59 protein-coding genes, 1 tRNA gene and 1 riboswitch (1 of these 61 only partly in view) are annotated in these 55,623 nt (G+C 55.8%); of the genes, 43 read left to right on the top strand and 17 right to left on the bottom strand.

Annotation, left to right across the window (positions count from 1 at the left end; translation table 11 throughout):
- The 8 genes from typA to maiA form a co-directional block, all read left to right on the top strand.
- Nucleotides 1-631 carry the end of a translational GTPase TypA gene (typA, locus tag BM205_RS21790; RefSeq protein ID WP_092416963.1) on the top strand. 1,205 nt of this gene lie to the left of the window's left edge, so 631 of the gene's 1,836 nt are visible here — the last part of the coding sequence; its start codon lies off the left edge, out of view; the stop codon is at nt 629-631.
- 198 nt (nt 632-829) lie between these two features.
- Nucleotides 830-1,840, top strand: a complete 1,011-nt coding sequence (gene dusA / locus BM205_RS21785; protein WP_092416962.1) for a tRNA dihydrouridine(20/20a) synthase DusA — start codon at nt 830-832, stop codon at nt 1,838-1,840.
- A 262-nt stretch (nt 1,841-2,102) separates the two neighbouring features.
- Entirely contained in the window at nt 2,103-3,215 is a 1,113-nt protein-coding gene (ribBA, locus tag BM205_RS21780) for a bifunctional 3,4-dihydroxy-2-butanone-4-phosphate synthase/GTP cyclohydrolase II (protein WP_092416961.1), read from the top strand.
- A 117-nt stretch (nt 3,216-3,332) separates the two neighbouring features.
- Nucleotides 3,333-3,818 carry a 6,7-dimethyl-8-ribityllumazine synthase gene (gene ribH / locus BM205_RS21775; protein ID WP_092359534.1) on the top strand — a complete coding sequence of 162 codons (486 nt, stop codon included), beginning with the start codon at nt 3,333-3,335 and terminating at the stop codon, nt 3,816-3,818.
- A 79-nt stretch (nt 3,819-3,897) separates the two neighbouring features.
- The gene (gene nusB / locus BM205_RS21770) at nt 3,898-4,368 is read left to right on the top strand and encodes a transcription antitermination factor NusB (protein ID WP_092416960.1); all 471 of its coding nucleotides are present in this window, start codon (nt 3,898-3,900) and stop codon (nt 4,366-4,368) included.
- A gap of 135 nt (nt 4,369-4,503) precedes the next feature.
- Nucleotides 4,504-5,697 (top strand): pyridoxal phosphate-dependent aminotransferase, encoded by a 1,194-nt coding sequence (locus BM205_RS21765; protein ID WP_092416959.1) that lies wholly within the window; start codon nt 4,504-4,506, stop codon nt 5,695-5,697.
- A 71-nt stretch (nt 5,698-5,768) separates the two neighbouring features.
- Nucleotides 5,769-6,464, top strand: coding sequence for a fumarylacetoacetate hydrolase family protein (locus BM205_RS21760; protein ID WP_092416958.1), 696 nt, complete (start codon nt 5,769-5,771; stop codon nt 6,462-6,464).
- A gap of 40 nt (nt 6,465-6,504) precedes the next feature.
- The gene (gene maiA / locus BM205_RS21755) at nt 6,505-7,167 is read left to right on the top strand and encodes a maleylacetoacetate isomerase (protein ID WP_092416957.1); all 663 of its coding nucleotides are present in this window, start codon (nt 6,505-6,507) and stop codon (nt 7,165-7,167) included.
- Nucleotides 7,168-7,227: 60 nt separating this feature from the next.
- On the opposite strand, the gene BM205_RS21750 is transcribed toward maiA, so the two are convergent.
- Nucleotides 7,228-8,841: an FMN-binding glutamate synthase family protein gene (locus tag BM205_RS21750; RefSeq protein ID WP_092416956.1), complete on the bottom strand. Its 1,614-nt coding sequence runs from the start codon at nt 8,839-8,841 to the stop codon at nt 7,228-7,230.
- A gap of 260 nt (nt 8,842-9,101) precedes the next feature.
- On the opposite strand from BM205_RS21750, the gene BM205_RS21745 reads away from it, so the two are divergent.
- From BM205_RS21745 to BM205_RS21730, 4 genes are all read left to right on the top strand, one after another.
- Nucleotides 9,102-9,653: a hypothetical protein gene (locus BM205_RS21745; protein ID WP_092416955.1), complete on the top strand. Its 552-nt coding sequence runs from the start codon at nt 9,102-9,104 to the stop codon at nt 9,651-9,653.
- Between the two features lie 120 nt (nt 9,654-9,773).
- Nucleotides 9,774-10,406: a response regulator gene (locus BM205_RS21740; protein WP_092416954.1), complete on the top strand. Its 633-nt coding sequence runs from the start codon at nt 9,774-9,776 to the stop codon at nt 10,404-10,406.
- A 28-nt stretch (nt 10,407-10,434) separates the two neighbouring features.
- A complete protein-coding gene (locus tag BM205_RS21735) occupies nt 10,435-10,863 on the top strand; it encodes a response regulator (RefSeq protein ID WP_092416953.1) in 429 nt (142 codons plus the stop codon).
- Between the two features lie 25 nt (nt 10,864-10,888).
- The gene (locus tag BM205_RS21730) at nt 10,889-12,997 is read left to right on the top strand and encodes a PAS domain-containing sensor histidine kinase (RefSeq protein ID WP_254784001.1); all 2,109 of its coding nucleotides are present in this window, start codon (nt 10,889-10,891) and stop codon (nt 12,995-12,997) included.
- Nucleotides 12,998-13,036: 39 nt separating this feature from the next.
- On the opposite strand, the gene BM205_RS21725 is transcribed toward BM205_RS21730, so the two are convergent.
- Complete coding sequence (locus BM205_RS21725; RefSeq protein ID WP_092416952.1) at nt 13,037-13,486, bottom strand: universal stress protein; 450 nt, start codon at nt 13,484-13,486, stop codon at nt 13,037-13,039.
- Nucleotides 13,487-13,850: 364 nt separating this feature from the next.
- On the opposite strand from BM205_RS21725, the gene BM205_RS21720 reads away from it, so the two are divergent.
- The 5 genes from BM205_RS21720 to BM205_RS21700 all read left to right on the top strand — a co-directional run bounded on the left by BM205_RS21720 (nt 13,851) and on the right by BM205_RS21700 (nt 18,302).
- Nucleotides 13,851-15,149 (top strand): NAD(P)/FAD-dependent oxidoreductase, encoded by a 1,299-nt coding sequence (locus BM205_RS21720; RefSeq protein ID WP_092416951.1) that lies wholly within the window; start codon nt 13,851-13,853, stop codon nt 15,147-15,149.
- 148 nt (nt 15,150-15,297) lie between these two features.
- Nucleotides 15,298-15,714 carry a glycine zipper domain-containing protein gene (locus tag BM205_RS21715; protein WP_092416950.1) on the top strand — a complete coding sequence of 139 codons (417 nt, stop codon included), beginning with the start codon at nt 15,298-15,300 and terminating at the stop codon, nt 15,712-15,714.
- Between the two features lie 155 nt (nt 15,715-15,869).
- Nucleotides 15,870-16,073 (top strand): hypothetical protein, encoded by a 204-nt coding sequence (locus BM205_RS21710; RefSeq protein ID WP_092416949.1) that lies wholly within the window; start codon nt 15,870-15,872, stop codon nt 16,071-16,073.
- Between the two features lie 164 nt (nt 16,074-16,237).
- The gene (locus tag BM205_RS21705) at nt 16,238-16,987 is read left to right on the top strand and encodes a c-type cytochrome (protein WP_139227351.1); all 750 of its coding nucleotides are present in this window, start codon (nt 16,238-16,240) and stop codon (nt 16,985-16,987) included.
- Between the two features lie 16 nt (nt 16,988-17,003).
- Nucleotides 17,004-18,302: a c-type cytochrome gene (locus BM205_RS21700; protein WP_092416948.1), complete on the top strand. Its 1,299-nt coding sequence runs from the start codon at nt 17,004-17,006 to the stop codon at nt 18,300-18,302.
- Between the two features lie 57 nt (nt 18,303-18,359).
- Here BM205_RS21700 and BM205_RS21695 read toward each other — a convergent pair whose 3' ends face one another.
- Complete coding sequence (locus BM205_RS21695; RefSeq protein WP_092416947.1) at nt 18,360-19,343, bottom strand: NAD(P)H-quinone oxidoreductase; 984 nt, start codon at nt 19,341-19,343, stop codon at nt 18,360-18,362.
- Between the two features lie 521 nt (nt 19,344-19,864).
- Between BM205_RS21695 and BM205_RS21690 the strand changes: the two genes are divergently transcribed.
- The 9 genes from BM205_RS21690 (at nt 19,865) to BM205_RS21645 (ending at nt 27,192) form a co-directional block, all read left to right on the top strand.
- Entirely contained in the window at nt 19,865-20,365 is a 501-nt protein-coding gene (locus BM205_RS21690) for an MASE4 domain-containing protein (RefSeq protein WP_092416946.1), read from the top strand.
- Complete coding sequence (locus BM205_RS21685) at nt 20,251-20,979, top strand: GGDEF domain-containing protein (RefSeq protein WP_175511347.1); 729 nt, start codon at nt 20,251-20,253, stop codon at nt 20,977-20,979. Before BM205_RS21690 ends, BM205_RS21685 begins: the two co-directional genes overlap by 115 nt.
- Before the next feature lie 251 nt (nt 20,980-21,230).
- The gene (locus BM205_RS21680; protein WP_092416944.1) at nt 21,231-21,884 is read left to right on the top strand and encodes a hydrolase; all 654 of its coding nucleotides are present in this window, start codon (nt 21,231-21,233) and stop codon (nt 21,882-21,884) included.
- A 78-nt stretch (nt 21,885-21,962) separates the two neighbouring features.
- Nucleotides 21,963-23,810 (top strand): amidohydrolase, encoded by a 1,848-nt coding sequence (locus BM205_RS21675; RefSeq protein WP_092416943.1) that lies wholly within the window; start codon nt 21,963-21,965, stop codon nt 23,808-23,810.
- Between the two features lie 325 nt (nt 23,811-24,135).
- Nucleotides 24,136-24,327 (top strand): DUF1427 family protein, encoded by a 192-nt coding sequence (locus BM205_RS21665; protein WP_092416942.1) that lies wholly within the window; start codon nt 24,136-24,138, stop codon nt 24,325-24,327.
- Complete coding sequence (locus BM205_RS21660; protein ID WP_092416941.1) at nt 24,324-24,476, top strand: DUF1427 family protein; 153 nt, start codon at nt 24,324-24,326, stop codon at nt 24,474-24,476. The genes BM205_RS21665 and BM205_RS21660 overlap by 4 nt, the downstream gene beginning before the upstream one ends.
- Before the next feature lie 25 nt (nt 24,477-24,501).
- Complete coding sequence (locus BM205_RS21655) at nt 24,502-25,206, top strand: YoaK family protein (RefSeq protein ID WP_175511350.1); 705 nt, start codon at nt 24,502-24,504, stop codon at nt 25,204-25,206.
- 77 nt (nt 25,207-25,283) lie between these two features.
- The gene (locus tag BM205_RS21650; RefSeq protein WP_092416939.1) at nt 25,284-26,207 is read left to right on the top strand and encodes a DedA family protein/thiosulfate sulfurtransferase GlpE; all 924 of its coding nucleotides are present in this window, start codon (nt 25,284-25,286) and stop codon (nt 26,205-26,207) included.
- A gap of 58 nt (nt 26,208-26,265) precedes the next feature.
- Entirely contained in the window at nt 26,266-27,192 is a 927-nt protein-coding gene (locus tag BM205_RS21645) for a LysR substrate-binding domain-containing protein (RefSeq protein WP_092416938.1), read from the top strand.
- 72 nt (nt 27,193-27,264) lie between these two features.
- On the opposite strand, the gene BM205_RS21640 is transcribed toward BM205_RS21645, so the two are convergent.
- The gene (locus BM205_RS21640) at nt 27,265-27,966 is read right to left on the bottom strand and encodes a pirin family protein (protein ID WP_092416937.1); all 702 of its coding nucleotides are present in this window, start codon (nt 27,964-27,966) and stop codon (nt 27,265-27,267) included.
- A gap of 90 nt (nt 27,967-28,056) precedes the next feature.
- On the opposite strand from BM205_RS21640, the gene BM205_RS24365 reads away from it, so the two are divergent.
- A complete protein-coding gene (locus BM205_RS24365) occupies nt 28,057-28,209 on the top strand; it encodes a hypothetical protein (protein ID WP_175511346.1) in 153 nt (50 codons plus the stop codon).
- 118 nt (nt 28,210-28,327) lie between these two features.
- Here BM205_RS24365 and BM205_RS21635 read toward each other — a convergent pair whose 3' ends face one another.
- The 10 genes from BM205_RS21635 to BM205_RS21590 all read right to left on the bottom strand — a co-directional run bounded on the left by BM205_RS21635 (nt 28,328) and on the right by BM205_RS21590 (nt 36,102).
- The gene (locus BM205_RS21635; RefSeq protein WP_092416936.1) at nt 28,328-29,407 is read right to left on the bottom strand and encodes an acyltransferase family protein; all 1,080 of its coding nucleotides are present in this window, start codon (nt 29,405-29,407) and stop codon (nt 28,328-28,330) included.
- 249 nt (nt 29,408-29,656) lie between these two features.
- Nucleotides 29,657-29,732 (bottom strand) — tRNA-Lys (locus BM205_RS21630).
- A 90-nt stretch (nt 29,733-29,822) separates the two neighbouring features.
- The gene (gene ybgF, locus BM205_RS21625) at nt 29,823-30,569 is read right to left on the bottom strand and encodes a tol-pal system protein YbgF (RefSeq protein ID WP_371326521.1); all 747 of its coding nucleotides are present in this window, start codon (nt 30,567-30,569) and stop codon (nt 29,823-29,825) included.
- 2 nt (nt 30,570-30,571) lie between these two features.
- On the bottom strand, nt 30,572-31,087 hold the full coding sequence (gene pal, locus BM205_RS21620) for a peptidoglycan-associated lipoprotein Pal (RefSeq protein ID WP_092416934.1): 516 nt from the start codon (nt 31,085-31,087) through the stop codon (nt 30,572-30,574).
- Nucleotides 31,088-31,137: 50 nt separating this feature from the next.
- Nucleotides 31,138-32,421, bottom strand: a complete 1,284-nt coding sequence (gene tolB, locus BM205_RS21615) for a Tol-Pal system beta propeller repeat protein TolB (RefSeq protein WP_092416933.1) — start codon at nt 32,419-32,421, stop codon at nt 31,138-31,140.
- Nucleotides 32,422-32,424: 3 nt separating this feature from the next.
- Nucleotides 32,425-33,360: a cell envelope integrity protein TolA gene (gene tolA, locus BM205_RS21610; protein WP_092416932.1), complete on the bottom strand. Its 936-nt coding sequence runs from the start codon at nt 33,358-33,360 to the stop codon at nt 32,425-32,427.
- A 10-nt stretch (nt 33,361-33,370) separates the two neighbouring features.
- Entirely contained in the window at nt 33,371-33,805 is a 435-nt protein-coding gene (locus BM205_RS21605; protein ID WP_092416931.1) for a biopolymer transporter ExbD, read from the bottom strand.
- Entirely contained in the window at nt 33,805-34,506 is a 702-nt protein-coding gene (gene tolQ / locus BM205_RS21600; RefSeq protein ID WP_092416930.1) for a protein TolQ, read from the bottom strand. The genes BM205_RS21605 and tolQ overlap by 1 nt, the downstream gene beginning before the upstream one ends.
- 246 nt (nt 34,507-34,752) lie before the next feature.
- Nucleotides 34,753-35,217: a tol-pal system-associated acyl-CoA thioesterase gene (gene ybgC, locus BM205_RS21595; RefSeq protein WP_092416929.1), complete on the bottom strand. Its 465-nt coding sequence runs from the start codon at nt 35,215-35,217 to the stop codon at nt 34,753-34,755.
- 138 nt (nt 35,218-35,355) lie between these two features.
- Entirely contained in the window at nt 35,356-36,102 is a 747-nt protein-coding gene (locus BM205_RS21590; RefSeq protein ID WP_092416928.1) for an SDR family oxidoreductase, read from the bottom strand.
- 290 nt (nt 36,103-36,392) lie between these two features.
- Between BM205_RS21590 and BM205_RS21585 the strand changes: the two genes are divergently transcribed.
- The 12 genes from BM205_RS21585 (at nt 36,393) to BM205_RS21530 (ending at nt 48,407) form a co-directional block, all read left to right on the top strand.
- Entirely contained in the window at nt 36,393-38,741 is a 2,349-nt protein-coding gene (locus tag BM205_RS21585) for a TonB-dependent receptor (RefSeq protein WP_092416927.1), read from the top strand.
- A 157-nt stretch (nt 38,742-38,898) separates the two neighbouring features.
- Nucleotides 38,899-39,023, top strand: a riboswitch (ZMP/ZTP riboswitch).
- An 87-nt stretch (nt 39,024-39,110) separates the two neighbouring features.
- Entirely contained in the window at nt 39,111-40,358 is a 1,248-nt protein-coding gene (gene glyA, locus BM205_RS21580; protein ID WP_092416926.1) for a serine hydroxymethyltransferase, read from the top strand.
- Between the two features lie 203 nt (nt 40,359-40,561).
- The gene (nrdR, locus tag BM205_RS21575) at nt 40,562-41,029 is read left to right on the top strand and encodes a transcriptional regulator NrdR (RefSeq protein WP_092416925.1); all 468 of its coding nucleotides are present in this window, start codon (nt 40,562-40,564) and stop codon (nt 41,027-41,029) included.
- Between the two features lie 147 nt (nt 41,030-41,176).
- Nucleotides 41,177-41,683 carry a GspH/FimT family pseudopilin gene (locus BM205_RS21570; RefSeq protein ID WP_175511349.1) on the top strand — a complete coding sequence of 169 codons (507 nt, stop codon included), beginning with the start codon at nt 41,177-41,179 and terminating at the stop codon, nt 41,681-41,683.
- Nucleotides 41,677-42,642 carry a PilW family protein gene (locus BM205_RS21565; protein ID WP_092416923.1) on the top strand — a complete coding sequence of 322 codons (966 nt, stop codon included), beginning with the start codon at nt 41,677-41,679 and terminating at the stop codon, nt 42,640-42,642. Before BM205_RS21570 ends, BM205_RS21565 begins: the two co-directional genes overlap by 7 nt.
- A 135-nt stretch (nt 42,643-42,777) precedes the next feature.
- Complete coding sequence (gene ribD / locus BM205_RS21560; RefSeq protein ID WP_092416922.1) at nt 42,778-43,863, top strand: bifunctional diaminohydroxyphosphoribosylaminopyrimidine deaminase/5-amino-6-(5-phosphoribosylamino)uracil reductase RibD; 1,086 nt, start codon at nt 42,778-42,780, stop codon at nt 43,861-43,863.
- A gap of 16 nt (nt 43,864-43,879) precedes the next feature.
- Nucleotides 43,880-44,506 carry a riboflavin synthase gene (locus tag BM205_RS21555; RefSeq protein ID WP_092416974.1) on the top strand — a complete coding sequence of 209 codons (627 nt, stop codon included), beginning with the start codon at nt 43,880-43,882 and terminating at the stop codon, nt 44,504-44,506.
- Nucleotides 44,507-44,549: 43 nt separating this feature from the next.
- Nucleotides 44,550-45,200, top strand: coding sequence for a Pr6Pr family membrane protein (locus BM205_RS21550; RefSeq protein ID WP_092416921.1), 651 nt, complete (start codon nt 44,550-44,552; stop codon nt 45,198-45,200).
- Between the two features lie 143 nt (nt 45,201-45,343).
- Nucleotides 45,344-45,652 carry a hypothetical protein gene (locus BM205_RS21545; RefSeq protein WP_175511344.1) on the top strand — a complete coding sequence of 103 codons (309 nt, stop codon included), beginning with the start codon at nt 45,344-45,346 and terminating at the stop codon, nt 45,650-45,652.
- Between the two features lie 158 nt (nt 45,653-45,810).
- Nucleotides 45,811-46,035: a hypothetical protein gene (locus BM205_RS21540; protein ID WP_038492120.1), complete on the top strand. Its 225-nt coding sequence runs from the start codon at nt 45,811-45,813 to the stop codon at nt 46,033-46,035.
- A 194-nt stretch (nt 46,036-46,229) separates the two neighbouring features.
- Nucleotides 46,230-47,825, top strand: a complete 1,596-nt coding sequence (locus BM205_RS21535; protein ID WP_092416919.1) for a GMC family oxidoreductase — start codon at nt 46,230-46,232, stop codon at nt 47,823-47,825.
- A 27-nt stretch (nt 47,826-47,852) separates the two neighbouring features.
- The gene (locus tag BM205_RS21530) at nt 47,853-48,407 is read left to right on the top strand and encodes a GNAT family N-acetyltransferase (RefSeq protein ID WP_175511345.1); all 555 of its coding nucleotides are present in this window, start codon (nt 47,853-47,855) and stop codon (nt 48,405-48,407) included.
- Nucleotides 48,408-48,885: 478 nt separating this feature from the next.
- Here BM205_RS21530 and BM205_RS21525 read toward each other — a convergent pair whose 3' ends face one another.
- Nucleotides 48,886-49,083 (bottom strand): hypothetical protein, encoded by a 198-nt coding sequence (locus tag BM205_RS21525; RefSeq protein WP_092416917.1) that lies wholly within the window; start codon nt 49,081-49,083, stop codon nt 48,886-48,888.
- A 90-nt stretch (nt 49,084-49,173) separates the two neighbouring features.
- Between BM205_RS21525 and BM205_RS21520 the strand changes: the two genes are divergently transcribed.
- The 3 genes from BM205_RS21520 (at nt 49,174) to cfa (ending at nt 52,077) form a co-directional block, all read left to right on the top strand.
- Nucleotides 49,174-50,022, top strand: a complete 849-nt coding sequence (locus BM205_RS21520) for an aldo/keto reductase (protein WP_092416916.1) — start codon at nt 49,174-49,176, stop codon at nt 50,020-50,022.
- 133 nt (nt 50,023-50,155) lie between these two features.
- Entirely contained in the window at nt 50,156-50,812 is a 657-nt protein-coding gene (locus BM205_RS21515; protein WP_092416915.1) for a LysE family translocator, read from the top strand.
- Between the two features lie 95 nt (nt 50,813-50,907).
- Nucleotides 50,908-52,077, top strand: coding sequence for a cyclopropane fatty acyl phospholipid synthase (cfa, locus tag BM205_RS21510; RefSeq protein WP_092416914.1), 1,170 nt, complete (start codon nt 50,908-50,910; stop codon nt 52,075-52,077).
- A gap of 84 nt (nt 52,078-52,161) precedes the next feature.
- On the opposite strand, the gene BM205_RS21505 is transcribed toward cfa, so the two are convergent.
- Complete coding sequence (locus BM205_RS21505; RefSeq protein WP_092416913.1) at nt 52,162-53,745, bottom strand: porin; 1,584 nt, start codon at nt 53,743-53,745, stop codon at nt 52,162-52,164.
- Between the two features lie 414 nt (nt 53,746-54,159).
- Here BM205_RS21505 and BM205_RS21500 point away from each other — a divergent pair, with 414 nt between their 5' ends.
- A complete protein-coding gene (locus BM205_RS21500; protein ID WP_092416973.1) occupies nt 54,160-54,801 on the top strand; it encodes a LysE family translocator in 642 nt (213 codons plus the stop codon).
- Nucleotides 54,802-55,468: 667 nt separating this feature from the next.
- Here BM205_RS21500 and BM205_RS21495 read toward each other — a convergent pair.
- Nucleotides 55,469-55,623: ATP-binding protein (locus tag BM205_RS21495; protein ID WP_217646077.1), on the bottom strand; the 155-nt coding region annotated here is incomplete at its 5' end.

Genomic DNA, 55,623 nt, shown 5'->3' with positions numbered 1-55,623 from the left:
AGAGCCGTACGAAAACCTGACTGTCGACGTCGAAGAAGCCAACCAGGGCGGCGTCATGGAAGAACTCGGCCGTCGTCGCGGCGACCTGCAAAACATGGAACCGGACGGCAAGGGACGTGTGCGTCTCGAGTACCGCATTCCTGCTCGTGGCCTGATCGGCTTCCAGGGCGAATTCATGACCCTGACCCGCGGTACCGGCTTGATGAGCCACGTGTTCGACGAATACGCACCGGTCGACGTCTCCAAGGGTGAACTCGGCGGCCGTCGTAACGGCGTGCTGATTTCGCAGGACGATGGCGCAGCTGTCGCCTACGCTATCTGGAAACTGCAAGATCGCGGCCGTATGTTCGTCAGCCACAATGACCCGGTCTACGAAGGCATGATCATCGGTATTCACTCGCGTGACAACGATCTGGTCGTCAACCCGATCAAGGGCAAGCAGTTGACCAACGTCCGTTCGTCGGGTACCGACGAAGCGGTGCGCCTGGTGCCGCCAATCGAAATGTCGCTGGAATATGCGGTTGAATTTATTGACGACGACGAACTGGTTGAAGTCACACCGAAGAGCATTCGCCTGCGTAAGCGTTACCTGAAGGAACACGAGCGTAAAAAGGCTTCGCGCGACGCGTAAGTCATTTTACGGTCCGGAATGTTTGTTCCGGACACAGAAAACCCGTCGATTAGTGAGTTTGAAAGAACTCGCGGATAGACGGGTTTTTTACTTTCGGGAGAGCGTTTTGCATGCAGTGAACGGCAAACTATCCGGAAATCAAGCAAAATGACGCATAAATTGCATTGCGATATGCGTGTGAAGTCAGCATAAAACCTAATGAAATCAGCGAATTACAGTAAAAGACGCTTGTCCGTGGCGCCAATGATGGATTGGACAGACCGCCATTGCCGCGTATTCCACCGTCAAATCACCCGCCACACCTGGCTTTACACCGAAATGGTGACCACCGGCGCTTTGCTGCACGGGGATGTGCCGCGTCATCTGGATTTCAACGATGTGGAACATCCGGTCGCCTTGCAACTCGGCGGCAGCGAGCCGGCCGACCTGGCCAAGAGCGCCAGGCTGGGCCAGGAATGGGGCTACGACGAGATCAACCTGAATTGCGGTTGCCCGTCGGAACGGGTGCAGAAGGGCGCTTTTGGCGCTTGCCTGATGGCGGAGTCGACGCTGGTTGCCGATTGTGTCAAGGCAATGCGCGATGCGGTGTCGATTGACGTTACCGTCAAGCATCGGATCGGCATCGACAAGACTGAATCGTATGAGTTTGTCCGCGACTTTGTCGGAACAGTGGCTGAGGCCGGTTGCCAGACGTTCATCGTGCATGCGCGCAACGCGATCCTGAAAGGGCTGAGCCCTAAGGAGAACCGTGAAATTCCGCCGCTGAAGTATGAATATGCCTACCGGCTGGCGCAGGATTTCCCGGAGTTGGAAATCATCATCAACGGCGCCATCAAGACTACCGAGGAAATCGATTTCCACCTGCAATATGTCGACGGCGTGATGCTGGGGCGCGAGGCGTATCACAATCCTTACCTGATGGCCGATTTCGATTCCCGTTACTTTGGCGACGCTGACGCCACGCCGAAGACCCGGGCCGAGGTAATCGAGGCCATGTTGCCGTATATCCGCCAGCAACTGGCCTTGCATGGGCATGATGGCAAAGGTTTGCGCCTCAATAGCATTACCCGCCACATGCTGGGTTTGATGGCCGGTGTGCCGGGCGCCAAATCGTTCCGGCAGGCGCTGTCGGACTCGAAAAAACTGGCGCTGGGCGATCCTTTGTTGTTGGTTAATGCATTGGCAAATATGCAACCATTGGCAGCTTGATCCGACCAGTACCGTTGTTGTATAGCCAGACCGAGGCGAAACTACCGCAAACTGGTGTCCGTAAAACATTTTCAGTCTGCTAAATCCTTTAAAATAGCCACCTCTGGTTTATGTTTGATTTAGCGGGGTTGTTTAGCAGCGGCCCATAGTCCCGCCGTTAGTCGATAAACCACAATCTTCATAGCACGATTTATAGCAAATATCGGTTGGACGCAGTCGGCTCACAAGGCGACTTCCGGACTGATTATCTTCAAGGCAAAACATGTCAATTGCATCAACAGAGGAAATCATTGCAGAACTCCGTGCCGGGCGCATGGTGATTCTGGTAGATGAGGAAGATCGTGAAAACGAGGGCGACCTGGTGCTCGCCGCCGATTTTGTGACGCCGGAAGCGATCAACTTCATGGTCAAGTATGCCCGCGGCCTGGTATGCCTGACGCTGACCGAAGAGCGCTGCGACCAGCTCAACCTGAGCATGATGACCAGCCGTAACGGCACCGCCTATGGCACCAATTTCACTGTCTCGATCGAAGCCGCCGAAGGCGTCACGACCGGGATCTCCGCCGCTGACCGCGCCCGCACTATCCAGGTTGCGGTGGCGGCAAATGCCAAGGCGGCCGACATCGTGCAGCCGGGCCATATTTTCCCGATCAAGGCACGCAAGGGCGGCGTCTTGATGCGTGCCGGGCATACCGAAGCCGGTTGCGATCTGACTGAAATGGCGGGTTTGACGCCAGCCGCAGTGATTTGCGAAATCCTCAAGGAAGACGGCACCATGGCGCGTCTGCCTGACTTGCTGGAATTTTCCAAGGAACACGGCTTGAAGGTCGGCACGATTGCCGATCTGATCCACTATCGCGGCCAGCACGAAAGCATCGTTGAACGGCTCGCTGAACGCACTACGCACACAGCGCAGGGCACGTTCAAGACTATCGCTTATCGCGACACACCAAGTGGCGGCGCCCATCTGGCCTTGCTGCATGGCGAACCTTCGCCGGACGTGGAAACGCTGGTGCGGGTGCATCAGCCGGTCTCGATCCTGGATTTGCTGGAAACCCAGGCCACCAACCATTCGTGGAATATGGCGTCGGCCCTGGCGGCGATTGCGGCTTCGCCTTGCGGCGTGGTGGTGTTGCTCAATTGCGAAGAGTCGGCAGACCAGATATTCGCCAAGTTTGCAGCGCTGGAAGCGGCCTGCAGCGGTGTCAAGCCGCCGCCGCCACGGGTCGATTTGCGGACCTACGGCATCGGCGCACAGATTCTGAAAGATCTCGGCGTCGGCAAAATGAAATTGCTGGCCAGCCCACGCAAGATGCCGTCGATGACGGGGTATGACCTTGAAGTTACCGGTTACCAGAACAAGCCGAATTCTTGATGGCACGGCCGTCTTTGCATTTGCCTTTGTCCTTGCATTAGCAGCTGAAGCAACATGCAGTAAATTATTTTGTAAACCAATTAGTAGAAAGCGCCCAGTGCGCATAAGAGGAAAACCATGACAGTCGGAATTTACGAAACCAATCTGGATGGTGCAGATTTGCGCATCGGTATTGTGCAAGCCCGTTTCAATGAAGATGTTTGCCACGGTTTGATCTCGGCCTGCCTGGCAGAGCTGAAGCATCTGGGCGTGGCGGATGAAGACATCTTGCACGTTACCGTGCCGGGTGCGCTGGAAATCCCGCTGGCGTTGCAGAAGATGGCAGAGACCATGCAGTTTGACGCGCTGATCGCGATTGGCGCCGTGATTCGCGGCGAAACTTACCACTTCGAACTGGTCTCGAATGAGTCCGGCGCAGGTATCACACGCGTCGGCCTGGATTCCGGCATTCCGATTGCGAATGCCGTATTGACTACCGAGAACGACGAGCAAGCCGAAGCCCGGATGGAAGAGAAGGGCACCGATGCCGCGCGGGTAGCGGTGGAGATGGCCAATCTCTCTATCGCGCTGGAAGAACTGGCGGAAGCCACCAGCGAAGAATAAGATTTTTGTGACAGGCGGGGCGTCTCTGATGCCTTGCCGCGTATTGTTATGTTTGAACGAATTACAAGCTGGAAAAACTATGACTAATAAAACTTTGCACGCCAATCCGAGCAAGAGCCGCACGCCACGTCACCGCGCGCGCGAATTCGCGTTGCAGGGCCTGTATCAATGGCTGTTGAACAACGAAGATGTGACCGCCATCAGCGAAAACATTCGTCAGGCGCACGGTTTCGACAAGGCCGATGCCGAGCATTTCAATTCGCTGTTGTACGGTGCGATCAAGGATGTGACGACACTGCGCGCCGGCCTGGAGCCACTGATCGATCGCAAGATCAGCGAGTTGTCGCCGGTGGAACACGCGGCCCTGCTGATCGGTGCTTTCGAGTTGCAGAATCACGTTGAGATTCCTTACCGCGTCGTCATCAACGAAGCGGTGGAACTGACCAAATCGTTCGGCGGTATTGATGGCCATAAATACGTGAACGGCGTGCTGGACAAGTTTGCCGCCAAGGCACGGGCGACCGAAATCGGCGCCGGCAAAAAATCCTGAATTAGCCTGAGTTGGCAATCAATGTAGACGGGGACGCGGACGGTGCGGTTTTCACGTGCATCGATAACCGCCCCGTGTTTCAGGCGAGGGATGGTTCCAGTAACCGGAAACGCCCCGCCATTTGGAAAAGTGTTCATGACATTCTCGCATCTGGCTTCACGTCTCGACAACATCGCACCGTTTCATGTGATGGAGTTGGCAAAAATGGCCGCGGCACTGGAACAGCAAGGCCGCCATATCATCCACATGGGTATCGGCGAGCCCGATTTCACCGCAGCGCCGCTGGTGATCGAAGCGGCCGCCAGGGCCATGGCCGACGGCAAGATGCAATACACTTCGGCGACCGGTTTGCCGGCCCTACGGGCGGCGATTTCGGCCCATTATCGCCAGGCGTTCGGCCTGGATATTGCCCCTGAACGGATTATCGTCACCGCCGGCGCCTCGGCCGCTTTGCTTCTGGCTTGCGCTGCATTGGTGGAAAAGGGCAGCGAAGTGCTGATGCCGGATCCATCCTACCCATGCAACCGTCACTTCGTCGCTGCGTTCGACGGCCAGGCGAAAATGATTGCCAGCGGCCCGGACCAGCGTTTTCAGTTATCCGATGAGATGGTGCGCCAGCATTGGAACGAAAATACGCGCGGCGTGTTGCTGGCGTCGCCGTCCAACCCCACCGGCACCTCGATCCTGCACAGCGAACTGGCCAAGATTATCGCCACTGTGCGCGGCAAAGGCGGCTTTTCGATTGTCGATGAAATTTATCAAGGACTGACTTACGACGGCGAACCGTTTTCGGCGCTGTCGCTGGCTGACGACATTATCGTCATCAACAGTTTCTCCAAATATTTCAATATGACCGGCTGGCGTCTGGGCTGGATGGTGGTGCCGGAATCATTGGTGGCGCCGATTGAAAAACTCGCGCAGAACTTGTTCATCTGTCCGTCGGCGATCGCCCAGCATGCAGCGCTGGCCTGTTTCGAGCCTGATTCGCTGGCACTGTACGAGACGCGCAAGAGCGAATTCAAGCGGCGCCGCGATTATCTGGTGCCGGCCTTGGTCGAACTGGGTTTCAAGGTGCCGGTGATGCCGGACGGCGCGTTCTATGTGTATGCCGATTGCAGCGCGTTACTCAACGGCGTCAAGAATGGCGGCGATGCCGACACGCTAGTCAAGGATGTGTTGAACCAGGTTGGCGTCAGCATGGTTTCCGGCCTGGATTTCGGCCCGTACACGGCGCAGCACTATATTCGCCTGTCATACGCGACGTCGATGGAAAACCTGCAAGAAGCGGTGCGTCGCCTTGGACTGTTTCTTGGTAAGAATGGTGTTTAAGACTTGTTCGCTGCCGGGGTTTGAATAATATTCCCTGCAGTATTTTCGGCGGTATTGAAAAAGGAGCTTCCATGCAATTCGTTTTTCCCCCTAAGCCAGTAGCAGCGGTCCCCATCGCAGGCAGCGATCAATTGTTTCCGGTACATCGGATTTATTGCGTCGGCCGTAATTATGCCGAGCATGCGAAGGAAATGGGCAGCAGCGGCCGCGAAGCGCCGTTTTTCTTCATGAAGCCGGCCGATGCGGTGTTGCCGGTTGCACACGGTACCGTGGGCGAGATGCCTTACCCGTCCATGACCCAGGATTTGCATCATGAAATCGAGTTGGTGGTAGCACTGTCTACCGGCGGCAAGAATATTCCGGCAGCGGAAGCGATCAAGCATATCTGGGGTTATGCCGTCGGACTCGACATGACCCGCCGCGATTTGCAGGGCGAGGCCAAGAAACTCGGACGGCCATGGTGTACCGGTAAAGGTTTCGATTATTCCGCCCCGATTTCCCATCTCCATCCTGCCGGCGCCAGCGGCGTCATCGACCAGGGCGATATCCATTTAAATGTGAATGGCACATTGCGCCAGCAAGGCGATATCAATCAGATGATCTGGAACATCGCCGAGACCATCGAGCAGTTGTCCGCCTACTTTGAATTGCAGGCCGGCGATCTGATTTTTACCGGCACCCCGGCGGGCGTTGCTGCAGTGGGCAAAGGCGATCTGCTGGAAGGATCGATAGCGGGCGTCGGCGATCTGCGAGTGCGCCTAATTTGATATCTGCGTTGACACCTAAGTTGAGATTCGAGATACACCGATGAAACTGTATAGCTATTTCCGAAGTTCCGCCGCTTATCGCGTACGGATTGCCTTGAATCTGAAAGGCATGCCCTATGATATCGTGCCGGTCCATTTGCTGAAACACGGCGGCGAGCAACTGAGCCAGATGTACCGGACCTTGAATAGCGATGGCCTGGTGCCGACATTGGTTGATGACGATGCTGCCGGCAGCCAGGTTGCGTTGACCCAGTCATTGGCAATCATGGAGTATCTGGAAGAAGTCCAGCCTGCGCCTGCCTTGCTGCCGTCGACCGCATTGGATCGCGCTTTTGTGCGCAGCATCGGCTTGTCGATTGCCTGCGACATCCATCCGGTGAATAACCTGCGCGTGTTGCGTTATCTGGTGCATGAACTGAAGGTCGACGAGAATGCCAAGAACGCCTGGTATCGTCATTGGTGCGAAAGCGGTTTGGCGGCGCTGGAAGTTACGCTGGCCCGGGACAGCCGGCCAGGCAAGTTTTGTTTTGGCGATACGCCGACGCTGGCCGATTGCTGTCTGGTGCCGCAGATTTTCAACGCACAGCGCCTGAAATGCGATTTGTCTGCGATGCCGACCTTGATGGGCATTTACCAGAACTGCCAGGAACTGGATGCCTTTATCAAGGCAGCGCCGCAAAATCAACCGGATGCCGAGGCCTGAAATAAGACCCGGAACAGAAAAAAGCCAGGGGTCGCGAGAGCCCTGGCTTTTTTTGTTTTATCAGGCGCCGGTTTTGATCGGTGCTGCAGGATGAAAACTTTCCGCGCGCGAGATCGGCCAGTATTTCTCAAATACCGGAAAGCGATATTTCTGATTTAGTAAATCCCCCACTTGCAGATAAGGCAGCAAATCAGACATCAGTTTCACTTCATGGTCCGAAGTGCGGCGTACGATGTGATGCGCCCGTAGCGCAGAGGCGTGCGGCAAGCCGGCAGCTTGCACCAGTTCTTGCAACGCGTGCAGGGTGCTTTCATGGAAGCGATACACGCGCTCAGCCTTGTCAGGCACCACCAGTGCCTTCTGGCGACCGACATCCTGGGTGGCGACACCGGTTGGGCAACGGTCGGTATGGCAGCTTTGCGACTGGATGCAGCCCAGCGAAAACATGAAGCCGCGCGCCGAATTGCACCAGTCGGCGCCGATCGCCAGTGTGCGAGCGAGGTCGAATGCGGTAATCACTTTTCCGCTGGCGCCGATCTTGATGCGGTCGCGCAGTCCGGCGCCGAGCAAGGTGTTATGCACCAGCAGCAAACCTTCCTGCAGAGGCATGCCGACGTGATCGACAAATTCCAGCGGCGCGGCGCCAGTGCCGCCTTCAGAGCCATCCACCACAATGAAGTCAGGCAGGATACCGGTTTGCAGCATGGCTTTTACAATTCCGAAAAATTCCCAGGGATGGCCGACGCAAAGCTTGAACCCAACCGGTTTATCGCCCGACAGCGTGCGCAGTTTCTGGATGAATTCCAGCAAGCCGATAGGATTTGAAAACGACGAATGGGTGGCCGGTGAGATGCAATCGACACCCATCGGCACGCCGCGCGTTGCCGATATTTCCGGCGTGATCTTGGCGGCAGGCAGGACGCCGCCGTGGCCGGGTTTGGCGCCTTGCGAAAGTTTGACGGTGATCATCTTGACTTGTGGCGAAGTGGCTTGCTCCACGAATTTTTCTTCGTTGAAGTTGCCGTCGCCATTGCGGCAACCGAAGTAGCCGGAGGCGATTTGCCACAGCAGGTCGCCACCGAATTCGCGATGATAAGGAGAGATCGAGCCTTCGCCGGTATCGTGTGCGAAGCCGCCTTTCTTGGCGCCGCGATTGAGTGCGCGAATCGCGTTGGCAGACAATGCGCCGAAGCTCATAGCAGAAACATTGAAGACAGACATGGAGTATGGCTGCGCGCGTTCGGCGCCGACCGTCACGCGGAAGTCGTGGCTGGCGAGGACGGTGGGCGCAAGCGAATGGCCGACCCACTCGTAGCCGCGCAGCTTGACATCGAGTTCAGTACCGAACGGCCGGCTATCGACATCGCCTTTGGCACGTTGGTAAACCAGGCTGCGTTCCTTGCGGGTAAACGGCGCGCCGTCATTATCGCTCTCGAAAAAATACTGCCGCATCTCGGGACGGATCATTTCAAACAGAAAACGGAAATGCCCCATCAGCGGATAATTGCGCAGGATCGCGTGGCTGCGCTGGTTCATGTCCCAGATACCCAGTATGGTCAGCAAGCCGGAGGCTATCGCCCACCACCAAGCCATTTTGCCAGTCGCAGCCCCTGCGGCCAGCAGCAAAGTCAGCAACAGCACTGCCCAAAAACTTAGATAACGACTGACTCTCATGATTTCCTTCCTTGTAAGACGTGTGATTGCGGATGCGATGGCGATTACTTGTGGAAAACAGCATTTGGCAGTAGCAGGCTGACAATTTTACACATTGGCGGCACGTTCCGTATGACAGGCACTTCCGTTTGTCCTACAAGCCTATCCGTCCCTGTCCTATAGCGCCATATGGCTGTGCCTGGTTAGTATGGATGCACCGATGCAAGAGTGCCGGCGATGACAAGCCAGGCTAGCCGTCATATTGAATAAAGGATATTGAAATGATGATCAAAAAAACGATCGCAGCGTTGTTAATCGGTGTCGCTGGCTTTAGCGGAGCATCGTTGGCGCTGGCGGCAGATAATGCCAAAGCCAGCTATAAGGCGGCAGAAGATGCCGCAGACGCCACCTACAAGGCGGACAAGGTGAAATGCGACGATTTCAGCGGCAATGGCAAGGACGTCTGCCTCAAGCAAGCCACGGCCGCGCGTGAGCACAGCAAGCAGGATGCCATGGCCGAGTATAAAGGCACCCCCGAAGCATTGGCTAGCGCGCGCAAATCCGAAGCGGATGCCGACTATGCAGTAGCCAGGGAAAAATGCAATGGCCTGGCGGGTAACGGCAAGGATGTCTGCATCACGCAAGCGAAAGCCGCACAAACCGAAGCCATCGCCAACGCCAACACGCAGCGCGACGTCTCCAAGGCAAGCGCCAGTGCCAGGGAAGAGCGTGCCGACGCCCGGTACAAGGTGGCGCTTGCCCAGTGCGATGCGCTGGCTGGCGCTGCGAAAGACCAGTGCGTCAACGCCGCCAAAATCGAACTTAACAAATAATTACCGCATATGTTTACATTGAAGGCAGTCAGTCGCACACTGGATGTCACACGCTGAAGATTGGCCGGAACCAGGCCATCGCAGCGCCGGATAATTTATGTGATTGCGACGGTTGGGTAAATGACGAAAATTTTGGTGGTTGACGATCATGCGGTAGTGCGCGCCGGCGTCCAGTACTTCATAGCCGACATCCCGGACATGGAGATCGCCGGTGAGGCAGCCAATGCGCAGGAAGCGATCCGTCTGATCCGCTCCAACGAGTATGACATCGTGCTGCTTGACATCGCGATGCCCGACAAGAGCGGAGTGGAGGTGCTGAAGCAGATCAAGCGCGAGAAACCGGCACTGCCGGTACTCATGCTGAGCATGCATCCGGAGAGTCGTTATGCGGTGCAGGTGCTGCGCAGCGGCGCCGACGGTTATGTGCAAAAGGAGGCGCTGGCGACGGAATTGGTGAAAGCTATCGAGACGATATTGCAAGGTCACAAGTACATCAGTTATGCAGTTGCAGAGCTATTGACCGCCGATCCTGCCAATGCTGAAAACGGGGCGCTGCATGAATCCTTGTCCGCGCGCGAATACGAGATTTTCTATAAGCTGAGTCAGGGCGAAGCGGTAACCGATATCGCCAAGGAACTTTGCCTGAGCGTAAAGACCATCAGCACTTATCGTACCCGTGTGCTGCAAAAAATGAGCATGACGAGCAATGCCGATATCATTTATTACGCGATCAAGAATAATCTGATCGATTAGATATGCTGAGAGCCAGTCGTCACCCAATATGAGCCATACAACAACCCCTGATGCACCCAGTGCCAGCGTTGCGCCTTTGCGGATTTTCCTGGTGGAAGATTCGGTGGCTGTACGGGATTTGATGATTGATACCTTGAAGGAAATTCCCGGCGTGATATTTGCCGGTTTTGCCGAAGAGGAGGCTGACGCCTTGAAAAAAATCGATGCGGAGTCTTTTGATGTCTTGATTCTGGATATTGAACTCAAGCAGGGCAATGGCATGAGCCTGTTGCGGACCTTGGCTGAATCGCACAAGCCGCTCAATTCGCTGAAAATCATTTTCAGCAATAATGTCAGCAATGCTTTTCGACGCGCCGGAGAGAAATACGGCGTGCGTTTTTTCTTCGATAAGAGTTCAGAGTTTACCAAGCTGCGCGATTTGCTTGCAGCCTTGGGAACAGGACTGCCAGATCATTGATCGACACGATTTTCCTGGAGGCGATTTGATAGAAGACAGTGATCAGGCGAGACTCGGCAATCCGCTTGATCAGGATCTGCTGAAGGCGCGCGCGCTGGAGAGCCTGGCTGCGACTCAAACCTATGTGTCGCGCTCTACCATCGCCGCAGTAGCCGTGAGCGTGTTGTTGATGTTGATTTCTGCGTTGGTGCTGATTGCCGCTGTTTTTCCGGTGATCTTGCCAAATTCGCTATCATTTCCGCTGCAGGTTTCGTTGCCGTTTCCTACTTTACAGCTGCCCCTCTGGGGCACTAACACTGCAGCCGGTTTTCTACTGGCGACCTGCAGTCTGTTACTGCAGTGCCTGGTAGTCGGGCCCCAAAAAGCGTTTAAATTCTTCGCGCAGATACTGGCCGTTTTGCTCCTGATGCTTGCTATCGCAGCACTGTTGCATGAGGTGCTGGGCAGCGCCGGCTGGCTCGATGTTTTCCTTACCGCTCTGACGCCGCATCCGGGCCAGCGCTATCCGGATGGCTTGCATCCGATGGCCGCGATCGGGTTTGTTTTCTGCGGGCTGGCTTTGCTCCTGCTGGATCATCGCACCCGGCATGACCGTCACGTGGCTGAATATCTCGCAATTTCCCTCATTTTCTTAAGTGCCATCCCGTTGCTGGGCTATCTGTATAACGTCGCGGCAATGACCAAGATGGTTTACGCGACCGGCATTCCCTGGCTGGCGGCAGTCGCGTTTTTCCTGTTCGGCATGGCGTTGCTGATGTCGCGTCCGCGTCAGCGCCTGATGGCAATCATTACCCGACATGCGCCGGGCGGGCAGATGTTGCGCCGTTCCGTGCCGCAGATGCTGATCTTGCTGGTTGCCCTGCATTGGCTGGCAGACTGGGGCGCGCGCCAGGGTTTCTATGACCGTACCTCGGTACCGCCTTTGTTAACCCTGATCGACAGCGTGCTGGTGGTGTTCATTTTCTGGCGCGCCGCCGGCCAGGTCGATCGCGAGTACGGCGCACGTGTGCAAAGCGCGGCGGAGCTGGCGGAAGCCACCGCGTTGCTGATCGCAGTCAGCGACAATACCAACGATCCGATCTTCGTGAAAGATCGCCAAGGGCGCCTGATGTTCGCTAATCCAGCCTACTTGCGCCGGCTCGGGCTGGAATGGCAAGACGCCAGATACCGCCGCAGCGCTGAACTGTTTCAACGGAAGGAAGATGCCGAACGGATCGACCAGGACGATGCCCGCATCATGAACGGCAAGGTGTCGGAGACGCTGGAGCAAACGGTGCAAACGCCGAACGACATGGTGACGTTCCAGACCACCAAAGCACCATGGTTCGACCAGCAAGGGCGGGTCATGGGGGTAGTTGGCATCGCCACCGATATCAGTGAACGCAAGCGTGCCGAGGATTCGCTCCGGCAGCGCGAGTCGGAGCTGGAACGCACCATCGCGCAGCGCACGGCGTTATTGCGCGAACTGGCCAACCACATGGAAACCATACGGGAAGAAGAGAAGCGGGCGATTGCGCGCGAGTTGCACGACAATATGGGCGCGTCGCTGACGGCGCTCAGCATGCATCTGGCGGGAGTCTATAAAGTCTTGCCGGACAATGAACAATGGCAGAATCGCCAGGCCCAGATGCAGGCGCTGCTCAGTTCGCTGGTGGCTACTACACGCCGGATTCAAACGGAGCTGCGGCCTAACATGCTTGATCTGTTTGGATTGAAAGCGGCAATCCTGGAACAGCTGGAAGATTTCGGCCAACGCACCGGGATCGTTTGCAAGTCCAGCCTGCCGGATGAAGATATTGCGGTCGATCATAAAGTCGACATCGCTGTATATCGGATGTTGCAGGAAATTTTAAATAACGTTTCCAAGCACGCGCAAGCCAGCCAGGTGGAGGTAATCCTCGATATCGACGAAGACCGGCTGGCGCTGACTGTACGCGACAATGGCGTCGGCATGTCGCAGCAGCGTTTTGAAAACACTGTCACCCATGGTTTGCGTGGCTTGCATGAAAGAGCCACTTATCTGGGGGGGAGCGTCCACTTTAAGGCCGCAGAAGGAAAGGGCACCACGGTAGTGATCGAATTGCCGATGCTGGAGCAGGCACCACCGGCACCGGCAGATCAACCCGGCACGTAGGCAGCCGGTATTGCGCAGGCTGCCCTGTTGGCGCAGGCTTTAAGCCGGCCAGGGGACGCAGGGGTCGGTCGCCACCAGCACGCTACAAGGCACTTTTTCAACCAGCAAGGTATCCACCGAACCGCGCCACCAGCGCGTCGCCAGCGGCCTTTTGCGCGAATGGCCGACAATCACCAGGTCGATTCCCAGTTTGCCGACCAGGTCGCTGATCACGTTGACAGGTTCTCCGCTTTCAAAGTGATCGATGGGCTTGAGACCGGCGTCGCTGAGCAATTTGTGGCCTTTGATCAGCTCTTGTTCCAGCAAGGTTTTTTCAGCCCGGATGGCGGATTCGGCGACGAACTCGCCTGCCATCAGATAGGTGGCAAGATTGATCACCCCCAGCAGATGGATCTCGACTTCAGGGGCGGGGGCCAGCTGGATGCACGAATATAAGGCAGAACGGCTTTCGGGCGTGCCATTGTAGGCGACGAGAATTTTCCGGTACATATACCCTCCTGAAAACTATTTTCTTATGTTTCTTATGTTTGTTAATCGGCCTCCACTTTCATCATAGCGCAGACTGAGGCCGTGAACCAGCGGCCATTGCAGTATTTGTCATGACTGATTTTCGCTCAGATTTTGCATGGTGAAGTCGCGTTTTGGCATACAGTCCGAGCCGTTTTCCGACGTCGCGGTTTGTTCCCGAATACTGTAAATTGGCGTCGCCTGATCAAAAATCGCTGAATCTACGGCACTATTGCGCTATGCGGCACTATAAAAGTAGACTTGCCAGGCGGTTCGCTGGTTTTTGTGTCTGCGGAAGCCCAGGTTTCCAAGCGTGATTGGTCAATAAAATTTGAAGGATAGATGCATGTCAGATGAAATCGTGATTGTTGGCGGTGGCGCCGGTGGGCTTGAGCTGGCTTGCAAGCTCGGCCGCAAGTTGGGGAGCGGCCACGTCACGCTGGTAGACCGGGCGCTGTATCACATCTGGAAGCCGTCCTTGCACGAAGTCGCAGCGGGTACGCGCGATATCCATCAGGAAGGCCTGTCTTACCAAATGTTGGCTCATGACAACAAATTTCGTTTTGTCTATGGCGCCATGAGTGCTCTCGATAGTGGCAACAACACGATCACGGTGGATGCGGTACTCGATGAATCGGCGGACGAATTGATCCCGGCACGTCAAATCGGGTTCAGCAAACTGGTGATTGCGGTCGGCAGCGTTTCCAATTATTTCGGCATCAGCGGCGCCGAGGAAAATACGATTTCGCTGAACACCACCGAAGACGCCGAACAATTCCGGCTGCGCCTGTTGAAGATGCTGTCGGCGGCGGATTTGAAGAAAGAAAAGAATCCGGATGCCGGGGTCGATATCGTGATTGTCGGCGGCGGCGCTACAGGCGTTGAGCTGGCGGCAGAATTGCGCGATGCCAGCAGCGTGTACACCGATTACGATTTTCCGCACCTGAGTCCGAACCGCGACGTTCGCATCACCATATTGGAAGGCGCGCCACGCCTGCTGGCGCCTTTGACGGAACGGGTCTCGAAAGCCGCTACCAAACTCCTGCAGGAGCGTGAGGTGAAAGTGGTGACAGATTGCCGTGTCGCCAGCATCTCGGAGAATTTTGTCACTGACGCCAACGGTAACAATTATGTTTCCGACCTGTGCGTATGGTCGGCCGGCATCAAGGCGCCCGATTTCCTCAAGGCGCTGGGACTGCCGGTGACAAAATCAGGCCAGCTGGAAGTCGACGGTTTCCTGAAGGTTGCCGGTAGCGGCAATATCTATGCGCTGGGCGATTGCGCGGCATGCATCGGGCCGGATGGAAAAATGGTGCCGCCGCGCGCCCAGGCGGCACATCAGCAGGCTGATTATCTGCTGGAGACGTTCGTCCGCGCCAACAAGGGCCAGGCTGCACAAGATGCACCCTATGTCTATACGGACCACGGTTCGCTGGTGTCGTTCGGCAGGAATACTTCGGTTGGCACCTTGATGGGCTCATTGACCAAGCTTGGCTGGTTTGTAGACGGTTTCTTTGCCCGTATGATGTACGCCAGCCTGCACCTGATGCACTTGAATGCCTTGCTGGGGCCGGTTCGTACCGGCGTTACGGCGGCCGCCAGCAGCTTGATGAAGCACGCCAAACCGTCAGTCAAACTGCACTAAACCTGTAGATGTAAGTATGTTGTGCAAATGTAAAAGTGTGTATCGCTTGCATGGTTTTTCCGGAAGCTGGCCTATAGTTCAAATCAACAGCCGCGATCTTGCAATTTTTGCCGGGCTGTTGACTATACGACCCTTAAAGGAGTCAACCATGCTGTACAAAAAATGGATTTGCGTTGCGCTGCTGGCTAGCACAACTGCTGCAATTTCAACCTCTGCCATGGCATACGACGATGGCGCCAATACTGCCATCGGTGCGGTAGCCGGCGCTGTCATCGGCGGCGCGGTGGGCGGCCGTAACGGCGCTATCGTCGGCGGCGTGCTTGGTGCTGCAGTAGGCGCGACTTCCGGCGGCTACCGCCAGGATGATCGTGGTTACTATGACCGTGGAGAAGGCTATTATGCGCAGCCTGCGCCAGTGTATTACCGGCCGCAGCCGGTCTACTATCGCCCGGCCCCGGTGTACTACCAGCCGCAACCTGTGTACTACCGGCCAGCACCGGTCTACGTGGAAAGCCGCGACTATTATTACCGCCAGCCGTACCGAGGCGGTTACTACGAGCGCTGATCCAGGACACCAGCTATCATTGAAACTTGAAACGCCGCCCCGGATGTGAGTCCGGGGCGGCGTTTTTTCGTTGCAATGGATTCTTTGCTATGCGCCAGTCCGTGAAAGTTCTATATTGAAAATATACAACGGGCCTGGCAACCAAGGAGACTGCGATGGGTAAAACTAAAGATGTTTCGACGAACAGCACCACCGACAAGAAAAAGAAACCGCAACCCTTGAGTCCGGCCGAGAGATGGACCGGGCACGCGCTGGACGGCAGCCAGCAGCTCGATATCGTCGAAGAACAAATGTACGTGAATGAACCGGGAACTACGATCGACCAACCCCTGGTACCGCCGCAGAAACCGCCAAAATGAGATTTCCCGACTGTTTCGCCGTGCCTCCGGCCTGGGACAATTTGTCCAGCCCGAACGGCTGTTGCGGTAGGGTATTTACCGTACTTGCTAGTTTATAATCGTAACCTGAATGCCCTCCCAAAAAATGCAGCGGAAAACGCAGCAACATAACAAGGCAGGAAATCATGTCGATTCTTTCGGTAAGACCGGCCACCGGCCGCGCGGGCCATCTTAGTTCGAAATTTCTGTTTTTCGTTGCCGCGACGTTGCTGGCGGTGGTTGCCAATGCGGCAGAAGTCGACGCCGGCACGGTTCCCGATACCATCAAGCAGCGCCTCACCGCATGTACTGCCTGCCATGGCGAACAGGGGCGTGCCACCAACGATGGCTACTATCCGCGCATCGCCGGCAAACCGGCTGGCTACCTCTACAACCAGCTGCATAATTTTCGCGAAGGACGCCGTCGGTATCCGATGATGACCTACCTGGTCGATCATTTGTCTGACGCTTATCTGCAGGAAATCGCCCAGTATTTTGCAGATCAGCACCCGCCTTACCCGGCGCCGCAACCATTCGATCAGTCGAACGCAACTCGCGAGCGCGGCGAAACCCTGGTCAACAAGGGGGATCCTGCCAAGAAAATTCCAGCCTGTATCGCCTGCCACGGCGGCGCCATGACCGGCGTCATGCCGGCTACACCGGGTTTGCTTGGCTTGCCGCGAGATTACCTGGTCGGGCAGATAGGCGCATGGAAAAACGGCGCACGGCACGGCAAGGCGCCGGACTGCATGGCGCAGGTTGTGCAACGCTTGAGCGCGGATGATATCGGTGCGGTGTCGGCATGGCTGGCGGCGCAACCGGTCCCCGCCGACGCCGTTGCAGTTGCTCCAACCTCGGTCAAATTGCCGCTTGCTTGCGGCAGTGTCCCCAACTGATGAAGCGGAGCCAAGAATGAAACGGATATTCATGTGGGCAGCCGGCGCTCTGGTGTTGCTGATCGCGGTGGCAGTCGGGGTGGTGGCGATGCTCAACGTCGACGATCGCGGCGACCAGCCGCCGCCGGCGGCGACCGCTGCAGTGAGTTCCACCGAACAGATTGCGCACGGCGCCTATCTGGTGCGCACCGGCGATTGCATGGCTTGCCATACAGCGCGCGGTGGCAAGGAGCTGGCGGGCGGGCGCGCGATACAGACGCCGTTCGGCGCCGTCTATTCGCCGAATGTCACGCCTGACAAGGAAACCGGTATCGGCACCTGGTCGGCCGACGATTTCTGGCGCGCGCTGCATAACGGTAAATCGAAAGACGGCAGCTTGCTGTATCCGGCTTTTCCGTACACGAACTACACCAAGGTCACGCGCGCCGATGCCGATGCGATGTTTGCGTATTTGCAGAGCGTGCCGCCGGTACAGCAAAAGAATCTGGAACACGATTTACGTTTTCCCTATAACCAGCGGTTCCTGCTCTACGGCTGGCGCGCCCTGTATTTCCGGCCTGGCGTGTATCAAGCCGAGACGCAACAATCCGTCGAATGGAATCGCGGTGCTTACCTGGTGCAGGGGCTGGGTCACTGCAGTGCTTGCCACACCACCCGCAATGCACTTGGCGGCAGCGATCTGAAGGCGGAACTGGGCGGGGGCTTTATCCCGGTGGTGAACTGGTACGCACCCTCGCTGACATCGGATGAAGAAATCGGTCTTGGCGACTGGGATATCCAGCACATCAGCGCTTTGCTGAAAGATGGCATCTCACCGCGCGGCACCGTGTTGGGGCCGATGGCGGAGGTGGTGGGCGCCAGCCTGCAGCATCTGAGCGATGCGGATGTCGGTGCGATGGCGGTTTACCTGAAATCGTTGCCGCGCCAGAAGGAAGCGGCGGCAGAAAAAGAGCGCGCCAGTCCTGACCAGGTGGCAAGGGCGATGGAGCTGGGCCAGAAGATCTACAAGAATCATTGCGTGGATTGCCACCAGGCTTCTGGCAAAGGCGCATGGCCGGCCTACCCGCCGCTGGCAAGCAATCACGCAATCACCATGTCGGCGCCGGTGAATGCGATCCGGGTGGTGTTGAACGGCGGCTTTGCACCGAGTACGGCTGCCAATCCGCGTCCTTACGGCATGCCGCCGTACGGTCCGACGCTGAGCGATAGTGAAGTCGCTGCGGTCGTCTCGTATATCCGCAACAGCTGGGGTAACAAGGCGCCGATCGTGAGTGCATCGGAAGTTAGCCGCTATCGCTCGGTGCCGTTGGATTAACTATAAAAACCACGCACGGTCATAGGGTGGGCACAGCGTGCCCACCTTGCGTGTTGTCTAGTGTTCGATAGTCAGCATGATCTTGCCGATGTGCGAACTACTCTCCATCAACGCATGAGCTTGCGCCGCCTGCTCAAGCGGGAATGTCTTGAAAATCACCGGCTTGATTTTTTTTGCCGCCAGCAGCGGCCAGACGCGCTCGCGCAATTGGGCCGCAATAGCGGCCTTGAAGGCGATCGGCCGTGGCCGTAAGGTCGAGCCGGTAATCGTCAGGCGCCGCATCAGGATGTGGCGGAAATCGATATTGGCGCTGCTGCCGCCGAGGGTAGCGATGAATACCAGGCGGCCGTCGTCGGCCAGGCACTTTATTTCGCGCGGAACATAGTCGCCGGCCACCATGTCCAGGATGACATCGACGCCTTTGCCGTCGGTTGCTTCCTTGATGACAGCGGCGAAGTCTTCAGTGCGGTAGTTAATTCCGCGTTCGGCGCCCAGCTCTTCGCAGGCACGGCATTTTTCATCCGAGCCGGCGGTAGCGAATACCCGATGGCCAAGTGCCGTGGCGATCTGGATCGCCGCCGCGCCGATGCCGGAACTGCCGCCCTGTACCAACAGGGTTTCGCCGCTCGCCAGTTTTACCCGATCGAACACATTGCTCCAGACAGTGAAAAAAGTCTCCGGCAGCGATGCCGCTTCCACTGCGCTCCAGCCATCCGGCAGAGGCAGGCACTGCGCGGTAGGCGCACAACAGTATTCGGCGTAGCCGCCACCTTGGACCAAGGCGCATACCAGATCGCCTTTCTTGAAAGTGCTGTCGCTGAAATCGCCATCGACAATTTCACCCGCGATTTCCAGTCCCGGCAAATCAGACGCGCCCGGCGGCGGCGAATAATTGCCTGTGCGTTGAAACACGTCGGGCCGGTTGATGCCGGCGGCCTGCACCTTGATCAATACTTCGCCTGGTTTGAAAGACGGGAGAGGGCGTTCACAGATTTGTAATACATCCGGGCCGCCGGGGTGGGTGATTTCGATAGCGCGCATGGCATGGTCTCAAGGAAGGGGGGAAACGGCCATTGTATTGCAACTCGCAAATCTCTTTTGAAAACGATATTGATAGCTTTTTTGTATTAACCCGATGTAGGCATTCAAGCTATTATTTAGTGGTCGCAAGGAAAGTTTCTTTTTGGAAATTAAAATATCCAGGAGTTTTATAAAGAACAGGCAATGACCAACCGCGCACTTAATGCAGGTGACACAGCCATCCTCAAGCCAGCCTGGCACCAGACAAGTGCTTCGCCAGCGACACGTCTGGCGACCGGCGACCAGCGGCGGCGCGCACTGTGGACCTGCATCGGAATTGTCGTGGCAACACTGCTGTTATTGCCGCTGGCGGCGTTCATAGGGCCGCCGGTGCCTGCCTTCCTTCCTTCGTACCAGACGGCGACTGTAGTTGCCTACGTCATCATTACCTATCTGATTTTTGCCCACTATCGGGCCACCAGGACACTCGATTTGCTGTACATCGGTGTGGCGGCTGTTTCTATTGCGCCGGGATTCTCATCGTGCAATTCCTGGCTTTGCCCGATATGTTCCTGCCGCAAAGGGCGGTTCTGGGCGGCGCGCAGACTACCATCTGGTTGTGGGTTTTCTGGCATGCGGGAATGGCGCTGGGGATTTTGCTTTATGCTGCGAGCCTCCGCTGGAGTCCTGCTCTGGCGACTCGCCATCCCGAGCGCATGGAGCAAGTGCTGATGGCGGTGGTAGTGGTGGCGCTGGTGACAAGCCTGGTCCCGGTTATCGTATTTCATGAGCAATTGCCGCAACTCGAAGACAACGGCAATTTTCATCGTGTGGTCACTAGCGGCATCGGTCCTTTTCTGCAGTTTATTATTGCTTTGACCTTATTGATCTTGTGGCAGGTCTCACGCTTCAAGACAGTCTTGCAAGTGTGGCTGGGGTTGCCCTGGTTGCCCTGGTTGCGCTGTTATGCGACACCAGCATCACCATGGCGGGCGGCAGCCAGTTTTCAGTTGGCTGGTACGTTGGCCGCTGTAATGCACTGATTTCGGCGACGGCGCTGCTGCTGATCTATTTGCGCGAAATGAATCAGGTCTATCTGAAAACGGTGCAGGATGCTCGCCTGCTGGCGCTCAATAACGCCATGTTGGAAGTCAAGATGGATCAGGTACGGTTGGACCATCTGACTGGTCTGCCCAGCCGTTCGCTGTTTCTCGAGCTGGCGGAAACCCTGCGTAGCCGTGACTTGCTCAATCAGCAGGCGGTAGCGCGATTGTTCATCGACCTGGACGGGTTCAAGCAGATTAACGACAATCTCGGGCATGACCGCGGCGATACCGTACTGGTTGAAGTGGCCGCCGCCCTCAGGTCCGTCCTCAGGGACAGCGATATCGCCGGGCGGGTCGGCGGCGATGAATTCGTGGTGTGCCTGGTGGCTCCCCCGGCCGTCATCAAAGCCACTGCTACCGCGGTTGCCAGCCGCGTCGCCGCCATCGGCGACGGTATCGGCTGCAGCATCGGCATCGCCCTGTGCCAGGCGGAGAGCCTGGAGTGGGATGCAGCCTTACGCCAGGCTGATGAAGCCATGTACCAAGCCAAGCGCCAGGGTAAAAGTCGCTTCACCGTCTATGGTCATTCGCTTCTGGATGAACTGGCCTGAGGCTTGTTTGCGGCGAACATGTTCGTCAGCGCTGTCCCCTGTATTTCCTGACCCTTTCTGTGCATTCTTCCTGCTTGAAAAATATCGAAAAATTAATGATCGATTAATTCGATCATTGCTCAACAAATTTTCCGTTTTTCTTTTGATTTTTCCTCGACCATACTGCAACTCATTGGCACTAACCTAATGCCAATCAATAGAAAACAATTTTTTTAAATATCGAATTAATTGCATATCAAAGAGGAGAAATCATGCCAATCGCCACAGGCAAGCCAGGAAGCACACTGCTGGATCCCGTCAACCACACCTTGATCATGATCGATCATCAATCGCAAATGGCGTTCGCCACCAAATCCATCGATCTGGCGTCCTTGCGCAATAACGTCGCATTGGTAGCCAAGGCCGCAAAGGAATTCAAGGTGTCGACAATTTTGACCACGGTCGCCGAAAAGTCGTTTTCAGGCCCCATCTTCGACGAAGTCAAAACCGTGTTCCCCGAGCAGGAAGTGATAGACCGGACCACCATGAATACCTGGGAAGATGCGCGCATTGCCGAACGGGTCAATGCCATCGGCAAGGGCAAGATCGTGCTGGCCGGTTTGTGGACTTCGGTGTGTATCGTCGGTCCGGCATTGTCGGCCCTGGATCAGGGATTCGAAGCGTATGTAATCACCGACGCCAGCGGTGATGTGTCCGACGAGGCGCATCAGCGTGCGGTTGAGCGCATGATCCAGCAAGGCGCGCGGCCCATGACCTCGCTACAGTACCTGCTGGAACTGCAACGCGACTGGGCACGCGGCGATACCTACAACGAAACCGTGGCCACCTCGATTGCCCACGGCGGCGGCTACGGCCTCGGCTTGATTTATGCCAAGACCATGTTCAACGCTTCCGAAGCGCATTAAGAGCGGTCGGTCCTGTTCAGTTACTCAGTCACCGACAGGGCCGTGTTGTATCAGATCCGATAGCGCGAGGGGAAAACCATGAGTGCAGACATGATTTTGTTGAACGGCCGTTTTCATACGGTCGACAAGACGCAACCGCTGGCGACGGCAGTGGCAATCAAGGACGGTAAATTCATTGCAGTCGGCGATGCCGAAGAGGTGATGCGTCATCGCAGTGCGACGACCCAAGTGATCGACCTGAACGGCCGTACCGTGGTGCCCGGCTTGAACGATTCCCACATCCACTTGATCCGCGGCGGCCTTAACTACAACCTGGAATTGCGCTGGGAAGGCGTGCCTTCACTGGCGGATGCCTTGCGCATGCTGAAGGAACAGGCTTTGCGAACACCGCATCCGCAGTGGGTGCGTGTGGTCGGCGGCTGGACCGAATTCCAGTTTGCTGAAAAGCGCATGCCGACACTGGAAGAAATCAATACGGCAGCACCTGATACGCCGGTGTTTATCTTGCACCTGTATGACCGTGCCTTGCTCAATCGCGCCGCCTTGCGCGCTGTAGGCTATACCAAGGACACGCCGAATCCGCCCGGCGGCGAGATCCAGCGCGATGCGGCTGGCAATCCGACCGGCATGCTGATCGCCAGGCCGAATGCAATGATCCTGTACGCCACCCTGGCCAAGGGCCCGGCATTGCCGCGCGAGCAACAAGTCAACTCTACCCGCCAGTTCATGCGCGAACTGAACCGGCTCGGCGTCACCAGCGCCATCGATGCCGGCGGCGGCTTTCAGAATTATCCCGAAGACTACGCCATCATCGACCAGCTGGCGCGTGACCAGCAGTTGACTATCCGCGTCGCCTACAACCTGTTCACCCAGCGCAAGGGACAGGAACTGGAGGATTTCCAGAAATGGACGGACATGGTCAGCCCCGGACACGGCGACGATTTTTACCGTCATAACGGCGCGGGTGAAATGCTGGTGTTTTCGGCGGCAGACTTTGAAGATTTCCTGGAGCCGCGGCCGGAGCTGGCGGCAGGCATGGCGGACGAACTGGAAAAAGTGGTGCGGCATCTGGTGTCGAACCGTTGGCCGTTCCGCCTGCATGCCACCTATGACGAGTCGATCGGCCGCATGCTGGACGTGTTTGAAAAGGTGAATCGCGAGATTCCTTTCGATGGCTTGCACTGGATATTCGATCATGCGGAAACCATCACGCCGCGCAATATCGAACGGGTGCGCACACTTGGCGGCGGTATCGCCATCCAGCACCGGATGGCGTTCCAGGGGGAGTATTTTGTCGACCGTTATGGCGCCGCCGCCGCCGCCCACACGCCGCCTGTGGCACGCATGCTGGACATGGGTGTACCGGTCGGCGCCGGCACCGACGCTACCCGCGTGGCCAGTTACAACCCTTGGACTGCACTGTACTGGCTGGTATCGGGGCGCACCGTCGGCGGCATGAAGCTGTATGACACCGCTGCCAGGTTGCCGCGGGAAACCGCACTCGAACTGTGGACTGCCGGCAGCGCCTGGTTCTCCAGCGAGCAAGGCAAGAAAGGCCGTATCAGGCAAGGGCAACTGGCCGATCTGGCCGTCTTGTCTGCCGATTTTTTTGCTATCGATGAAGACGGTATCAAGGCGCTGGAATCAGTGTTGACGATAGTCGACGGCAAGGTCGTCTACGGCGCGGCTGAATTTTCACCTCTCGCGCCGCCGCCGATTCCGGTATTGCCGGATTGGTCGCCGGTGAAAAATGTGCCGGGGCATTTTCGTCCTGTGTTGCAACAACGCCATGCTTTACCGCATCAATGCGTCGGCGCATGCGGTGTGCACACCCATGCGCATGACTCGGCAAGAAAATCGAACCTGCCGATTTCCGATTACTCCGGTTTCTGGGGCGCGTTAGGTTGCAGCTGCTTCGCCTTCTGAATTTGCGCCGGACTGCTCCGACAGAGTCCGTCTTAAGCCTAGGGCCTGTTAACAATTAATTTGGGAGATGCGTTCAAACCAAAACGTGTGCTGGCAAGGCGCGTGGCGCAGCTGGGGCTGGTGCCCCAGCAAGCCATGCAACGCGGCCAGCGCACGTTTTGGTTTGAACCCTCCGGGAACGGCTGCAGGCGTCACATGCCGTCGTTGCATCTCCTTGCCGTAGCACCGCTACGTCGCGTCGCTGCGCCTAGGCACGCAACGCCTGCCGCGCGTTCGCACTCCCAAATTAATTGTTAACAGGCCCTAGACTTCATCGAGGATTATCATGCGTTATACAAAAATACTGACGGGTTTGCTACTATCGTTCGTGGTCGGCGCTGCTTGTCGCCTGGCGCAGATTCCGGTGCCTTCACCGCCGGTGTTAAGCGGAGCGCTGCTGGTGTTCATGATGAGTAGCGGATATTGGCTTGTAGGTCGTTATCTGGCGACCCGTGTTGCGCCCGAGGGACAATCATGATTGCCCTGCTGCTGGGCGCCATCCTGGGGTTGCTGGTGGGCGCGGTCTGCCGCTGGTTCGATTTGCCTTCACCAACGCCGCCGACCCCGGTCGGCGCTTTGCTGGTGGTGGCTATGACGCTCGGCTACGTGATCGCGGGCCGGGTTTGAAGAGACGGGTTGAAAAGAGAATATGATGCAGCCAAACAGTCGTATGACCCATCAGTCGATCGTATTAAGTTTTCTGGCCGGTTACGTCGATACCGTCGGTTTTATCGCCTTGCTCGGTTTGTTCACCGCGCACGTTACCGGCAACTTCGTGCTGATCGGCAGCGAGCTGGCCAATCATTCGCACGGCGTGCTGATCAAGTTGCTGGCGTTCCCGGCTTTCATATTCGCGGTGGCGCTGACGCGCGTGGCGCACATCTGGCTGGAACGCAGCGCCAGAATACCTATGCCTTATCTGCTGTTGCTGCAATTATTCTTTTTGCTATGCTTCATGGTCGCCGGTTGTCTGGCCGAGCCTGTCGGCAATACGGAGGCGCCGCTGGCTTTGCTGGCCGGCATATGCGGCGCCGCCAGCATGGGCGTGCAGAATGCCAGCAGCCGCCTGATCTTGCAGCACCTGACGCCGACCACGGTAATGACCGGCAATGTCACCCAGCTGGTGATCGATCTGGTCGACATCCTGCGCGGCGCGGCGGACGACGTAGTGCGCCAGCGCTGCATCAAGTTCTTCTGGCCGGTGGTGGCATTCGGCGCCGGTGCGATAGGCGGCGCGTTCGCCTACAAGTACCTGCTGTTTTTCGCCCTGTTGTTGCCGGCTGCGATGCTGGCCTTGCTGGCCGCCACAGAATATCTTTCAGAAAAGACCGGAGCCGGATCGCCATCAACTTTATAATGATCAAGGAATTTACTACTGTATTTTGATATTGCCTATATGGCAATTTCCGACATGGCGATGAGGCGACGAAAGAGATGACCTATTTGTTTCATTTGATTGAGCAATATGGGCTGGTCATCGTATTTTTCAATGTGCTGGCGGAACAACTGGGGGCGCCGGTGCCGGCGTATCCGACCCTGGTGATTACCGGCGCCCTGATGCACCGCGGCGACTACTCGGCGCCGGTGCTGCTGCTGACTGCCGTAGCGGCGGCATTGATCGCCGACTTCCTCTGGTATCTGGCGGGCCGCCGTTATGGCAGGAGGGTGCTGTCTACACTGTGCCGGATTTCGCTGTCGCCGGATTCCTGTGTGCGTCAAACCGAATCGATCTATTCGCGCTGGGGTGCGCGCTCATTACTGGTGGCCAAATTCATCCCCGGTTTCGCTTCCATCGCCAGCGCACTGGCCGGCACCATCGGCACCAGCCGCACGAGATTCCTCATCTACGATAGCTTAGGTGCGGCATTATGGGCCGGCCTGGCGATTTTCCTCGGTTCGCTGTTCAGTACCACCATCGACGATCTGTTGGGCGTGCTGACTGAACTGGGCCAATACGGCATGATGCTGGTCGCCGCCGGATTTGCCATCTTTGTCGCCAGCAAATGGTGGCAGCGTCGGCGTTTCCGCATGTCCTTGCGCATGGCGCGCATCTCGGTGGAGGAACTGGATCAGTTGTTCAAGGAAGGCTTCACCCCGGCGATTGTCGATGTGCGCTCGCCGGCTTCGCAACTGGCTGGACGGATTCCCGGTGCGTACACCATCTCGCATCAGGAAATCAACAGCTTCGTCTTCGATGCGCCGATGGATCAGGAAATAATTGTCTACTGCGCTTGCCCTAACGAAGCCTCTGCCGCCCTGGTTGCCAAGCAGCTGATGCAGAGGGGGTACAAGAAAGTACGGCCGTTGTCAGGCGGTATAGATGCCTGGATCGCGGCCGGCTACGCCATCGATTCTTAGTCGGTTTTTAGTTGATTTTTAGTCGATTCCTAGTCTTTTTCTCTCTATCCGGAGTGCCATGTTCAGAATCAGTCTCGATGCACTGTTGATTCTCGACGCCATCGACCGCCGCGGCTCGTTCTCCGCCGCCGGCAGCGAATTGCATCGGGTGCCTTCGACCATTTCCTATACCGTGTCGAAACTGGAACAAGACCTGGGCGTGCAGGTGTACGAGCGCCAGGGGCCTAAAGTCACGTTGACGCGCGCCGGCGCAGAATTGCTCAAGGAAGGCCGCTATCTGCTGAAAGCGGCGGAAGACCTGGAACATCGTGTGCGCCGCGTGGCTTCAGGCTGGGAAACCGAACTGACGATATGCATAGACTCGTTGTTTTCGGTGGCGGCGCTGGAAACCGATATCGCCAATTTCTGCGGGATTGCCGATAAAACCCGTTTGCGCATTGCCAGGGAATCTCTGGCGGGCACCTGGGAAGCCTTGCTGGAACGCCGCGTTGATTTGCTGATTGCCGCACCGGGGCAGGGGCCTGCAGGCGGCGGTTATATCGCCGAACAGATAGGGACGATCTCTTTCGTGTTTGTGGTGGCGCCCACGCACCCGCTGGCCAAGGTCAAGCGCGTATTGGGCAAGGCGGAGCTGCATCCGCATCGAGCCATCAGCGTGGCAGATTCGGCGCGCAGGATGGCCTCGCGCACGGTGGGTCTGTTGTTTGGACAAGACACGCTGACTGTGCCGGATATGCGCAGCAAGTACGATTTGCAACTGGCCGGCATAGGCTTCGGTTTCTTGCCGGAGCCATGCGCACGCGCAGCGATTGCCTCCGGCGCCTTGATTGTGAAAGAAGTGGAAGAACCGAAACCGGATGAAACGTTTTCGCTGGCGTGGCGCACCGGCGACGATGGTGCCGCCTTGAACTGGTGGATCGAAAGAATGCGCGACAGCGATGCAATGGCGCGTTTGATCCGGCATGTGCCGGGGGCGTCTAAATAAACAGGCCGGACGGCGTGAAGTGGTTCTGCCTGAATCCCGGCCTGGATCATTTCTGTAAATCAGAATACAAAATCAATAAGGCAGATCGAACAGCAGCACTTCTGCGGCGTCGGCATTCGCCAGCGTGATCAGATTCTCCGCCGTCACCTTCACCGCATCGCCGCCCTTAAGTTCGGTGCCGTTGACGCTGAGACGGCCGTGTATCACATGCACGTACGCGTTGCGTCCGCCAGCCAGCGCGTATTGCAGCGGCTGGTCACCGTTCAGGATCGCTGCGTAGATCGATGCGTCCTGATGTATCAGCACCGAGTTGTCGCGGCCATCGGCTGATGCGATCAAACGCAGCTGTCCCTGTTTTTGCGCGACGGTGAAATGCTTTTCTTCATAGCTGGGCGGAATGCCTTTGACATTCGGCTGAATCCAGATCTGCAGGAAATGCACAGGCGCTGTCGCCGAGTGATTGAACTCGCTGTGGCGTACGCCGGTGCCGGCGCTCATCCTTTGCACATCGCCGTAATGCAAGACCGAACCGGTACCCATGCTGTCCTTGTGTTCCAGCGCGCCATCCAGCACATAAGAAATGATTTCCATGTCGCTGTGGCCGTGCGTGCCGAAACCCTGGCCGGCTTGCACCCGGTCTTCATTGATCACCAGCAGCGGCCCGAAGCCGGTGTGCTGCGGATCGAAATATTGGCCGAACGAAAATGTGTGGCGCGAATTCAACCAGCCGTGATCGGCAATACCGCGTTCTTCGCTTTTACGAATTTGAAGCATGATTTTCTCCGTCAGTTACTGCAGGCAACGCCATTTTTCACAGTGAAAAATGAGTGCGGTGGATGCAGGGTGGGATCGACAGGGAGAAGTATGCGCGTTGCCAAATCAAAAGAAAAACGGAAAAAATATGGGTGTATGTTCGAATTTATCGATAGTTCTATGGAAGCTTTAAATTCGATGTTGCCGGGGCTTGCTGCTGTTTATAGGGTGCTGAATGATTATTTGCGCTGGCAAAAAAATTGATCATCAAAAACAAAAAAACTACTTACTTGCTGTAAGCATCTTTGACATTGGTTTTCGCGGTACTGATCAGTCATGTTAAGTAAGATACCTATGACAACCTGATGTGTCGTGGCGAAGGTCATGTGGCGTTTATCGCACTAGGGCGACTGCCTTGCCAATTTTTCAATTTGAGAAATGGCTTCTCAACGACATACCAGCTTGCGGCACCAAATATAATGCAGATCAAGGTAGTGAGGGGCACCAATGTGGGTGCGGATATCTCTGGATAAAATAAGATTAGCAATTTTGTCACTGGCCATGCGGATAAATATAGGCCGTACGAAACATCCGGGAGTTTGTTGAAGTATGACAAAACCGGTATGCGGGCAAGAGCAAAATAAAACAACAGATACCCACCAAGGGTAGCCAGTGCGATCTCTGCTGTTCTAATGCTGAAAAGGGCAGCCAGCAGTAATGGGATTAGTACTATCAAAAATTTCTTTTCGTATCGCAAAGAGTCGCGATAGAGAAAAAAACAGCCACCGGCGAAAAAAAACATACTTAAGCGATATATCGGGTTAACCAAGTCGCAGAAACCGAAGCAAGTCGTTTGTACGCCAAAATTGTGCAGCACATTGAGTGCAAGCAGAATCAATGTAGTTGAGAGCCACGAAGCCCTATGCCGCAGCAACCCGAAAATCCCAAACGCCAAGATGGCCAAATAGCAATAAAATTCATAACTGATCGTCCACATCGAACCATTGATCAGGGGATAGTGGCTGCCCACGAAAACGGGGGGGACTTGAGGTACTTGAAGTGCCAACATGCCCTTGGCGAACGCTGGAATATCAAATTGAAAAAAGTACCTGGGATCTGCAGCTAAGGGGCCAACGATTACGGCGGAAATTAGCGACCAGGCAATGAATGCTGGAAATATTCGCAACACTCTTTTTTTTAAAAAGGAAAATGCCTGTGGAGTTTCGTGCCAGCTTTGAGTAATCAAATACCCACTTATTAAAAAGAAGCCGTCTACGGCGAATTCGCCAAACGATATGGTATGGAATAGCTGAGTCAGTAATTCTCTGTGTCTGTTCCCGTCAATTAATTCAGGTCCATGAGAAACGATGACCAGAATCGCCAGTACCAGACGGCACAAATTGAAATTATTAGTGCGCTGCAAGTGTGAGGCGGGTGACGTGTTTATGGTTTTTGGGTGCATTCGAACAGTCAAATCACTAGGAGGAGGGATATGAAATTCATTCAATATAGCAATATTGCTCTAAGAAGGAATACTTTTTTTTGATTTGACTGAGTTATACAATTTTATTGCGTTGACTAGGTACTTCCGGTTGTGATTTCTGAGTGAAAGTATGCATACCGCTTTTGCCAAATTTAGCAAGAATATCAAAATCGATGCCTAATAAAAAAGCCCCCATTGCTGGGGGCTTTTTACTGTACTGCTTATTCGTGGTAGGCCGTGCGGGATTCGAACCTGCGACCAACGGATTAAAAGTCCGCTGCTCTACCAGCTGAGCTAACGACCCGAAAGACGGCTATTATATGTAATGTGCATATGAGCTGTCAAACCCATATGCACTTTTATTTACATAATTTGCAAAAATAAATTCTGCGGCTTACTTAAGTGTTGTCAGGCGTTCTTTTGCCGTCTGTGCTGCCGGCGTGTTTGGATACTGCGACAGCAGTTGTTCCAACGCACGTTTGGACTGAGGTTTGTTCTTCAGCTCGGTATAGCTGCTGGAGATATTCAACAGGGCATCGGCAGCCTTGGGGTTGTCGGCGTACTTGCTGACGACCACCTGCTGCGCTGCAATCGCATTCTTGTAATCACGCAGAGCGTAATACGAATTCCCCAGCCAGTATTGGGCTGATGGCGCTAAACCCGAACTCGGGTTGGAGCGTACAAAATCCGAAAATGCGGTTACTGCAGTTTTGTAGTCACCGGATTTGAAGGTCGCCAATGCTGCATCGTAGGCCTTCTGGTCGTTGGCGCCAACGCTGACTTCCTGCCCGTCGACACTGACTTTTTGCGGCTCCAGCTTGCGCAAGCGGGTATCCAGGTCGACATAGAAATCTTTCTGGCGCTGCTGCGTGTTGGCCAGCTCGTTGGTCAGCACTTCGATTTGTCCGCGCAGCTTGGCCAGTTCCTGATTCAGGTGGTCATTCTGATCCGACAAACTAAGCGAACTGGATTTGTCCGCCTTGCCGTCGACTCGTGCATTGACCGCGTCAATCTTGGCGCGTATATCCAATATCGCCCGACGTGCTTCATCGTCGTCAAACAGCCCGGCGTGGGCGGTCGGAGCGGAAAAAACTGCGGCCAGCATGGCCGCAGTCATCGTGGCTTTGAAGAACGTCCGCATCATTATTGATAAACGATGTCGGAACGGCGGTTTTCAGCGTAGGACGCTTCGTCGCTGCCGAGAGCCTTAGGCTTTTCTTTACCCAGCGAGACTGCTTCGACCTGAGTATCCGAAACGCCTAACAATACCAATGCCTTGCGAACTGCTTCAGCACGCTTTTGTCCCAGCGCCAGATTGTATTCACGGCCGCCGCGATCATCGGTATTGCCTTGGATGATGATCTTGCGATTCTTGTGGCTGTTCAGGTATTGCGCGTGCGCTTCAACCACGGACTTGAATTCATCCTTGATGGTGTAGCTGTCGAAATCGAAGTAGATGCTGCGCTTCGAGAGGATGCCGGTTGGGTTGTTGAGCGGATCGCTGCCGGTATCGACAGTATTGACCGAACGTGTATCAGCGCCGGTGGCGCCGCTATCGACGACTGGAACAGCTTTGTCGTCGAGTTTGACTGGGGAGGAGCAAGCGGCCAGCAAAATGGCGCTGGCAACGATAAGGGCAAAGTTTCTGATATTTAGCATTTTTAATTCTCCAGAGTGGGAAACGAACGTCGATTCAAATTACTGCGTGATTATTTCATGAAAGGACCCCAAGTAGGCTCCCGTATATCGCCTGCCTGCATAGTTAAACGCTGTTTAACGCGGCCGTCAACCGAGACAACTGCCAGTGAGCCGCGGCGGCCTGATTCAGTGGCGTACATGATGTATTTGCCGTTCGGCGAAAAACTTGGGGATTCATCCTTGACGGTATCCGACAAACGCTGTTCCTGGCCGTTGGTCAGGTCCAGTACATACAGCTGGAAGCGGCCGCCGCGCTGCGAAATATAGGCCAATGCTTTGCCGTCAGGTGAAATCCGCGGGCTGATATTGTAGCTGCCGCCGAACGTCACGCGCTGCGCGTCGCCGCCGTTGGCGCTCATCTTATAGATTTGCGGGCCGCCGCTGCGATCGCTGGTGAAATAGATGTTTTGGCCGTCAGCTGAAAATTGCGGTTCGGTGTCGATACCGTTGGTATTGGTCAAACGGCGCAAGCCGCCGCCGTCGGCGTTCACCATATACACCTGGGTCAGTCCGTCGCGGGCCAGCGCAATCGCCAGCTTGGTGCCGTCTGGGGACCATGATGGCGCTGAATTACTGCCTTTGTAGTTGGCCACCACGATGCGCTGCTTGGTGATCAGGTTTTGCACGTAGACCACCGGTTTTTTGGCTTCAAACGAGACGTAGGCAACCTTGGTGCCGTCGGGCGACCAGGCTGGCGAAATGATCGGTTCGTTGGAACGCAGGGCGACCTGGGTGCCTTCGCCGTCGGAATCGGCGACTTCCAGGCGGTATTCCTTGCCGGCCTTGATGATGTAGGCGATGCGGGTAGCGAACGCACCGCGTCCGCCGATCAGTTTTTCATAGATATCGTCAGCGATCTTGTGCGCGGTAACCCGCGTGTTCTGTGGCGCCGCGGCCATCGCCAAGGCTGACAACTGGGCTGATTTGACAGTGTCCAGCAGACGATAACGCACATCGAAGCGGCCATCGGCCAGGCGTTGCACGCTGCCGATCACCAAAGCGTCGGCGCCGCGTGCCTTCCAGTCGCCCATGTTGACCTGAGCCGATTCCGAGATGACATCACCGGTATCAATAATCTTGAAAAATCCGCTGCGCGCCAAATCAGCTTTGATGATGGCGGTAACCTGTTGCGGCGCCAGGTTCTCGTCGCTGAAGCCGGCAATTGCGATGGGAATCTGGGTGGCGCCGACGCCAGAGGTTTCGATACGCAACTGGGCATTTGCCGGAGCGCTGAATACTAAAGCGGTAACCGCCAGTCCTATGATTGCGAATAGTTGGTGCAGTTTGTTTTTCATGGCTTACTGATCTTTCGGTTTGTGGATTCCGATAAAACTGGAAGGTACAGAACCCGTTTTACTGTCTTTCGGATAAGGCGCCGATCTTTCAATCGCTCGTTTTACCGCCTCGTCGAATCCGGAAACTCCAGAGGATTTCCTGAGGCGTACACTTGCGACCGAACCGTCCGGAAGCAGTTGGACATCGAACTCCACGGCCGGGTTTCCTGCCAGGCCTTCGGGAACATTGAAGTTAATGTTCGACTTGATCTTGGCGCCGACCTTTTGCCCATAGCCAGGATCGCCACGCGGTCCTTGCGACTGGGCTGCCGTGCCGGTACTGTTGGCCGCGCCGTTACCGACCGCCTGGCCCAGCATGCGCTTCAATTCATCTGCGTGGCGCTTGTTGTCGGCGGCGGCATCGGCTGCTGCCTGCTTCTTCTTGGCGTCGGCTTCCGCCTTCTTGGCTGCTTCCTGCTTTTGCTTCTCCTGGGCTGCGGCTTTGTCCTTGGCGGCTTTTTGTTCAGCCTCGGCCTTCAACTTGTCCTTGCGGTCTTCCTCGGCTTGTTGTTTTTGCAATTGTTTTTGCTTTTCCAGCTCTTCCTGACGTTGCAGGTCCTTACGTTCCTGTTCTTTGCGCTTCTTTTCTTTTTCCAGGGCAATTTCCGGATCCGGCACGGGCGGTGGCGCTACCACCGGCGGTGGCGGCGCGGTTTCCTGGACTATCGGCTCCGGTTTAGGTACTGGCGTCGGCTGCGGAACTGGTTCCGGCGGCGTTGGCGCGGCGTCCTTGATCTCCGGGCTCCAGATTTCGGCCTCGACCGCTATCGGCTGCTGGCTTTGCCAGTGAATGCCAAACCACAGGAATGCAAACAAGGCGGCATGCACTGCCGCTGCGAGCATGATGGCGCGGATGCTGCCGGGTTCTTTTGGTACGGAATACGGGGAGTTGCCTGTCATAACCAGATCGTCACTTTGTCGCCAGTCCGACGCGGTTAATGCCAAGCATCTTGGCTTCCGAAATGACCTGGATCACATCGTCGTATTTGATGTCCTTTTCGGCGGAAATCATCACCGGCATATCGGGCTTGTCCGCATGCAGGGCCTGCAGTTTCTGCTTCAAGCCGTTGCGCGAAACGCTTTCGGCCGTGCTCATGCCGCTTTTCTGGCCGTTGATACGGATACTGGCCTGTTCGCCCTGTCTTAACGTGACTTCTATATATTCGGTCGGCGGCGTCGCCGATTTCGCCGCATTCGGCAAATTGATGACGCTCGGGTTAGTCAGCGGCGCCGAGACCATGAAAATCACCAGCAATACCATCATCACGTCGATGTACGGGACAACGTTGATTTCCGCCTTGAATTTGCGGGTGCGGCCGCCGCGCATGGATGATTGCCCCGACATTAGCGCGCCTGACGTTGCAAGATGTTGGAGAATTCTTCGATAAAGCTCTCGAAGCGGATGGCCAGGCGATCGACGTCATGGGAAAAACGGTTATAGGCAACCACCGCCGGAATCGCTGCAAACAAGCCGATCGCGGTAGCGATCAAGGCTTCGGCGATACCCGGCGCAACTGCTGCCAGCGTTGCTTGCTGTACGTTTGCCAGGCCGCGGAAAGCATTCATGATGCCCCACACTGTACCGAACAGACCGACGTAAGGCGATACCGAACCGACCGAGGCGAGGAAGGCCAGATGCGATTCCAGTGCATCCATTTCACGCTGGTAGGCCGCGCGCATGGCGCGCCGCGCACCTTCCAGCAAGGCTGCATTGTCGTTGCCGCCCTTGTGGCCGATGGAAGCCTTGACCTTGTTGAACTCATCCATGCCGGCTTCGAAAATGCGTTCCAGCGCGCCGGTTTTTCCTGCGCCTTTGCGGCGATTGGAAGTGGCGTCCTGGTACAGCGTGCTCAGGTTGCCGCCCGACCAGAATGCGCGCTCGAAATCTTCCGTCTGCGAACGGGCGCTGCGGATGGCGAACATCTTGCGGAAAATATAGGTCCAGCTCATCACGGAAACTGCCAGCAGCAGCGCCATGACCAGCTGTACTAATACGGAGGCATTGGTAATGAGGGTGATAAACGAAAGATCTTGGGTGACAGTCATGGATAGCGGTCTTGAGGAATGGTCTTAGGTTTAAGTAAAATACTCAAACATTGAATTGTAATCGTAAAGCGCCTACCGCCAAATTAACAATTAATGACGGAATGTTGCCGGGCGCTATCGCGTTATCCCGGTTTCTTTGTATTGCTGCATCAGACCGTGTCCGGTGGGCGAAGGTTCATTGTGACGTAAGAGTTGCTGTTCTGCACTATCGGCTAAGTGCATCAAAACAAGCCATTAACCCAAAAACTATGCTGTTGCCGGTACAGAATCGGCGGCGCCGGGCCTAATATTGTGCAACACCTGTTTCGGAATTGCCTGCGGCCGGAAGGTGGCGGCATTGACGCAGGCCACGCTGATGCGGCCGGTCGCCAGCAGTGTCGGTTCATTTTCACCCAGGCGCCAGGCTTGCTGAATGAAGTCAACGCTGGCTCGCCCCATGCGCTCGACTACTACGGTCAGTTCCAGCTCGTCATCCAGCTTGGCAGGCGCATGATAGTCGACGCTGGTGCTTTTTACGACAAACATGACGCCATCGGTCTGCTCCAGCGTGCGCTGGCCGACGCCGGCCGCGCGTAACCATTCGGTGCGGGCACGTTCGAAAAATTTCAAATAGTTGGCATAAAACACTACACCGCCGGTATCGGTGTCTTCGTAATACACCCGGATGCGCCAGCTGAAGTCGGGATGCGGGGCGGTTGTTATCTTGCTCATTGTTTGGGTTGCTTCGGTTGTGTGCGGGACAGCAGTTGCCATCTATCGGCACATTGTAGGGTGGGCACAAGTGTCCACGCATTGCTGCGGTACATCCGCGTGGGCATTTGTGCCCACCCTACGACTAATGTTGCTTATTTAGCTACGTTTGATGCTCATGCCAGCAAAACCCTGGCAGGTCGGCATCATTTCGATGCGGTTGATATTAATGTGGGCAGGCAAGGTCGCGACCCAGTAAGCGGTGTCGGCGATATCGCCAGGTGTCAGGGGCTGCGTGCCTTCATACACCTTGGCGGCAGCCTCGTCGTTGCCGCGGTAGCGCACATTGGAGAATTCGGTGCCGCCGCACAGGCCAGGCGCAATATCGGTTGCGCGTACACCGGTGCCGACCAGATCGGCCCGCAGGTTCAACGTGAATTGCTTGACGAACGCTTTGGTGGCGCCATACACATTGCCGCCGGGATACGGATACTCGCCAGCGATAGAGCCGAGGTTGATCACGGTGCCGCGTCCGCGCGCCACCATGCCGGGCAACACCAGGCGGGTCATGGTCACCAATCCCTTGCAGTTGGTTTCGATCATGGTCTCCCACTCCTCCAGCGAGGCTTGTTGCGCTGATTCCACGCCCAGCGCCAGGCCGGCATTGTTGACCAGGACGTCGATCTCTTGCCATTCGAGCGGCAGGGCAGCCAGCGCGGCGCTGATTGAAGCCTTGTCGGTGACGTCCATGACGATCGGCAGCACTGCGTCGCCCAATTCGGCTGCCAATTGATCCAGGCGGTCCTTGCGGCGTCCGGTAGCGATGACCCGATGGCCGTTCTTGGTGAATTTATGTGCCATTTCGGCGCCGAAGCCAGATGTTGCGCCAGTAATCAAGACAATCATGGTCAATGCTCCTGTTGTTGCGATGTTTGGTGTAGCCGGAAATTGTAGCCCAATTTGCCAGACCCGCCATTGACAATCGCTGCCGGCCTCTGGCACGCATGCCTGCCACTGGGGTGCGGCTGTTTAATTTCTTTGGTGCAAGCCGCACCAAAACACGACGCAAAAGCCGACTGTCATTTTGACCGCAATGCATTGCGGCCTGTGTTGGCGCCTGCATCGACGCCTGTGGCATACATATTGCTGATAAGCATTTTTCGTCGCTGCTTATCAATCATAGGGGTTATAAAACAATGAGACCAAGTTCCGCAAATTTGACCTGCGCGATGGCTGTGGCCGCAGCAACTTCAGCGTTGCTGTTGACGACAGTTACGGCGGGGGCGCAGCAACCGCCTGCCAGTGCCGATATGGCTGCTGCACCTGAGGCAAAAAAATCAGCGAAGCCGACCGAGCAGATTGAGGCGGTGCTCGTCACAGCGCAAAAGCGCAAGGAAGACGCGAGCAAAGTGCCGCTGAGCATCTCGGTGGTTAGTGGCGAGGAGCTGCAAGCCGCGCACATCAACAACTTTGCGGATGTGACGCGCGCCGTGTCGAATATGTCGTTCTCCGGTGCCAGCGGCTCCGGGGCAGGGCTGAGCAATATCGAAATTCGCGGCATCAGCTCGGCCGCCGGCTCGGCCACTGTCGGCGTGTACCTGGACGACGTCTCGATGACCACGCGCAATCTGTACAGCATGGGCAGTTCCGAGCCGAAGTTCTTCGACATCGATCGTATCGAAGTGCTGCGCGGCCCCCAAGGCACGCTGTATGGTGCGAGTTCGATGGGCGGCACCATCAAGTTCATCAGCAACCAGCCCAACCTGAAGGAGCGCGAAGCCAGCGTCTATTCCGAAACCTCGTCGACCAAGGGCGGCGGCACCAACTACACGGTCAACGGCGTCGTCAACCAGCCCTTGATCCCGAACGAGCTGGCGCTGCGCATCGGCATTCAGACCGGCCATGAGAGCGGCTACATCGACCAGGTATCGCCAGTTACCGGCAATGTGATCGCCAAAGGCATCAACTCTCAGGATTCAAGCGTGGTGAAGCTGGCGATGAAATGGGCGCCGACCCGCGACCTCAGCTTCACGCCATCGGTGTTCTACCAGGAAGTCAATTCTAAGGATATCGATGCGTCCTATCTGAGCCTGCCCAAGAACCAGACCAGCAAGCTGGTGCGCGAGCCGGGCAACGACCGTTTGCTGGTGCCCAGCCTGACTGTCAATTACGACATGGGCAAAGCTGACCTGATCTCGGTTTCCAGCTTTTATCAGCGGACTTTCAACCGCACCCAGGACGGCACTACAGTCAACAACCTGGGTTTTGCCGTGCCGGCTACGCCGCCGGGCCTGGCTGCTGCGATCGGCGCCTTGCCGTCCGCGGTTTACCTGCAGAACCAGGTGCGGCAGTTCTCGCAAGAATTTCGCGTTACTTCCAAGCCGTATGATCAGAAAGTGTCGCCGTTCACCTGGCTGGGCGGCGTCTATTACGCCAACCTGCATACCAACGTGACCGACAACGAACCTATTTTCGGCCTCAACTCTACCTACGCCGCTTTTGGCGCTAATCCGGCCGATCCCGGCCAGCTCGGGATCGCTTTCCCGAACGACAATTCCTACTTCAGCGAACGGCATTACCATACCGAACAAGAAGCGGTGTTCGGCGAGCTGAACTATTATTTTCTGCCGAACTTGCACGGCACCGTCGGCATGCGCTATCTGCAAGCCACCGACAGCTTGAGCCGCAGCGGCGATTATTACTGGAACGGCGGCCCGACCACCTCATCGGTCAGCACCAAATCTTCGGCGTTCACGCCGAAGGTCTCGCTGATTTGGGAGGTCGATCCGAACAACACCGTGTACACGTCGGCTACCGAGGGCTTCCGCCTGGGCGGCAACGACCGTCCGATCCCCGCGTCGCTGTGTGCGTCCGACTTTAGCAATCTAGGCATCACGCAAGCGCCGACGTCATTCAACTCCGACAAACTGTGGAGTTATGAAATCGGCAACAAGTCGCGTTTGCTGGGGAATCGCCTGTCGTTCAATGCGGCTCTCTTTTATATCCAATGGAATGATTTGCAACAGGATATCCAGTTGCCCGGCTGCGGTTTCGACTACGAGACCAATGTCGGCAAGGCAAAAAGCTATGGCGCAGAGTTCGAGATCAAAGGCAAGCCCACTGCCAATATAGTGCTCGGCCTGTCCGGCGGCTACACTAATGCGACCTTGTCGTCCGATGTGCCGTCATTGAAAGCGCACGCCGGCGATCCAATCCAGGGCGTGCCCAAATACAATGCCAGCCTGACCGGCCAATATACCTTCAACCTGAGCGGCGACTATTACGGCTTTGCACGTGCTGCCGCGCACTGGACCGGCAGCAGCCACGGCACCCTGGTGGCCACCGATCCGGATTATTCGCGTCCGGCATACAGCACCATCGACGCCAGCATTGGCGCCACCTTCGATCAGTGGGAATTAACCTTGTTTGTCAAGAATGCAAGCAACAACGACAAGGTGATCCAGCGTCCAAACGTGCAGTCGATATCAGAAGGTTACCGGGTTGCGCCGCGCACGATAGGGATCAGCCTGTCGGGTAAGATATAAGCAGCTATAAGCAATGTACGCATGTATTGACGATTTATTGTTTTTTAGCAAACCATGATCAAGGGCCGCCCCCCCGGGCGGCTTTTTTTTATCCGGCGTCGAGGCGCGCGCCAATCTTGCCCAAACCAGGCGCTATCGCTTACAATAGCCGCACCATTTCGTCTCACGTAACTGGCGAAAAAACCGGACCGCGCGGATTCATAAGATTGCAGCGGCTTCGGCAAAAGGTGGGCATCCACCGGGAAGCGTGAGATTTCATCGCCGTACGCCTGGGCAGCCCGAATGGAACGTACGACTGAGGCTGCCGCATTTCCCCAATATTCTGGCCCTCATTCGATTTAGGCTCAACCTTATCGATTGGAGTATCACATGTTCGAAAAAAACCACACTATCGCCAATGTCGATCCAGAATTGTGGAGCGCCATCCAGAAAGAAAACAATCGCCAGCAAGAGCATATCGAGCTGATCGCCTCGGAAAACTACACTTCGCCTGCCGTGATGGAAGCGCAAGGCACGCAGCTGACCAACAAGTACGCTGAAGGTTATCCGGGCAAGCGTTACTACGGCGGTTGCGAATTCGTCGACATCGCCGAACAACTGGCAATCGACCGCGTCAAAGAATTGTTCGGCGCCGAAGCCGCAAACGTTCAGCCGAACTCCGGTTCGCAAGCCAACCAGGGCGTGTTCTTCGCGATGCTCAAGCCAGGCGACACCATCATGGGCATGTCGCTGGCTGAAGGCGGTCACCTGACGCACGGCATGGCATTGAACATGTCGGGCAAGTGGTTCAACGTAGTCTCCTACGGCCTCAACGAAAAAGAAGAAATCGACTACGAAGCGTTTGAACGCCTGGCGCACGAAAAGAAGCCTAAGCTGATCATCGCCGGCGCTTCTGCTTACGCCTTGCGCATCGACTTCGAGCGGATGTCTAAAGTGGCTAAGGCAGTCGGCGCTTACTTCATGGTCGACATGGCGCACTATGCCGGCCTGATCGCCGCCGGTGAATATCCGAACCCGGTGCCGCACGCCGACTTCGTCACTTCGACTACCCATAAATCCCTGCGCGGTCCGCGCGGCGGCATCATCCTGATGAAAGCCGAGTTCGAAAAAGCCATCAATTCGGCGATTTTCCCCGGCATCCAGGGCGGTCCGCTGATGCACGTCATCGCTGGTAAAGCGGTCGCGTTCAAGGAAGCGCTGACGCCTGAATTCAAGGCTTATCAGCAGCAGGTCGTAAAGAATGCCGACGCTCTGGCGAAAGCACTGATCGCACGTGGCTTGCGTATCGTTTCCGGCCGTACCGAATCGCACGTGATGCTGGTTGATTTGCGCGCCAAGAAAATCACCGGCAAGGAAGCCGAAGCGATTCTCGGTGCAGCCCACATGACCTGCAACAAGAACGCCATTCCTAACGATCCGGAAAAGCCATTCGTCACTTCCGGTATCCGTCTCGGCAGCCCGGCGTTCACCACTCGCGGCTTCAAGGAAGCGGAAGCAACCAAGGTCGGTAACCTGATCGCCGATGTGCTCGACAACCCGCATGACGCAGCGACCATCGAACGGGTCAAGGCTGAAGTCAAGAAACTGACTGACGCTTTCCCTGTGTATGCAGCTTGATGCACTGATTGCCGATGGGCTGCAGAGCTTGTCGGTGATTGAATAAAACCATGGGCCCGGCGCAGCTTGAATTCTGCACGGGCCCATGGTCCATCAGTGGTAGTGTGCTTTGCATGAGATAGACGCGAGGCTCCAAAAAGGAATAATGTAGAGATGGAACTGCCGACACTGCCCGCCGCAATAACCTTCGGATTACTGCCATCATGAAATGTCCATTCTGCCAGCATGAAGACACCCAGGTGCTCGATACGCGCGTGTCGGAAGAGGGTGATTCGATTCGCCGCCGGCGCCGTTGCATGCAATGCGACAAGCGTTTCACTACCTTTGAACGGATAGAGCTGGCGATGCCGGTCATCGTCAAGAAAAATGGCAGCCGCACCGATTTCGATCCGCTCAAATTGCGCGCCAGCCTGATGCTGGCCTTGCGCAAGCGCCCGGTATCGGTCGAGGCGCTGGACGAGGCATTGCAGCGTATCAAGGAAAAGCTGCTTTCCAGCGGCGAGCGTGAAGTTCTCTCAGGCCATGTCGGTGAACTGGTCATGCGCGAATTGAAGCGGTTGGACAAGATTGCGTATATCCGTTTCGCCTCGGTCTACAAGAGTTTTGAAGACGTTGCAGAGTTCCAGAACATGATTGAAGAGTTCTCCGGGCCCCCAACTCGCAGGAAGTAGAAAGTAAATGCTTAAAAAGTTAGCGCCGCTCGGATCGGCGCTATTTTTTTGCGAGAATGGTTGTTGAAAATATCACAAAGACAATAACCGGGACCGCTTATGCGTTTGCAGCGCTCGACCAGGCGTGTGTTTGCGCCAGATTCAAGCATGGCTTCAGGCATGACCCTGATCGAGGCCATGATAACGCTGGCGATCATGGCCATCCTGTTGAGCCTGGCTTTGCCCTCTATGCGGGCGTTCGTCATTCAGAACCGGCTATCTGCGGAAACCAGTCAATTCATCGCCGCACTCGCCTTGGTGCGCAGTGAGGCGATCCAGCGGGGGCGCGCAGTGTTGATCTGCCGTAGTGTAGATGCCGATTCTGCCGACGCCATATGCAGTGCCGCGGCCACCCCCAGGCATGCTGCCGGCGACTGGGGCGCCGGTTGGCTGGTGATGGTCGGCGATAGCCGCAAAATATTGCTGCGGCAAGGTGCTCTGAACGACAATACCAGGGCCAACGCCGGCAGGAGGTCGATTACCTATAACGGCACCGGCAACGCCAGCAGCAGTTTCACCAAGGTGGTGTTCAGCCACAACGATGAGTTTGTGCGTACGGTGTGCATCGCCAGTTCCGGCCGGGTCAGCGTCAAGATGGATGGCGGCGAATGCTGATCATTGCTGCCATCTGCAAAAAGCGAGCGTTGCACGCACCATTTCAGTGTGGTCTTTCGCTGGTGGAGTTGCTGGTGGCAATGGCGATTGCTTCCGGCGTCCTGTTGGTGAGCACAACGGTTTATCTTGGCAGTAGCACCAGTTTTCGATTGAGCGAAGATAAGAGACGCCTGTATCAGGATGGCAACTACGCCATGAGGTTGATGGAACGGGATTTGCGGCAAGCGGGGTTTGGCAATCTGGTCACGGCCAGTACCATTGCTGCGGCAGGTGCCGCGGGTACCATGGCGATCACCGATTTTATTCTTGCAGACGGCTCACCGGCGCAAGGTTTGCGAGGCTGCGAGCATGGCTTCGTCAAACCGCTGGCGCCGGGGAAAGATTTCTCGTGTAGCGTAAATCCCGGGATGGCTGGTTTTGAAGTCAGTTACCGGCTGGACGACCATGTTGACCCGGCCAGCGGCGCCGGTGTTGACTGCAATGGCGTGGGAGTTGGCCCGAGCGCAGTGCCGCCCGGCCATCCGGCCTACCGGCTGGCGCCAAATGTCCGCATTGCGCGAAATCTCTTTTTTGTAGCCACGCGTGCAGGCGCCAGTGCCAATTCTTTGTATTGTCAGGGCAATGGCAACAACAGTGCGCAACCGATCCTCAATAATGTCGAAGACATGCAATTGGTGTATGGCGTAGCGGCGCTCAACGATGTTAGCGTCAGTCAGTTCTTGAACGCGACACAGGTCGCAAGTTTATCCACCAGCCAATACCAGAACTGGGGCAGAGTCGTCAGTGTCCGTCTGTGTTTGCTGCTGTCCGGTGAGCGCAATCTTTCCATCGAGCCGCAGCGTTATATCGATTGCAACGGCAACGCCAGACTGGCGAGTGACAGCAAGTTGCGCGCTGTATTCAAGCGGGTCGTCACGCTGCGCAATAGCGCGGCCGCCAGCCTGGTCCCGCCGTCTTGAAATCCGGGTGAAATCCGGGTAATACCCCGCATCGCATTTTAATTAACGGTGGTTCCGGCATATTTTGTACAATCACCGCATATCTTTTACTTATGGCTTCCACATGATCTCCAGGCTTACTTTCAGGCTCAACCCATGACCCAGGCTGAATTGTTGATGTCGCAAGCCTTGCAGCTGGCTGAAAACGGCCAGCTGTCGAGTGCGCCTAATCCCGCCGTCGGCTGCGTGATCGTCAAGGACGGCCAGATTATCGGCAGCGGCTTTACCCAGCCGCCGGGCGGCAACCACGCCGAGATCCAGGCGCTGCAAGACGCCGTCGCCAAAGGCCACGATGCGCGCGGCGCCACCGTCTACGTCACGTTGGAGCCGTGCAGCCATTTCGGCCGCACGCCGCCTTGTGCCGATGCCTTGGTGCGGGCCGGAGTAGCCAAGGTGGTAGCTGCCATGGACGACCCCAATCCGCTGGTTGCGGGACAGGGCAGGGCACGTCTGCAAGCGGCAGGGATAGCGGTCGAGTCGGGCGTTCTGGCGGCACAGGCGCGCGAGTTGAATATTGGATTTTTTACGCGCATGCAAACGGGTAAGCCCTGGGTAAGGCTGAAAGTAGCCGCCAGCCTGGATGGCATGACCGCGCTGCGTAACGGCCAGAGCCAATGGATCACTTCACAGGCAGCACGCGATGATGGCCATATGTGGCGTGCCCGCGCCGGCGCCATCCTGACCGGTATCGGCACGGTGAAGGAAGACAATCCGCAACTGACGGTGCGTACCGTGCAACTTGCACGGCAGCCGTTGCGCGTCATCGTAGACAGTAAATTAAGCATCAGCCCGGATGCAAAAATCCTGGTCGGCGGCGGCAACCTGATTTTCTGCGCCACAGTCGATGCCGAAAAACAGGCGTTACTGGAGCAGCAGGGCACGGAGGTGGTAGTGCTGCCAAACGCCGGCGGCAAGGTCGATTTGCCGCAGGTCATACTCGAACTAGGCAAGCGCCAGATCAATGAGTTGCATGTCGAAGCCGGTTCCAAGCTGAATGCTTCGCTGATCAGGGAACATTGCGTCGACGAATTGCTGGTCTATCTGGCGCCGGCCATCCTGGGCGACGGCCGCGGCATGTTCAGCCTGCCTGCGCTGGAGAATCTGCAGGATAAGGTGACCCTGAAATTTCATCAAATCAAGCAGATTGGCGAGGATTTGCGTATCCTTGCACGATTCCATTAATTTTTATATCACTATCATGTTCACTGGTATCGTCGCTGCCGTCGGCAAAATCACTTCCGTTAAACCGCTTGGTTCCAGCGCCGAGGATGGCGTCAGGCTGAATATCGACGCCGGTGCCTTGTCGCTTGCCGACGTCGCGCTTGGCGATTCGATTGCCTTGAATGGCGCTTGCATGACGGTGGTCGACAAGACCGCCAGCAGCTTTGAAGTCGACGTTTCGCGCGAAAGCCTGAATCGCACCGTCGGCCTCGACGCCAGTGGTGAAGTCAATCTGGAAAAGGCGCTGACCCTGGCTGATCGGCTGGGCGGCCATCTGGTATCCGGCCATGTAGATGGTCTCGGCCTGGTGCAGAAATTCGAGCCGGTGGGCGAGTCCTGGGAACTGGTCATCAAGGCCGCGCGCGATCTCGCCAAATACTTTGCCTATAAAGGTTCGGTAGTGGTCAACGGCGTTTCGCTGACAGTGAACCGGGTCGACGATGTGGCCGACGGCTGCCTGTTTTCGATCAACCTGATTCCCCACACGATCGAAGTGACCGCCTTAAAACATCTGCAGGTTGGCAAGCAAGTCAATCTGGAGGTCGATCTGATTGCACGCTATGTGGAACGCATGTTGAGTGTCGATCAAGGCATTGTTTCCTGAAACATGGCATTAGCGTAGTGCCTCAACACCTCGGAAATCGTCTATGAAAAAAACTATCGAACCGCAATTGTTGCTGTTGCTGATTGCGCTGGTTGCCTGGTGTGCCATTGCCGCGCAATTTTCCATTTCAATTCCTGCCTTGGTAGGCAATGGCATGACTTACGGCGAGGCCGTCTGGCGCATGTTTGGTTTTTTGACGATCCTGACCAATCTCCTGCTGGCGGTTTGCTGCACATCGCTGTTGCTCATGCCGGACTCCGCGCTTGGCCGCTATTTCTCGCGGCCCGGGGTACTGGCCGCGCAGGCCCTGTATATCATCTTTGTCGGCCTGGGCTACAACCTCTTGCTGCGCAACCATGCTCCGTTTACCGGTTTGCATCGGCTCGCGGACGAAGGCTTGCATACTGTCGTTCCGTTGCTGTTTACCTTGTACTGGCTGTTGTTTGCAGTGAAGAACGGCTTGCAGGCAAAAGACAGTCTTTTGTGGCTGATCTACCCGCTAGCCTATTTCCTGATGGCGATGGTGCGTGGCAGCCTTTCGGGGTTTTATCCCTATCCGTTCCTGAATGTCACGGTGTTGGGTTACCCGCGGGTGATGGCTAATGCCGTCATGCTATTGGTGGGGCTTTTCCTGATCGCGCAGGGGCTGATAAAAATCGCGAGATACAAACGCCAGGGCCTGGCCATTGAATAATTTCGCGTTCATGTGTACGAAAAAAGCCACAATTTATGCATTGTGATACATGTTGTTACAGGCCTTACGACTTGTGCATGGCGATGCGTTCCAAAATTAGGTTAAATATAGTCATGTTTAACTTAAAGCCATCGAGAACTGCCATGAAAAAAACCATGCGCGTTGCCCTGCTTGGATTGCTTGCCGTCGGCGTGTTTTCGGCAACTCCGGCATTCGCTGGAGCACACTGGTCGGTGAATATCGGTGTGCCTGCGTATTACCCGCCGCCACCGGTCTATTACAACCCGCCGCCTGTCTATTACGCGCCGCCACCCGTGTATGTGCGGCCGCCGCCGGTCGTGGTGTATGGCGCCCCAGGTTATTACCCACCGTATTATTATGGTCGCCCCGGCTACTGGCGCGGTGGACGCGGCTGGCATGATCGCTACCATGATCGTGACTGGCGCCGTTGATTTGGTCAATGCATTGACCTGATATGTCTTGCAGCCGCAAGTTGTGCCGATGGCCGGCTTGCGGCGTGACTAAAAACAGACACATCGCATTTTACTGTATGTACATACAGTAGTTATGGTACAGTGGACTTCCCTTCAACGAGATTGGAATTGCTGCCATGACGAACTTGGATATTACCTCCGGCTCCCGCTTTGGTATGGAGTCTACCCCTTCCTCAATCCTGATGCGCTTCGGCAAGCGTGAATTGTTCATCTGCCGCGATTTCTACAAACGCCTCTACAGAAGCAATCCCGTGGTCGAATGCAATGCCGGCATCCAGGCTGGACATTTGGAAATACTGCTATTTCGCAAATGGCTGGTAGTCATGTCGAAAGCGCATTGAATCTGCCGCATCATGTTGCGCAATCGCTTGAGTCCGGTTGAATTCGGCTGAATATTTCCCGAAATTGAAACAAATGCTCTAAAACACCGCATGGCGTGATCATCCCGTAACTGTTAAATTTGTCGCCTGGCAGGCTTGTCGATCTGCAACGCATAAATATAACCAAGAGCGGTATCCTGAGCGGGAGACACATAGTGAGCGATGAGTTTGACTTTGTGGTGGTAGGCGGCGGTTCGGCCGGGTGTGTGATGGCGGGTCGCCTGACAGAAGACCCGGAGTTGTCGGTCTGTTTGTTAGAGGCGGGCGGTAGCGGCGACAGTTGGGCTGTAAAGATGCCGGTTGGCGCACTTGCCATGGTGCCGACCAGGCTCAACAACTGGGCCTTCGAAACCGTGCCTCAGGCCGGACTCAACGGCCGCCGCGGTTATCAACCGCGCGGCAAGACACTGGGCGGATCGTCGGCAATCAATGCCATGGTTTATATTCGCGGCCATCGCTCCGATTATGATCATTGGGCCGAGCTCGGTAACAACGGCTGGTCTTTTGACGATGTGCTGCCTTATTTTAAGAAGTCGGAGCATAACGAACGGATTTCCAATGCCTGGCACGGTCAAGACGGTCCCTTATGGGTCAGCGATCTGCGCACCGACAATCCACTCCATCTGCACTATCTGGAAGCTGCACGCCAGGCTGGCTATCCGCTCAGCGAGGATTTCAACGCCGAGCATCAGGAGGGACTGGGTGTTTACCAGGTTACCCAGAAAAACGGCGAACGCTGGAGCGCCGCGCGTGCTTACCTGATGCCGCACATGGGCCAGCGCAGCAACCTGTGCGTGGAAACCAGCGCCTATACGGAACGCCTTATCATCGAACAGGGACGGGTAACCGGCGTGGAAGTCCGGCAGGGCGGCAAGTTGCGTGTGCTGCGCGCCAGGCGCGAGGTGATTCTCTGCGCCGGCGCTTTCCAGTCGCCGCAACTGTTGATGTTGTCGGGCATTGGCGACGGCACCGAGTTGCGCCAGCTGGGCATCCAGGTGCAACATCATTTGCCAGGCGTCGGCAAGAATCTGCAAGACCATCCCGATTTCGTGTTTTGCCATAAATCGGACAGTCTGGATACCTTCGGTATCTCGGCCAGCGGATCGGTCCGCATGCTGAAGGAACTACAGCGTTTCCGCCATGATCGGCGTGGCATGCTGACCAGTAATTTTGCCGAGTGTGGCGGGTTTTTGAAGACCCGGCCCGATTTGCCTGCGCCAAACCTGCAATTGCATTTTGTCATGGCTGGTGTTGAAAATCATGCGCGAACGCTGCGCCTCGGCCACGGCTTTTCCTGCCATGTTTGTTTATTGCGGCCGCAGAGCAAAGGCGATGTCCGCTTACGCAATACCAATCCGCAGGATGCACCGCTGATCGATCCCAGGTTCCTGGATCATCCGCAAGATCTGGAAGACATGGTGGATGCGTTCAAGATGACACGCAAATTGCTGGATGCGCCAGCGCTGGCCAGCTATAGCACACGTGACATGCGCACCGCGGATGTGCAATCTGATGAACAGATACGCACGATATTAAGGACTTATGTCGATACGGTTTATCATCCGGTCGGCACCTGCAAGATGGGCGTCGACCCGACCGCTGTTGTCGATCCGACATTGAAAGTCCATGGTATCCAGGGTTTGCGGGTGGTGGACGCATCGATCATGCCGACGCTAATCGGTGGCAACACCAATGCACCAGCCATCATGATTGCCGAGAAGGCGGTAGATTTCATCCGGCAGGGAAGGTGATGCGAAATGCATAATGGGACAGCAGGAATGGACGTCGATTTGAAACCTGAAGAGACAACATTAATTACCCAGCGCCTGATCCTGGAGCCGCTGCTGGCTGCGCATGCTGCTGCGCTGTTTCCCCATTTTTGCGATCCGGCCCTGTATCCGTTTATACCTCAGGACGCGCCGGCGTCATTGGCGTCTCTGACGGAACGCTATCGCCGGCTCGAAAGCCGCTCCTCTCCGGACGGATCTGAAATCTGGCTGAATTGGGCAGTAAAACTTGCTGGCGACGATGAATATGTTGGCTACGCACAGGCCGGCGTCGAAGCGGTTGGACAGGCGATGCTGGCCTATTTTGTCTTCGGGCCATACCAGCGCCGCGGTTATGCAACAGAAATGTGCATGCGGATCAGGGATCATTTGATGACCGCGTTTGCCGCCGACTCGGTATATGCGCTCATCGATACGCGTAATCAAGCATCTATTGCCCTGGTGGAGCGGTTGGGATTCAAGCGTGAGGCACTGTTACTCAATGCGGATTATTTCAAAAATGCCAATAGCGACGAATATCGCTATCGTTACGCGAAAAACACATAAGCTTACAAGCGGTATCTTTGTATGTGGGTGCAAAACAACGCTATGTTGCGGTGCATGATGACGGTTAAAGTTTTTTGGCTCAGTATCGCTTCACGCAAAAAAGAGTCCATCTCTCTAGAGGTGAGGAGACAGGGAAAGCCCGCATCGTTAAAGATAGCGGGCTTTTTATATTGCGCGGCTGATACGTTAATCGCAGTGATATTCATGAAGCTTATATAAGGAATCAGAAATAACAATTGGCAATAAGTGTCCCGTTTTTATATGCTGCAACGCATCAACACAGTTTATTAATTCGGAGCCCTGCCCATGAACATCATTCAAGCCCTGCCATTACTCGCCGTTGTCGCTGCTTTTGCTTTGCGCTTTTATTTGTCGAAAAAAATCGGCAACGTACAGAAGTAAATTCAGAAAGAAGTTATATCCGGCATACCGATGCCTTAGCGCCGGATCTTTAGTAAATGCCGGATCGTCAGCCGGTTTAGGCCTGAACCAGGCCGCCAACGCCCGATCCGCTGCCAGCCGCTAGCGCCACATCCTCCGCCATATACGCCTCCATATATACCTTCTTCCCGAAGGTATCGTTGTCCCCTCCCACGCCACCAGCGGGTCTGGTGCCTGCCGCTCCGGCAAAGCCATCACCAGCCGAGCCTTGGCTCGCGCAGTCGGAAAAAAACAATGCGCCTGCGCCAAGATCGTGCGTTTCACCGTACCATGTGCTTGCAAAGCGGGTTTATGATTTCTTTTTCTCTTTCAGATTGAATCGACAATGAAAACATTGCTTTTGCCATCCGGTAGCGCAATTCCGGTATTGGGGCAGGGGACCTGGTACATGGGTGAGGACCCGGCTCAGAAAAAGCGAGAGATTGATGCGCTGCGATTAGGCATGGATCTTGGCATGAGCCTGATTGACACGGCAGAGATGTATGCCGACGGCGGCGCCGAAGAAATTGTGGGCAAGGCAATTCAGGGACGGCGTGCCGACGTGTTCCTGGTCAGCAAGGTATATCCGCACAACGCTGATCGACGTGGAATGCAGGCCGCTTGCGAGCGCAGCTTGCGGCGGCTCGGCACCGACTATCTTGATCTCTACCTGCTGCATTGGCGCGGCTCGCTTCCACTGGCGGCAACGCTTGAAGCGTTCGAGTCGCTCAAGAATGCAGGAAAAATACGCGATTTCGGTGTCAGCAATTTCGACAGAAACGATATGCTGGAAGCTAGCGCATTACCCGGTGGTGACCAGATCGCGGCCAACCAGGTGCTTTACAACCTGATGCGGCGCGGTCCCGAATGGGACTTGCTGCCGTGGTGCCGCAAGCACGCCGTGCCTGTGATGGCGTATTCGCCGCTTGAATCTTCCGCAGCCGGGCAGCGACGGTTGTTGAGCAACCCGCACCTGAAGGTGATTGCCCGACGCCATGATGCCAGCCCGGCCCAGATAGCTTTGGCATGGCTGCTACGGCAGGAGCATGTCGTTGCGATTCCAAAGGCGGTCGACCCGGCGCACGTCCGCGAGAATCGCGCATCGCTGGATATCGTACTCACGGCGGAGGATCTGGTGGAGCTTGACCAGGCGTTTGCACCGCCGCTTCGGAGTACTCCGCTCGATATGAGATGAGCGCCAGCCGTCTGCCTGCCAATGAATGATGTGCCAATCGCCGGATTCACGCGTATATTTACCGCAGACCCGTTCGGAAACAGGCTTGAATTATTAGAGCCTGTCAGTTGAAATTCTAAACAGAGAATTTGCCATGTCATTCCAAAACTACTGGCTCTTCGTACCAGCCTGCTTCGCCATAAATATGGCGTTCGGACCGAATAACGTGCTGTCCTTGTCCAACGGCGCGCGCGACGGCATGCGTTACTCCATTCTTGCGGCGTTCGGGCGATTGCTGGCTTTTGCGGTCATGATTGCCATCTCAGGCTTTGGCCTGGGCGCGCTGCTGATTGCGTCCGAAACACTGTTCACGGTATTGAAATTTGCCGGCGCCGCTTACCTGGTATGGCTGGGCATAAAACTGTTCCGTTCTGCTCCGATCGAGCTGGCGAGATCTGCCGACAATGCTGATAACGCTAAAGCTAGCCTCGAACTTCCAGCGGACAAGTTGCGTCGATTGGCCAAGCAGGAGTTCCTGGTAGCGGCGGGAAACCCCAAGGCGATCCTGGTCTTCACCGCGTTCTTTCCCCAATTCGTCGATCGTTCGGCCTATACGACCAGCTTCGTCGTGCTTGGTGCAACGTTCCTGTTGTTTGAACTGATAGCGATCGCCATCTACGCCGCTATCGGCACCAGGCTAGGAACACTCACCAATGCCGGCGGACGATTCCGCTGGTTCAACCGCGCCAGTGGTTCGCTGATGATCGGGTTTGGTCTGCTGCTGGCGTTCTTGCGGCGTCCTGCAAGCTGAGGCCAAACCGTTCTTAGCCGATAACCAACCTGATCACTACGCCGTTTGCATCGAAAAAAACTGTCCCATAACGCTACCTTAGAAGGAAGTATTACATGGATAAAGTGGAAGTCGGCAAGACCATCCCGGCAACATTCGATACGGATGCAAACGCGCCAAAAATCATCCGCCAGCTGTTTGAACATGCGGACATCCGGCTGAACGGCGACCGGCCATGGGATATGCAAATCCACGATCCGATTTTCTTTCAAAAGATGTTTTCGACATGGGAGCTCGGTCTCGGCGAGTCGTATATGGATGGCGACTGGGATTGCGCCAGCCTGGATGAGTTCTTCTTCCGGGTCACCAGCCACGATCTTGAACAAACGGTTGTCGGTCCGGCAAAGATCAAATTTTTCCTGGAAATCCTGCGGCAGAATTTCTTCAACCTGCAAACCAGAAGCCGCGCGTTCCAGGTCGGCGAGCAGCACTACGACATCGGCAACGATCTGTTCGAAAGCATGCTCGATTCGAGCATGATGTATTCCTGCGGCTATTGGCCGCGCGCTAGCAATCTTGAAGAAGCGCAGAGGCATAAGCTGGAATTGATTTGCCAGAAACTGGAATTGAAACCGGGCGAACGCCTGCTGGATATCGGCTGCGGGTGGGGTGGCCTGGCGCGCTATGCCGCTGAAAATTATCAGGTTGAAGTGGTTGGCATCACGATTTCGAAAGAGCAGCAAAAACTCGCACAAGAACGTTGTGCCGGACTACCGGTAAAAATCGAGCTGACCGATTATCGACAGCTTGGCGGGCAATACGACAAGATTGTTTCAGTCGGCATGTTCGAGCACGTTGGCGCAAAAAATTACGCCACTTACTTCGATGTTACGGGAAAACTGCTGGCGCCAGAGGGTTTGTTTCTGTTGCACACCATTGGCAATTACGAGACTGAAAAGAAGCGGGATGTCTGGCTCGACAAGTACATTTTTCCCAACGGCCATCTGCCGTCCGCCAGCGAAATCACGGAGGTGCTGGAAGGGCGTTTTTTGATTGAGGACTGGCACAATTTCGGCCGCGACTACGATCTCACCCTGATGGCCTGGTGGGATAACTTCGAACGGGCATGGCCGCAGCTGTCAGCTAAATACGACGAACGTTTCTATCGCATGTGGAAATATTTCATACTTTCTTCGGCGGGGTTTTTCCGTTCAGGCCAGGGACAACTCTGGCAACTGGTGCTAAGCAAGCGCGGACGCAGCCAGCCTTATCGTTCGGTGCGATAGTTTTTGAAGAAAAAGACGGCTATCTCTGATGAGATAGCCGTCTGCAACTGCAGCAAATCGTTCCAGCCAACTTGCAACTTGTAATCAGAACTTATAGTTCACACCGGCTGATACACCTTGCAAACGCCCCCCCGCATAACAGTTCGGCGCACCCGATGCGATCGTCTGGCCATCGTGGCAATCGGCAGTCACGCCGCGCCCGCCGGCACCGAGGTCGTAGTGGGCTAACGCGTGATTGGCAGTCACCGCATAGTTCGCATACCAGGTGGTTTGCTTGTCGATCTTGTGCTTATACGCCACCGTGTACATATTGGCGGCATTGTCCGGACTGATCGTGCCGATGCCATCGACCGGGCTGGTATTGTGCTGGCCCGGATCGCCCGGACTAGCGTTGGCATGCGCCCAGCCAATGGATAAGCTGTCGTCCGGCGTCAGGTCTTGCGTCAATGCCAGCCAGTAGCCGTTGCGCGAGCGCTCGTTTTGCTCGGCCAGGTAAGCCGGGATATTCCTGCGCATGACCTCGTAGATGGCGCTGACAGTAGTCTTTGTCGGGAACGAATATTGGGCGCCGATCTTGTAAGCGTACTCGTTGCCGACGTCGTTCTGATCGAGCCCGGTCGGATCTGCCAGTGCTTGCGGGGTCCCGGCGACATCGCCGGTGCGGTTGACCCTGGAATGCAGTTCATAAGCCCCGGTCACATACAGCGGCCCATTTTCATAGGAAACGCTGGCGCTGTAGGCGCTACCGTAGCTGCCGTCGTTGCAAGTGATCGCACCGCCGCCGCTACCTGGGATATTGCCGCCGGTGCAGCTGGATTCGCCGCTGGCCTGGATTGAGTTTTCGTAACCGCGGTTTTGGCCCGGCGATATCAGTGCATTAAAACTCCATCCACGCCACTTAGGCGATTCGTACCACAGCGCATGATCAAGACGGGTGCCGAATTCGACGCGGTTGTCGCCGCCCGTATTGCCCATGATGACCGAGTAGTCGCCCCACATGCCGGAGAACGGGTTCATGCGGGCGGTGGAAGTCTTGTAGGGAGCGTCGGTCTTCCCTAGCTTAACCGCGCCCCATCTTGCGTCGGCCAGGCCAAGATAGCTGTTGCGCGAAGTCAGCGCACCTTTGACGGTCGTGTCCTGCGCACTGGTGGAGTTGGACGAGCCGGCAGTAGCGGTGACGTCGATTTGCGTTTCCAGTTGATATACCAGTGACAGGGTATCGTTGACCGGATGTTTGCCGCGTACGCCGACATAGGAAAGGTTGGTAGACAGATCACCTTGCCAGCCGTTCTGTCCAACCGGAGAGACAACCCGGCCGCCGCCCACATCGTTATAGGAATTCTTCAAGCCCTTGGTGCTGCCGTCTAGCGATACATCAAGGTTGCCATAGAATTCAACATCTTTAATCGCCTCGAAAAATTTCCTGGCACGATCGGTTAACGCCTGTGGCATGGCCGATGCCACTTTGGTTGGCGTGGCATCGGCAGGGGCTTCTTGTTTCTCGGATACCTGCTCCAACTTTGTCATCAACGTCTTTACCTGTTGTTCCAAAGCTTCGATGCGGGCGTCGGTTGCCGGATCGGCCAAGGCTGTACCGCAAAGTGTCAGTGAGGGAATCGAAAATGCGACGGCCAGCGCCATTCGCGACGGCTTCAAATTGAAAGTCATAGGGTCTCCATCGTTATAGAATAATTTTAGGTACGACGGTTCAGAGTGCGTCTATTGGTCGGTGCGCGGCGTTGACTTAGCTCAAGTTTTTGAAAAATAAGAACGGCGTGGGGGCAGTTAATTAAAGACCTTGTGGCTAATTTGCCGCAGCACTCCCAGCATTGTTCGACGCTTCTTGTCGGGGTATAAATGCTTTGATAAAAATCCGGTTGATTGAGGGAATTGAATGGAATTTGTTCGATTTGCAGTTACGTCTGAGGGTCCGGTGAGCGCCGTAATCTTCTCTGCAGCCAGGATTGACGGGTAGTGATATCCTGTCGCGTCCGACTCAACGCAGATAACGAAGAATCGCAGTTAAGCTTCCGTCGCAAATTTTTATCGTTTTTTTTATCGTTTTTTTTATTTTTCCCGCTCATGAATTTCCACACCTGGTTTACCTTCTTTGCCGCTTGCTGGCTGATTGCCATTTCTCCCGGCTCCGGCGCAGTATTGTCGATGTCGCATGGCTTGTCGTATGGGGTAAAGAAAACTTCCGCCACCATCGCCGGCTTGCAGTTGGGTCTGTTGCTGATTCTCTTTGTTGCAGGCGCCGGAGTGGGTTCGATCTTGCTGGCTTCCGAGACCATGTTTACGGTAGTCAAGACGATCGGCGCTCTCTATCTGATTTATCTGGGCTTGAGCCAATGGCGGGCCAAGGTGGACGCCGCTGCGCTTCAGCAGCCTGAGCCAGCCATGCATGCGACGCCGCCAACCATGCGCAAGCGCATGCTGTTGGGGTTCATGACCAATGCCACCAATCCCAAGGGGATTATTTTCATGGTGGCGGTCCTGCCGCAATTCATCAGCGGTGAAAGTCCTCTGCTGCCGCAGTTGCTGCTGCTTGCCGCGACCATGTGTACAGTCGATCTGGTGGTGATGCATAGCTACGCCTTTGCCGCGTCGACAATGCAAGGTTATTTTCGCGATGCGCGCGCAGTAAAGAAGCAGAACCGGTTTTTTGGCGGATTGCTGATGGGAGTCGGGACGGCGCTGTTTTTTGTTAAACGCAGTGCCTGATGATTTGGATAAATCACGGTTGCGGGATTGCCGCGCATAAATGCAAAAAAGCCCATCGAATGGATGGGCTTTTTAGTAAATCATGGATATCGCTGTTTCACGACATGAAAATCAAATATTGTGTAACTATTTGATTTTATTGAATTAGTTGGGGTGGCTGATGGGGCTCGAACCCACGACAACAGGAATCACAATCCTGGAAATAGCATATTCCTAAGTGTTGATTAATATGCTGATACCCTCTGTAACCCGCATGAAATATGCGTTTGCCGCAATTTCCCCAAAATTCAATATTTACTAATATTCATGTTTGTTGCTATTATTTGCCTACATGGTGCCTACATGGCGTCTGGGGGAAATGGGCAATATGCGCAAAGAAAATTTCACGATAAAGCTTGTCGATTGCTTTAGGTGCGAAGAGGGTAAGCAACAATCAATCCTGTGGGACGGAAAAGCTCCGGGGTTAGGTTTGCGGGTAACTGCCGTGTCAATGCCGGAGTGAAGATGTACCAAATGGCACGTTAAAAGTGTACCAATCCGGGTTAATAAATAGAGCCGTTCAGGCCCTGGATTTTTCTCTTTTCAATCCACATTTCTATGCAAGGTAGAATTGGGGTGACGGGCGTAGCGCAGCGTAGCCCGTTTCCTCAAGACGTTGTTTTTGCTGTTACGGGTTGGCCCCTCCTTTTTCAGCATTGACGTTTGGTTTGGCATTGCGCTGCTGCCGTTTCTTGCTGGTGGCCAATCGATACGATTCGCCGTTCATCTCCAGGATGTGGACGTGATGGGTGAGCCGGTCGAGCAACGCTCCGGTCAACCGCT

The sequence above is a fragment of the Collimonas sp. OK307 genome, from assembly GCF_900113705.1.
Classification (GTDB): Bacteria; Pseudomonadota; Gammaproteobacteria; order Burkholderiales; family Burkholderiaceae_D; genus Collimonas.
This window is presented reverse-complemented; position numbering and strand designations above follow the sequence as displayed.

What these genes read in the sequence shown, in the direction of transcription:
- dusA (WP_092416962.1), top strand. Translation starts at nt 830, where the DNA reads ATGAAATCAGCGAATTACAGTAAAAGACGCTTGTCCGTGGCGCCAATG.
- ribBA (WP_092416961.1), top strand. Translation starts at nt 2,103, where the DNA reads ATGTCAATTGCATCAACAGAGGAAATCATTGCAGAACTCCGTGCCGGG.
- ribH (WP_092359534.1), top strand. Translation starts at nt 3,333, where the DNA reads ATGACAGTCGGAATTTACGAAACCAATCTGGATGGTGCAGATTTGCGC.
- nusB (WP_092416960.1), top strand. Translation starts at nt 3,898, where the DNA reads ATGACTAATAAAACTTTGCACGCCAATCCGAGCAAGAGCCGCACGCCA.
- BM205_RS21765 (WP_092416959.1), top strand. Translation starts at nt 4,504, where the DNA reads ATGACATTCTCGCATCTGGCTTCACGTCTCGACAACATCGCACCGTTT.
- BM205_RS21760 (WP_092416958.1), top strand. Translation starts at nt 5,769, where the DNA reads ATGCAATTCGTTTTTCCCCCTAAGCCAGTAGCAGCGGTCCCCATCGCA.
- maiA (WP_092416957.1), top strand. Translation starts at nt 6,505, where the DNA reads ATGAAACTGTATAGCTATTTCCGAAGTTCCGCCGCTTATCGCGTACGG.
- BM205_RS21750 (WP_092416956.1), bottom strand. Translation starts at nt 8,841, where the DNA reads ATGAGAGTCAGTCGTTATCTAAGTTTTTGGGCAGTGCTGTTGCTGACT.
- BM205_RS21745 (WP_092416955.1), top strand. Translation starts at nt 9,102, where the DNA reads ATGATGATCAAAAAAACGATCGCAGCGTTGTTAATCGGTGTCGCTGGC.
- BM205_RS21740 (WP_092416954.1), top strand. Translation starts at nt 9,774, where the DNA reads ATGACGAAAATTTTGGTGGTTGACGATCATGCGGTAGTGCGCGCCGGC.
- BM205_RS21735 (WP_092416953.1), top strand. Translation starts at nt 10,435, where the DNA reads ATGAGCCATACAACAACCCCTGATGCACCCAGTGCCAGCGTTGCGCCT.
- BM205_RS21725 (WP_092416952.1), bottom strand. Translation starts at nt 13,486, where the DNA reads ATGTACCGGAAAATTCTCGTCGCCTACAATGGCACGCCCGAAAGCCGT.
- BM205_RS21720 (WP_092416951.1), top strand. Translation starts at nt 13,851, where the DNA reads ATGTCAGATGAAATCGTGATTGTTGGCGGTGGCGCCGGTGGGCTTGAG.
- BM205_RS21715 (WP_092416950.1), top strand. Translation starts at nt 15,298, where the DNA reads ATGCTGTACAAAAAATGGATTTGCGTTGCGCTGCTGGCTAGCACAACT.
- BM205_RS21710 (WP_092416949.1), top strand. Translation starts at nt 15,870, where the DNA reads ATGGGTAAAACTAAAGATGTTTCGACGAACAGCACCACCGACAAGAAA.
- BM205_RS21705 (WP_139227351.1), top strand. Translation starts at nt 16,238, where the DNA reads ATGTCGATTCTTTCGGTAAGACCGGCCACCGGCCGCGCGGGCCATCTT.
- BM205_RS21700 (WP_092416948.1), top strand. Translation starts at nt 17,004, where the DNA reads ATGAAACGGATATTCATGTGGGCAGCCGGCGCTCTGGTGTTGCTGATC.
- BM205_RS21695 (WP_092416947.1), bottom strand. Translation starts at nt 19,343, where the DNA reads ATGCGCGCTATCGAAATCACCCACCCCGGCGGCCCGGATGTATTACAA.
- BM205_RS21680 (WP_092416944.1), top strand. Translation starts at nt 21,231, where the DNA reads ATGCCAATCGCCACAGGCAAGCCAGGAAGCACACTGCTGGATCCCGTC.
- BM205_RS21675 (WP_092416943.1), top strand. Translation starts at nt 21,963, where the DNA reads ATGAGTGCAGACATGATTTTGTTGAACGGCCGTTTTCATACGGTCGAC.
- BM205_RS21665 (WP_092416942.1), top strand. Translation starts at nt 24,136, where the DNA reads ATGCGTTATACAAAAATACTGACGGGTTTGCTACTATCGTTCGTGGTC.
- BM205_RS21660 (WP_092416941.1), top strand. Translation starts at nt 24,324, where the DNA reads ATGATTGCCCTGCTGCTGGGCGCCATCCTGGGGTTGCTGGTGGGCGCG.
- BM205_RS21655 (WP_175511350.1), top strand. Translation starts at nt 24,502, where the DNA reads ATGCAGCCAAACAGTCGTATGACCCATCAGTCGATCGTATTAAGTTTT.
- BM205_RS21650 (WP_092416939.1), top strand. Translation starts at nt 25,284, where the DNA reads ATGACCTATTTGTTTCATTTGATTGAGCAATATGGGCTGGTCATCGTA.
- BM205_RS21645 (WP_092416938.1), top strand. Translation starts at nt 26,266, where the DNA reads ATGTTCAGAATCAGTCTCGATGCACTGTTGATTCTCGACGCCATCGAC.
- BM205_RS21640 (WP_092416937.1), bottom strand. Translation starts at nt 27,966, where the DNA reads ATGCTTCAAATTCGTAAAAGCGAAGAACGCGGTATTGCCGATCACGGC.
- BM205_RS24365 (WP_175511346.1), top strand. Translation starts at nt 28,057, where the DNA reads ATGCGCGTTGCCAAATCAAAAGAAAAACGGAAAAAATATGGGTGTATG.
- BM205_RS21635 (WP_092416936.1), bottom strand. Translation starts at nt 29,407, where the DNA reads ATGCACCCAAAAACCATAAACACGTCACCCGCCTCACACTTGCAGCGC.
- ybgF (WP_371326521.1), bottom strand. Translation starts at nt 30,569, where the DNA reads ATGCGGACGTTCTTCAAAGCCACGATGACTGCGGCCATGCTGGCCGCA.
- pal (WP_092416934.1), bottom strand. Translation starts at nt 31,087, where the DNA reads ATGCTAAATATCAGAAACTTTGCCCTTATCGTTGCCAGCGCCATTTTG.
- tolB (WP_092416933.1), bottom strand. Translation starts at nt 32,421, where the DNA reads ATGAAAAACAAACTGCACCAACTATTCGCAATCATAGGACTGGCGGTT.
- tolA (WP_092416932.1), bottom strand. Translation starts at nt 33,360, where the DNA reads ATGACAGGCAACTCCCCGTATTCCGTACCAAAAGAACCCGGCAGCATC.
- BM205_RS21605 (WP_092416931.1), bottom strand. Translation starts at nt 33,805, where the DNA reads ATGTCGGGGCAATCATCCATGCGCGGCGGCCGCACCCGCAAATTCAAG.
- tolQ (WP_092416930.1), bottom strand. Translation starts at nt 34,506, where the DNA reads ATGACTGTCACCCAAGATCTTTCGTTTATCACCCTCATTACCAATGCC.
- ybgC (WP_092416929.1), bottom strand. Translation starts at nt 35,217, where the DNA reads ATGAGCAAGATAACAACCGCCCCGCATCCCGACTTCAGCTGGCGCATC.
- BM205_RS21590 (WP_092416928.1), bottom strand. Translation starts at nt 36,102, where the DNA reads ATGATTGTCTTGATTACTGGCGCAACATCTGGCTTCGGCGCCGAAATG.
- BM205_RS21585 (WP_092416927.1), top strand. Translation starts at nt 36,393, where the DNA reads ATGAGACCAAGTTCCGCAAATTTGACCTGCGCGATGGCTGTGGCCGCA.
- glyA (WP_092416926.1), top strand. Translation starts at nt 39,111, where the DNA reads ATGTTCGAAAAAAACCACACTATCGCCAATGTCGATCCAGAATTGTGG.
- nrdR (WP_092416925.1), top strand. Translation starts at nt 40,562, where the DNA reads ATGAAATGTCCATTCTGCCAGCATGAAGACACCCAGGTGCTCGATACG.
- BM205_RS21570 (WP_175511349.1), top strand. Translation starts at nt 41,177, where the DNA reads ATGGCTTCAGGCATGACCCTGATCGAGGCCATGATAACGCTGGCGATC.
- BM205_RS21565 (WP_092416923.1), top strand. Translation starts at nt 41,677, where the DNA reads ATGCTGATCATTGCTGCCATCTGCAAAAAGCGAGCGTTGCACGCACCA.
- ribD (WP_092416922.1), top strand. Translation starts at nt 42,778, where the DNA reads ATGACCCAGGCTGAATTGTTGATGTCGCAAGCCTTGCAGCTGGCTGAA.
- BM205_RS21555 (WP_092416974.1), top strand. Translation starts at nt 43,880, where the DNA reads ATGTTCACTGGTATCGTCGCTGCCGTCGGCAAAATCACTTCCGTTAAA.
- BM205_RS21550 (WP_092416921.1), top strand. Translation starts at nt 44,550, where the DNA reads ATGAAAAAAACTATCGAACCGCAATTGTTGCTGTTGCTGATTGCGCTG.
- BM205_RS21545 (WP_175511344.1), top strand. Translation starts at nt 45,344, where the DNA reads ATGAAAAAAACCATGCGCGTTGCCCTGCTTGGATTGCTTGCCGTCGGC.
- BM205_RS21540 (WP_038492120.1), top strand. Translation starts at nt 45,811, where the DNA reads ATGACGAACTTGGATATTACCTCCGGCTCCCGCTTTGGTATGGAGTCT.
- BM205_RS21530 (WP_175511345.1), top strand. Translation starts at nt 47,853, where the DNA reads ATGGACGTCGATTTGAAACCTGAAGAGACAACATTAATTACCCAGCGC.
- BM205_RS21520 (WP_092416916.1), top strand. Translation starts at nt 49,174, where the DNA reads ATGAAAACATTGCTTTTGCCATCCGGTAGCGCAATTCCGGTATTGGGG.
- BM205_RS21515 (WP_092416915.1), top strand. Translation starts at nt 50,156, where the DNA reads ATGTCATTCCAAAACTACTGGCTCTTCGTACCAGCCTGCTTCGCCATA.
- cfa (WP_092416914.1), top strand. Translation starts at nt 50,908, where the DNA reads ATGGATAAAGTGGAAGTCGGCAAGACCATCCCGGCAACATTCGATACG.
- BM205_RS21505 (WP_092416913.1), bottom strand. Translation starts at nt 53,745, where the DNA reads ATGACTTTCAATTTGAAGCCGTCGCGAATGGCGCTGGCCGTCGCATTT.
- BM205_RS21500 (WP_092416973.1), top strand. Translation starts at nt 54,160, where the DNA reads ATGAATTTCCACACCTGGTTTACCTTCTTTGCCGCTTGCTGGCTGATT.